Genomic DNA, 47598 nt, shown 5'->3' with positions numbered 1-47598 from the left:
ACGGGCGGTGTTCGCCTAGCGTGTAGTTGCGAAACCGCTCTCGCCGATCGACACCCAGGATCCCGTTGGCGGTGCCCACGGCCGCCCCGATCGCCCCACCGACGATCGCGCCCAGGGGACCGGCCACCTCCTCGCCGCGGGCTGCTCCGTCCTGCGCGCCTCGCTCCAATCCTTGCGCGTGGACAGCCGCGGTGAGGCCGAACGTGGCCAAGAGGGCGAGCGTGGCTGGAATGCGCATACGGTATCTTCCTGCTCGGTTGCGCAGGTCTTCAGGCAAGCGCCTGAGGCTGCGAAGACCTGCCCGGGGACGGGTCGAACGTCGAATAGGCGGGACGGCACCTACGCACCGTCCTCACCCAGGGCTGTAGCTCAGGCGGCCTCGGCCAGGGGCGCGGGCGATGGCGCGTCCATGGCGCGCAGGTACACGTCGAGGAGGGTCTCCTGCTCGTCGCGTTCGTCCTTGTCCTGCTTGCGGATCTTCAGGATCTCTTTGAGCACCTTCACGTCCAGGCCCTCACCCTTGGCCTCGGCGAAGACCTCCTTCTTGGCCTCCATCAGGTCCTTGATCTCCTCCTCCAACCGCTCGATGCGCTCGATGATCGAGCAGATGCGTTCGCCCGTGACGGCGACGGTGTCGGTGATCTCGATCTTCTTGGTCATGCGCTGATCCTTGTGACGAGAGGCACGACCGTGGTGGGCCAGGGTAAGCGGGACGTTAAAGCGATGGGGCAGCGGGATAGCCAGCGCCGCGGGCGCGCCCTAGAAGGGAGTCGCTCACCCTCGTGCAGAAAGTCATCACTTTCCGCACACCGCGGTTAAGCGTGGCCGCCAGAGGGGCTTGCAGTCCAGAAAGTACGTGCGATAAATCGAGATTTCTGGACGGAGTTTTTGCACGGTGGCCAGTCGCAGCTACGGGTACTCTCGCATATCGACCTCCGCCCAGGACTGGTCGCTGCAACTGGAGGCCCTCGAACGTGCGGGCGTCGATGACCGCGACGTATTCCGGGAGACCGCCTCGGGCGCTAAGCGCGACCGCGATCAGCTTCGACGCGTGCTCGATCTTCTCCGAGCCGGGGACCGCCTCTGCGTCTACCGACTCGACCGACTTGCACGCTCTCAACTGCACCTCCTCCAGATTATCGAGGAGATCGAGAGCAGGGGAGCCAAGCTGGTCTCGCTCAAGGACAACATCGACACCACGACCGCGACCGGGCGCATGCTGATCGGCATGCTGGCGGTCTTGGCAGAGTTCGAGCGCAACCTGATCCTGGAGCGCAGTGCGGCTGGGCGCGCCGTGGCGAAGAAGAATGCGGTTCGGTTCGGGCGACCGCCCAAGTTGACGACGGCCCTGGTGCGGCAGGTAGCGCTGGCGCACGAGGATGCGAGCAGCACAGTGGCGGAAACCTGTCGGATGCTCGGGATCAGCCGCTCGTCGTACTATGCAGCGCTGCGGGCCGGACGGCAGACACCTCCTGTTGAACTCGGAGCGGCTTCGGTCGGCTGACGCCTGGAGTCGATGCGGATATTACCGGATCCTGTTGGCGTGGCTTTACGCTCTGATCCCTCGTGGTATTTCTGGGAAGCGAACGATCAAACAAATCCCTGATCTTCACAAAAGCATCTCCTGTATAAGTAGTTCAGAGATATTTATCCCTGTTCCAATCCCAGGAGGTTCTATGTACGGTTTTCAGCTAGTGAGACTTTTCGAGGAGATGAATGCGCTGGGTCTGGTCTCGTCGCGTGAGCAATACTCTCGCCATTGGTGTGGCAGAAATCCCGGATACCTCCGCGACTACATGCGGCGTGACGGGGCGACCTCGCGGGTTTCACCGCGGACTGTCGAGCGGATTCGCATGCGGTTGGCCGAGGCCGGTTCGCTCCTGACCGGAGATCTCCGCGACCGGGTGCGGGCCTACGACGACGCGATCTTGCGTGACCTGCGCATTGCCGACCTGCTCGGGCGCCGCTCCATCGACGCGAGGTGCCCGTGATGGCCCAGATGAATGTTCAGAGCATCCGCCGGATGGTCGCTCAGATACGGGCTGACCACGAAATTCAAGAGATCCTCGCACGCAACGCCTTCATGGTCGCCGACACCGAGACGATGATCCTGGACCTGAACTCCAGGTCTCAGGATTGTCGGCACCGCGTCGCATTCCAGTGGTGCGAGGCGCATGCGATAAGCCCGTGGCGCCGACGCATCCGCGAGCGCAGTGGCAACGCCGTCCTGGACAGGATCATCTTCGAGTTCGAGGATCCAGCCGACGCGGCTGCACTCCGCGACTGGCTTGCGGCGCGTGGCTGGTGACGAGGCAGGTGTGTCATCGCCACTGAGTCCTGTTACGGGTCTGCTGCATCTTCACCCAGGTGTAGACCTCGATCATCACCTCGAACTCCGACAGCGATCCGTGATCGAGGTGAGATCGCTGCGACAGTCAGATCGTCGCTGCAAGGCGCGGACGCCCACGGCCTCGACGAGTAGGTGTAGCCCCCTCACGTTCAGCCTTGATCCGCTTCAGCAGCACGCTCGCCGGTTCATCATCTGGATCCTGCGGTACAAGCTCGCCGCGGAACGCTTTCGAGAGGACCACCTGATCGAGGTGATCGACAAGTCTGCGGGCGCTCGCGACCTCCAGGGCGAGGCGGTTTATCGAGGCAAAAGCCGTCTCCACTAGCCCGACGACTTTCTGCTGCACATCGAGGCCAGGACAGGGGACTTCGATGTCGAGAAATTTCGACTGCGTCAGGTTAAGTCCGCTATCATTGATGCCTGATTTCATCTCCTCAATGACGGATAGCAACTCCGGAGAGTTAAGCATAAGCGCGATGTATTTAGGGCATGCGCGCCCTTTGTTGATCTTCAATCGATATACTTTATCGCAGATCATTAAATTCGGCCGAGTATTTTCAACGTAGGCGCAGATACCAACCCGATTTCTTGGACCGGCCCGCGTTATGATAACATCGCCTTCAGAGACTTGAAGTGATGGACGAGGTTCCAGATTTTCTGGTAGTTTTTTGTTTTCCTTCGCCTCAAACAGAATAGGTTGAACTGCCGTCGTTTTCATTACGGCCCACTGATTATCGAATTTCGCTGGTTCACTCTCGCATTTCGGACTCCAGCCCTGATCGAGAGACAGTATTAGATCAGATATTGGTCGAATATTTTTCGCTGTGACATTTTTTTCTAAACTGCTTTGAAATGCCCTGGACAAAATCGCCTGTTTGTATTTCTGTATGAGTTTCGGTGCATGATCGAGATGGTCCCGCGCGCGCTTCGACTTTGCTGAGAGGCTGTCGATCTTCGCGACTATGCGGCCCTGCTCAGGCTGAGGCGGAAGCGGGATCCTGATGCGTCTCACGTCTTCCAAGTTCAAGCGCGGAACTGCGGTTCCGAGCATAAACTCGCCGAACTGAGCAACTGCGGCAGGGGATCGCAAAAATAAAGCCAATAATTCTGGAGAGATTATTCTGCGGTCCGTCCGTATTCGACATGATGATTGGGTAATATTACCGCCCCGCAACTCTTTAGGAACTATGGCCACTTTGCCAATGGTTCCAACAATCGAAAGCAACACGTCGTCATGTTTCAGTGATGCGCGTCCATATCTTTTCGCAATATCGGAACTTGTGCGTCGCAGTGCGTCAAGTGCAATACGACTTCCTTCTATTTCGGTCGGGCGAACGTATGGAACGCCATCGGGAACGTTCGGCCCTGGTTGAAGGATGCCATATATTATCGGCGCATCTGCGTCCGTAACATCGGCCAGCGGATAAACAGACCACTTTTCTGGAATGCTAGTCACTCGGCGGCCTCCAGCAACGCCGCCGCTCTTTTACTATCTTCGTCACTCTCCAATTCATCCGAGAGTGCTTCAATATCGTCTAATGCCGCCTTCAGATGCCCGATGATCGCCGTCGCGATATCTTCGGGTTCGGTTAGACCCTCCTCAGCGTCCGCCTCGGTATCCCGGAGCCACGTGATGTCGAGGTTGTCGTTGCGCTCCGCTACCTGCTCACGCGTGAAGCACCGGAGCCGCCCGCTTTCGCCCTGATCCTGCCGCTCCGCTACACCGTTCGGATCAGCACCGTAAGCGGTTTCGAAGGCCGCGAAGTCCGCCACGGTCAGCGGGCGCGTTTTGCCGAACGCGGGCATGTCGGCTCGCAGATCGTACACCCAGACCGCCTTCGTGTTCCCCTTGTCCGACTTCCCGCGCTGGAAAAACAGCACGTTCGTCTTCACGCCCTGCGCGTAAAAGATGCCGGTCGGAAGCCGCAGGATCGTGTGCAGATTGCACAGGTCCATGAGCCATGTGCGTAGGCGACGGCCGGTGTTGTCCTCGAAGAGGACGTTGTCAGGCACCACAACGGCTGCCCGCCCGCCGGGCTTCAGCGCCCGGACGATGTGTTCCACGAACGCCAACTGCTTGTTCGAGGTCTCGGCTGTTACCGAGAAGTCGTTTCGCGTGGGCCTTCCGCCACCCTTCTTCGTTCCGAATGGCGGGTTCGTCAGGATCAGGTCTGCCTTACCTAACCCCTCACCGTCCGGCGAGAGCGTGTCCACGTGCTCGACGCCCCCCTCGATGCCGTGCAGCATCAGGTTCATCAGGCAGAGACGGTGCGTGTCGTGGACGAGTTCGGCGCCGTGATAGGCGCCGTTGCGCTGGAAGAACGCCTGAGCCTCCGGGAGCTTGTAGAGGTTGTCGGTCTTGGCCTTGATGTAGTGATCGGCCGCCACGAGAAACCCTGCTGTGCCAGCGGCAGGGTCCTGGATCACCTCGCCCGGCTGCGGCTGCATGAGCCGCACGATGCAGTCGATGAGTGGGCGCGGGGTGAAATACTGCCCGGCCCCGGACTTCTTCTCCGCTGCGTTCTTCTCCAGCAAGCCCTCGTAGAGGTTGCCCAGGCCCTCCTCACGCGCTGAGAACCAGTCGAGCTTGTCGATCGCGCTCGTGAGCGCCTTTAGGTTCGTCGGACGGGTCAGACGCGTCTGCGCGTCCGTGAAGATCGCGAGCACGAGGTGGTCGGTTTCGATCTTCGGGTTGCCGAGATCGAGAAGTAGGCGCTTGTAATGGTCGAGTTGGTCGAGCCCTTCGCGCCCGGCGAGCCCCGCCCAGCGGTACTGCGTGGGCAGCCGCCCCTCACCGCTGGTCTCAGCGAGCATCTTGAGGAATAAAAGATAGGTGATCTCGGTGACGTACTCATTGTAGCCGACGCCGTCGTCGCGCAGCACGTGGCAGAGCGACCAGAGCTTGGCGACGATGTCGCGCGTGGTGGGAGTGACCGCTTCCATCAGCCTGCCTGCTTCCAGAGTTCTTCGTTCACGTCGGCGAGGAGCGTCTCCACGCCGCCGCTGAAAATCTTGTTTAGGCGGTTGAACCCGCCGTCCGACCGGAAGGGCTCGCGGTCGAGCGCCTCACGATCGACGACGACCTCACGCACGATCTGTTCGCCGATCCGCTTCAACCACTCGCGCTGTGGGTCCGTCCAGGGCTGGCGCTTCATGATCCGCTTCATCGCCGCGGCGACGCGCTCCTCGTAGGGCTGGAGCGGATCACCCAGTGCTGCCTGTCGGACATAGCCGATGATCGAGGCGGCGATGTCCTCGTTCTTCGCATCTTTCCAGGCGCGCTTGAGCGTCGCCTCGGGGAACCCTGCGCGGTCGAGTTCAGCACGGAGTTCGCGTAGCTGTGCACGGGTGAGGTCGCGTGGACGCTGCACCACCACCTTTAAGGCCGCGAGGGTGTTCACGTTCTCGTTCACGAAAGTGGCGAACCCGTCGAGGAAATCCTCGGGTTTCTCGGCGGCGCCGTAACCGCGCGTCACACCGATGACCGCATCCGGGTGGTGCGAGATCGGCTTGCGGTCGGGCTCACCGTCGCTCCTGGACGCATCGAGCACGGTTCCGATGCCCTGGTGAGCACGCACCCAGGTGACGAGATCCTCGCCGGGTGCCGCGTGCAACCTCGCCAACGTCGCTTCCGGCGTCTCGCCCGCGACCGCCTCGAACCGCCTGCGCGCCTCCTCGGACATCGTCTTGAGCCGACGCCGCAGCTTGACCACCAACTGCGCCCGCACGGTCTCGCGTTGCCGCTCATCGTCGGCGGAGGCGAGTTCCGCGACCAGTTGCTCGAACCCGATCGCGGGCGCGACCACGATCGGCTTCATGTCGGTGATCTTCTGGAGGTGGGGGTAGAGATCCACCGCGTCGAATATCCGGAACACGTCCTTGCCGATGTCCGGGCACAGCCGGGTCGCCCGCCCGATCATCTGCTCGTAGAGGATCCGGGAGTTCACGCGCCGCAGGAACACGAGGTTGGTGATCGACGGCACGTCGATGCCGGTGGTCAGGAGATCCACCGTGACCGCGATCTTCGGGTTGGCGTCGTTGCGGAAGGCGCGGATGAGGTCGCCGACCTTGTCCACCTTGCCGGTGATCTTCTTCACCGCGGAGTCGTCGATCTCGCCGTAGGCGGCCTGGAAGGCATCTTTGACCTGCTTCACGACGATGTCGGCGTGGTCGTTCGAGGCAGCGAAGATCAGGGTCTTGCCCGGCAGGCTCGGATCGATGTGACGCGCGAGTTCCTCGGCCACGACCTTGTTGAAGTTCTCGGTGACCACCTTCTTGTTGAACTGCTCGACCTCGAAGCGCAGGGCGTCGGGCGCGTGCGCGAGGTCGATCTCACCCGTTTGGGGATTGAAGAACTCCAACTGGTCGGATTGGGCGAACTCGATGCCGTAGCGCGCCAACTCGGTCTCGATCCGGACCGGCGGCTCGTGGTCGTTGAGATGGCCGTCGATCACCGCGTCACGATACGAGTAGGTGAACACCGGCTCGCCGAAGATCTCCGTGGTGTGCAGCGCGGGCGTGGCGGTCAGGCCGACCTTCACCGCGTCGAAGTAGTCGAGCACGCGCCGGTACTTCGACACGTAGTCGGCCTCGTCGCGGAAGCTCAACTCGGCGTCGGAGAGTTCGCGGTCGAGCAGGTAGCCGCGGTGGCACTCGTCTACAACGATCAGATCGTACTGGTCGATGGCGGGCGCCTGCGCCGGGTCGTCGGTGAGCAGGACGCGCTTCACCAACCCCTGGATCGTGCAGATGTGCAGCTTCGTTTCGGCATCGGGCACCACGTCCTTAAGGCCCTTCAAGCCGAAGATGTCGGCGAAAGTCTTGCCGGTGACGACCTTGGTGGTCGAGAATTCGCCCTCGGTCTGGTCGCCGAGCGCCGAGCGGTCCACGACAAAGCAGACGCGGCGGAAGCGCTTGGTCGAGAGTAGGCGGTACAGGAGCGCGATGGCGAGCTTGGTCTTGCCCGAGCCGGTTGCCATCGCCACCAGCATCGTGCGCTGACCCGCCTCTAGGCACTCCTCGACCTTGGCGACGGCGACCTTCTGATAGTCACGCAAGGGGAAGCCAAAGGTCATCGGCTGATCCTTGAGCGCCTTGGTCGCCGCCTCGACATCGACGCTGAGCTTACCCAACAGACCCTCTGGCGTCGGCCAGTCTACGAGCGCGCGGCGAAGGTTGGACGGGCGGCGCACGTCACGGAACCACACGCCGCTCTGCGTCTCGATCTGCCGGAGGTACACGCGGCCGTTGGCGGCGAACACGAAGGGCACGCGATAGGCGTGCGGCCCGTCCTGCCACGGCGCGCCATCGACGAACGTGACCCCGCCGGTCTCGGTGATGTCGCGGGCGTAACGCTCGGCCTGATCGATGGCGCTCGACACGCTGGTGTTCTTGCGCTTGGCCTCGACCACGCCGACGAGGGTCAGGCCGATGAACAGCGCGTAGTCGGCACGCCCTTTGGAGACAGGCCACTCGGCGATGGCCATGTTGCGGCCCTTGACCGGCCGGGTGCCCTCACTCCAACGCAGCCGTCGCGTGTCGGCCTCCCAGCCATTGTCCTTTAGCTGCCGGTCGATCAGTGCCCGGGTATCGGCCTCGTCCAGGTCGATCTTCTCGGCCGCCTTCTCGCCGGACGTGACGAGAGCCTGGAGGGTCGCAACCGGGGTCTTCTCCGCCTGTGCCTGAAGGGCTGCGAGTCTGGAGGCCAACTCGGCCTTCTCGACCTCGCCCTCCTGGGCGAGCGCCTCCCAGACTGCGCGGTCTTCACTCTCGCGACGCAGGCGCTCGGACAGGCTCTCACGCTCGCGCGCCTCCTGCTCGGCGAGCAGCCGGGCTGCCTCGGCTGCGCCCTCGCTGTTGGCGAGGCTCAGCCGCAGCGCGGCAATCTCCTCGCGCAGGGTCGCGGAAGCATCGACCGGCGGCGGCGGCGGCAGAAACGGGCCCGGCTTGAAGTCGGGCTGCTTGCCGTAAGTGCGGTGGAACCAGATCGCGATCTGACGGGCGAATTTTAGGCCCGACAGCGCCTCGGCGTGCGTGCCTTTGACCTCATGGGCTGCGTCATTTCCGAGCTTACGCAGGCCGTGGAACAGGTCCGCGGTCTCGCGGGGGAGGACACGCTCGTAGGACAGGCGCGACAGGATAGTCTCGAAGCTGTCGCGACGCTCAGGCTGATACAGGCCCTGGCGGGCGGCGATCTCCTTGGCCAGGAGTTCGGCGAACTGCCGCAGCTTGATCAGGGCCGTCGAGGGATCCGTTCGGAAATAGCTCTCCGCGAGCGCGGGCAGAGCCTCAAAGTTCTGCCCGTACCCTCCCATGAAGCCGAAGTTGGCGGTGTTTGCCATCGGTCTCAGACGCCCGTCGCGCTCTCGGCGGGACCGTAGATCGCGCTGCCGAGCTTCTCAACCTTGAGTGGAGAAAGGGCGGTCAGATGAGCCTCGAAGCGGTATTTCGGTCACGCCCTCTCGGTCAGCATCCGCTCGACGGCCGTGTTAGAGGTGGCGCTCCTGGACCTCGGCAACCGAGGATCCGCCCAAGTGTGACGGCATTGTCCGCCCCGACCATTCGCCGCCGCTGGTGAACGCTTGCAACGAGACCGTCTCACCCACGGAGGCTTTTGTCCTGTCACCTTCATCCTGCCGATCACGTCGGCCTGGAGCATGTCGGCCTCGTAGATCGAGATGATTGGTACGCGGGGCTGTTGTGAATTGGGTTGTGAAAATCGAACACAAACGAGCCCAAAAGGGCCCGATCCGAACCAAAAACACAACGTGAATTGAAACCCCGGAAAAAGAAAAACCCCTGCCATAGCAGGGGTTTGGATGGAGCGGGCGATCGGGATCGAACCGACGACATTCAGCTTGGGAAGCTGACGTTCTACCACTGAACTACGCCCGCCGACATGGTCGACACGGATACGGTCTATCGCGGAGCGCGAACTCCTAACGGCGCCGTGCGCTCATGTACGGCCATGATCTAGCAGTTCGACGGTGACGGCGTCAAACGGGTCCGGCATCTCCCGGTCGTGATCCCTGGGCGGCCCCGCCGGAGCCCGGCGCGCCGTCCCGGTGGGGTCGGCGGAACGCCACGGCGCGCGGGCCGTTTCGCTCGATGAAGCGCGCGTGGCGCCGGATCGAGACCCTGCTGACACCATGTGCGGAATCTGCGGCGAGATCTGCTTCGATCGGCCGGCGGACCCTGCCGCCGTCGACGCGATGATGGGATCTCTGCGGCCGCGCGGGCCCGACGCAGCGGGGCTCTTCGGTTCCGGCCGGGTCGTTTTCGGCCATCGCAGGCTCAAGATCATCGACCTGTCCGAGGCCGGGCAGCAGCCCATGATCGATCCCGCCCTCGGGCTCGCGATCGTGTTCAACGGCTGCATCTACAATTTCCGCGCGCTGCGCGCCGAACTCGAGGCGAAGGGCTACGCGTTCTTCTCGACGAGCGACACCGAAGTGGTGCTCAAGGCCTACCACGCCTGGGGACATGCCTGCGTCGAGCGCTTCGCCGGCATGTTCGCCTTCGCCATCCTGGAGCGGGATTCCGGGCGGGTCGTGCTGGCGCGCGACAGGCTCGGCGTGAAGCCGCTCTATTACAGCGAGACGAAGGGCCGCTTCCGCTTCGCCTCGTCGCTCCCGGCTCTGCTCGCAGCCGGAGACGTCGATACCGCGATCGATCCGGTCGCGCTCCACCACTACATGAGCTGGCACGCGGGCGTCCAGGCCCCGCTCACCATCCTCAAGGGCGTGCGCAAGCTGCCACCGGCGACGATCCTGACGATCGAGCTGGACGGGACGCGGCACGCGTCGACCTACTGGACCCTGGCGATCGGCCCCCGCGCGGCCGACCGTGGCCGGACGGAGGCAGACTGGCGCGAAGCCGTCCTCGACGCCCTCGGCACCGCCGTCGAGCGCCGTCAGGTCGCCGACGTCCCGACGGGCGTCCTCCTCTCGGGCGGCCTGGACAGCTCGCTGCTGGTGGCCCTGTTGGCGCGCGGCGGGCAGCGGGGCCTGAAGACCTTCTCGGTGGGCTTCGACGCGGTGAACGGCGTCGAGGGCGACGAGTTCAAGTACTCGGACATCATCGCCGAGACCTTCGCCACCGACCACACGAAGCTGGCGGTCGACGGCTCCCGGACGCTGGAGGCGCTGCCCGCGGCGATCGCGGCGATGTCGGAGCCGCAGATGAGCCACGACGCGGTGGCCTTCCTCCTGCTCTCTCAGGAAGTCGCCAAGCACGTGACGGTGATCCAGAGCGGGCAGGGCGCCGACGAAGTGTTCGGCGGCTATCACTGGTATCCGAAGCTGATGGGCTCGACGGACCCGGTCGCCGACTACGCGAAAGCGTATTTCGACCGCGACCATGCCGAGATGCGGGAGGCCCTGACGCCCGACATGGTCGGCGGCGATCACAGCACCGACTACATCGCGACCTTCTTCGCGAACTCGCGGAGCGACAGCGCCATCGACAAGACTCTGCAACTCGACCAGGAGGTCATGATGGTCGACGATCCGGTCAAGCGGGTCGACAACATGACGATGGCCTGCGGCCTCGAGGCGCGGGTGCCGTTCCTCGACCATGACCTCGTCGAGCTGGCGGCCCGCATCCCGGCGGAGCTCAAGGTCCGGGACGGCGGCAAGTACATCCTCAAGGAGGCCGCGCGGGCGGTCGTCCCGGCCGAGGTGATCGACCGCGAGAAGGGGTATTTCCCCGTTCCGGCGCTGAAGCATATCCGCGGCCCGTTCCTCGACTACGTCCGCGACGTGCTGGACCGGCCCGAGGCGCGCGCGCGTGGCATCTTCAACCGCGCCTACGTCGATCACCTGCTCGCCGATCCCGACGGCACGCTGACGCCCAAGGGCAACTCGAAGCTCTGGCAGGTGGCCCTTCTGGAGAGCTGGCTCCAGACGCACGGCGTCTGAGACGGGCCGCGGCACGCCTTTCGCGACGGATCGTGATCGACCGCGCGCTCAAGGTGCCGCGCTTTGTCCACGATCGTCTTGGATCAGCCGGTCGACAGACACCCGGAGAAGCCCGTCGATGTGCCGCTGGATCGCCTATGCGGGACGCACCATCCCGCTGGAGCACTACGTCACCGAGCCGTCCCACAGCCTCGTCTCGCAGAGCATCGCGGCGCTCGAATCGACCGCGGCGACCAACGGCGACGGGTTCGGGCTCGGCTGGTACGGTGATCACCCGGAGCCCGGCCGGTACCGCGAGGTCCAGCCCGCCTGGTCGGACGACAATCTGCGCTACCTGTGCCGGCACCTGCACTCGCACCTGTTCTTCGCGCACGTGCGCGCCGCGACCGGGACGCCGATCACCCGGCCGAACTGCCATCCCTTCGCCTGCGGTCCGTGGCTGTTCATGCACAACGGCTATATCGGCGACTGGAGCCGCCTGCGGCGGCCGGTCGAGGCGCTGATCCCGGACGAGCTGTACCCGTCGCGCGCGGGGACCACCGATTCCGAAGCGATCTTCCTCGGGCTGCTGGGCTGCGGCCTGATGGGACCGGGGCCGCGCCGCGATCCGGTCGAGGCGACGGCGCGCGCGCTCGCGCGCTTCACGGATCTCGCCGGGCCGCATCCGTTCCGGTTCACCGCGGCGCTGGCCGACGGGCGCGATCTCTACGCGTTCCGCTACGCCGCGAACGACAAGGCGAACTCGCTCTACTACCGCGCTTCGGAGGGCGGCGTGGTCGTCGCCTCGGAGCCGCTCGACCGGGATCACGGCACTTGGACGACGGTCGCCGAGAACAGCGTGCTCGTCGCGCGGCGGGACGCGCCGGTGGAGATCCTGCCGCTGGCGCAGTTCGGCCTGGCCGCGCCGCCGGTCGATGACTCGGTCCGCCGGCTGCGCGCCTGAGCGACTCCGCTCAGGCGACGCGGGAGAGGCTGCCGCTCTGCGAACCCTGCGTGCTGCGGGCGGAATCGTAGGCGCGATTGCGCAGGGCGGTCTCGCTCGGGAGCTGGTCGATCACGTTGCCGGACGACGGATCGACCACCTGGAACACGATCGAGCTGGTGTCCGGATCCTGGATGTACCGCGCCTTGCCGCCGTTCGTGCCGATGTCGAGCTTCACCGCGGGCTCGAGCGGCTTGGCGGAGGTTTCGGGCTCGGGCGCCTGCTGGGTCACGGCGGCGGCGGCCGTCGCTCCGAGCGCGTCGAGGCCTTGCGGCCCCGGCGTCGTGGATGTCAGCGTTCGGATCTCCATCGCCGGTCTCCTGCGATCCTGTGATCGAAGGATTGAGGCGCGGTCCTGCCTAATCGTTCCTTAATGGCGACCGCCGGTCCACCGGATGATGCGGCGGGATCGGAGATGCGATGAACATCGCGTTACCGGGGCGACACAAATCCGTGCTGAATTTTCTCCTGGGTCGACTCGGCGCCCAGCCGGTTCGTCTTCCCGCGACGGGACTGCGGCCCGCCCCGCGCAGCGTGGAGCACGCGATGTACAGGATCTCGGCGATGCTCGTCTTGGCGACCAGTCCCGCGCTCGCCGCGCCGGCCGCCGCTGGCGATCCGGGGACGCGCGCGCCGTTCATCCGCGAGCACCGCTGCGCCGTCGTGGAGCGTCTCGACGCCATCCACAGGCGCGGGCCGGTCGACGTCTCGCGCGACCGCTTCATCGTCGTCGCGCCGCACGGACAGGCGCAGCGCTACGTCCAGTGCATCTTCCAGGATCGGGATACGCGGATGTTCTGCGAGGCCGCGTCGGGCGCCTACGGGCCACCCGGCCGAAGGCGCCTGCGGCTGGATGCGACGGCACGGCAGGCGCTGGCGGCGCTCGGATACGTCCAGGCGGACCCGGCGGAGAACTTCTCGCGCCTGGTGGAGCTGGGATCGCCGCCCGACACGGGCATCGCCGCGGATCTGATGCTCGCGGCGCTGCACGATGCCTACGGCGCCCGCCCGGGCGACATTCTCGATATCGAGGACCCGCACGGCGGAACGCCGGGGCGGGGCTGCGGCGCGCCCGAATCCTGAGCGGACCGGGCGCGCCGCCATCTCACTCGGCGGCGTCGACGTAGAGCTTGCCGCCCTCGGCCAGGAACTCCTGCGACTTCGCCCGCATGCCGGCCTCGGCCTCGGCCTTCGACATCGCGGGCGCCGCGCCCACGACTTCGCCGGCCTCCTCCATCGCCAACACCTCGGCGCGCAGGTCCTGCGTGATCTTCATCGAGCAGAATTTCGGCCCGCACATCGAGCAGAAATGCGCGACCTTGTGGGCATCCTTCGGCAGGGTCTCGTCGTGGAAGCGCCGGGCGGTATCCGGATCGAGGCCCAGGTTGAACTGATCCTCCCAGCGGAAGTCGAACCGGGCGCGGCTGAGCGCGTCGTCCCGGAGCTGCGCGGCGGGATGCCCCTTGGCGAGGTCGGCGGCGTGGGCGGCGATCTTGTAGGTGATGACGCCGGTCTTCACGTCGTCTCGGTCCGGCAGGCCGAGATGCTCCTTCGGGGTGACGTAGCAGAGCATCGCGGTGCCGAACCAGCCGATCATGGCGGCGCCGATGCCCGAGGTGATGTGATCGTAGCCCGGGGCGATGTCGGTGGTCAGCGGGCCGAGGGTGTAGAACGGCGCCTCGCCGCACTCCTTCAGCTGCTTCTCCATGTTGACCTTGATCTTGTGCATCGGCACGTGGCCGGGGCCTTCGATCATCACCTGGCAGCCCTTGTCCCAGGCGACCTTGGTCAGCTCGCCGAGCGTCTCCAGCTCGCCGAACTGCGCGGCGTCGTTGGCGTCGGCGATCGAGCCCGGGCGCAGGCCGTCGCCCAGGGAGAACGAGACGTCGTAGGCCCGCATGATGTCGCAGATCTCGTCGAACCGCTCGTAGAGGAACGATTCCCGGTGCCCGGCCAGGCACCAGCGCGCCATGATCGAGCCTCCGCGGGAGACGATGCCGGTGACGCGCCGGGCGGTCAGCGGCACGTGGGCGAGCCGCACGCCGGCATGGATCGTGAAGTAGTCGATGCCCTGCTCGGCCTGCTCGATCAGCGTGTCCTTGAAGACCTCCCAGTCGAGCTTGAGCGGGTCGCCGCCGACCTTCTCCAGCGCCTGGTAGATCGGCACTGTGCCGATCGGGACCGGGCTGTTGCGGATGATCCACGAGCGGATGTTGTGGATGTTGCGGCCGGTGGACAGGTCCATGACCGTGTCGGCGCCCCAGCGGATCGACCAGACGAGCTTCTCGACCTCGTCGGCGGCCGAGGAGGTCACGGCGGAGTTGCCGATGTTGGCGTTGATCTTGACCAGGAAGTTCCGGCCGATCGCCATCGGCTCCAGCTCGGTGTGGTTGATGTTGGCCGGGATGATCGCCCGGCCGCGGGCGATCTCATCGCGCACGAATTCCGGGGTGATGAAGGGCGGGACCGAGGCCCCGAAGCTCTGGCCGTCCGCGAGCGCGGCCTCGGCGCCCGCGAGCATGGCCTCGCGGCAGACGTTCTCGCGATGGGCGACGTAGATCATCTCCTCGGTGATGATCCCCGCGCGGGCGAACTCGTACTGGGTCACCATCTGGCCCGGGGCCGCCTTGCGGATGGTCCGCTCGGCGGGGCAGGGGGCCACGAGCTTATCGCCCGCGAATCCGTTATCCTCGGGCTTCACCGCGCGCGGCGCGACGGCCGCGTAACCGCGGGCCGCGACCCAGGGCTCGCGCACGCCGGGAAGGCCGGCGTTGAGGTCGATGCGGGCATCGGTCTCGGTGTAGGGGCCCGACGGGTCGTAGACCCGCACCGGCTCCTCCTTCGGATCGGAGAGGACGATCTCGCGATAGGGAACGCGGATGTCCGGCCGCCCGGCCGGGTTCGCGTACGCCTTGCGCGATCCAGTGACCGGACCCGTGGTCACGGTCTCGGGGCTGCCTTTCACGTCCTTCGGGAGAACGGGTGCGTTCATCGTGGGCCTCTCCTCGTGCTGGAGCGGTCCGGTCCACGCGATGGCCGAGATGAGATGAGGTCGCGCGAGATGCGACCGCAGGTTCCCGTCCCTCCGCCGGTATGAGCCGGATCAGGTTCAAGGGTCAGGGCAGCGTGCCCAATCTCAGCCCTCTTCAGGGCCCCCCTCGGAACGGTTCCAGACTCGGGCCCGCGGGCCGCTTTGTCAATGCTGACCGGCCGCCCTAGAAAACACATCCCCGAAACCGTTCGTCCGAACGCACGCGTCCTCCGGTACTCAATCGCACCGCAATGCGCCTCATCGCCGGCCTCCTGCTCGCCGCGCTCCTCCTCTGCGGGCTGGCCTGCGCCGCGCTCGCGCTCGGGCAGCGCCGGTTCCTCTATCCGGGCGCCTTCGGGCCGCAGAACCCTTGGACGATCCCGCCGGGCCTCGCGACGATCACGGTCGCGACCGCCGACGGCGAGACCCTGCACGGCCTGTGGCGGCCTCCGCGGCCGGGCTGCGGCGTCGTCGTGAGCTTCCACGGCAACGGGTCCCGCCCCGAGCCGCACGCGGCCCGCTTCGCCGCGGAGCCCTGGCGCGCGCGCGGCTGGGGCGTGCTCACCGTGGCCTATCGCGGCTATCCCGGCTCCACCGGGAGTCCCAGCGAGGACGGGCTGATCCGCGACGGGCTGGCGGCCGTCGAGGCCGCGCGGGCGCGGGCGCCCGGCGCGCCGATCCTCCTCCACGGACACTCCCTCGGGGCCGCCGTGGCCGTGGCCGTCGCCGAACGGGTGCCGACGATCGGCCTGTACCTGGAGGCGCCGTTCGACTCGATGACCCACACCGTGCGGCTGCATGTCCCGCTAGCCCCGATCTGGCTCCTGCGCGACACGTACCGCTCGGACCTGCGCATCCGCGACGGGTCGGCGCCCGTGCTGATCGTGCAGGGCCGCGACGACACGGTGGTGCCGGCCAAGCTGGCGCGGAACCTCGCCGAGGCGGCCGGCCAGCGGGCGCGGATCGACGTGATCCCCGGGGACCACGTCTCCATCCTGGGGAGCCGGGATCGCGAGGCCGAGGCGCTGTTCGGACAGAGCGTCGGTCCGGCCTGCCCGCAACCGGTGGATCAGCAGGGGTAGGAGAGGGAGGCTCGCGTGGTCGGACGGCGCTCGCAGCGCTGGAGCGCCGAGGATCCGGACGCGCCGGGCGTCCCGGGCCCGCCGGACCCGGTCTGCCCCCTCTGCGAGCGCCCGATCCCGCGCCGTGCCCGCTCCAGCCTCCATCACCTCACGCCGAAGCTGAAGGGCGGGACCCATCGCGGCACGGTCCGGCTGCACCAGATCTGCCACTCGGCGATCCACGCCCGCTACAGCGAGGCGGAGATCGCCAAGCGCCTCGCCGACGTCGAGGCCTTGCGCGCCGATCCGGAGATCGCGCGCTTCCTCGTCTGGGTCCGCGGCAAGCCCGACGATTTCCACGCCGCCACGCGCATGACCCGCGAGCGGAAGTCGGCGCGCCGCAAGATCTGACACCTGCCCGGCCGGCGTTTACCGGGCGTTCGTCACATGTGCAGGTGGCCGCCGCCCCGTTCCTTGCCGTCAACCCGAACCGGTCCAGGATCGCCCCGATCGCGAGGGTTGGGACGATGGCCGGGGTCGGTGATACGGGGGATCGACTCGCCTGGGTCGATATCGCCAAGGGGATCTGCATCCTCCTGGTCGTCATGATGCATTCGGTCATCGGCACCGGCGAGGCCATGGGCGGCGAGGGCTTCCTCCACCCGGTCGTCGCCTTCGCGAAGCCGTTCCGCATCCCGGATTTCTTCCTGCTCTCCGGCCTGTTCGTGGGACGGGTAATCGACCGCGACTGGCGCCTGTTCTTTGACCGCCGGGTCGTCCACTTCGCCTATTTCTACCTGCTCTGGCTGGTGATCCAGTCGGTCGCAAAGTACGGCAAGATCGTCGGCGATGCCGGCCCCGCTTCCTTCGCGGCGCACCTCGCCCACGCGCTGATCGAGCCCTATTCCACCCTCTGGTTCATCTACCTGCTGGCGGTGTTCTCGGTGGTCACCAAGGCCCTGCGCCGCGTGCCCGGCGGCGTGCTCCTCGCCGGCGCCGCCCTGCTGCAGATCGCCGACATCCGCAGCGAGTCGACCCTGATCGAGGAGTTCTGCGCCCGCTACGTCTACTTCGTCGCGGGCTACCTCTTCGCCGGGCGGATCTTCGCGCTCGCCGACGCGGCGCGCCGCCGCGTCCCGCTCGCCCTCTGCGGCCTCGCCGCCTGGGCGGTCCTGGAAGGCTGGCTCGCGCTGACCCCGTCGGGCCTGCCGGATCATCCGACCCTCGCCAGCCTGCCGCTGGTGAGCCTCGCCCTCGGCGGGGCCGGTGCCCTCGCGATTGTGGTGGCGGCGGCTCTCATCGGCCGCGCCGGCGGTCCGGTCGCCGAGGCGGTCCGGACCTGCGGCCAGCGCTCGATCGTGATCTACCTCGCCTTCTCGCTGCCGATGGCGGCGACACGGGAGATCCTCGTGCGCACCGGCGCGATCACCGATATCGGCCTCGCGAGCCTGACCGTCATGGCGATGGCGGTGATCCTGCCGCTGGTGCTGGAGCGGCTGGTCCGCGGGACGGCGCTCGACCTGCTGTTCGTCCGGCCGCGCCGGTTCCGGCTGGCCGGGTCCGGGCCTAAGCAGAGCCCGGCCCTGCAGGCGACCTGAGGGACCTCAGCCGTCGAAGGCGATACCGATCCGCCGGCTGCGCCGCCACGCCACGGTGGCCGGGCGCGGTTCGGTGCCCGTGCTGACACGAAGCGCGAAGCGGTCCGGCACGGCCTGATCGTCCTCGACCTCGATCTGCGCGCCGACGTCGGTGGCGTCCCAGACCAGGCAGCTCACCTCGCCGCCGTCGAGCAGCACGGCGCCGAACGTGAAGGCGTTCTTCCGGAAGGTGCCGCGGCGATTCTCCGTCATCAGCTCCTCCGTCCTGTCTCGCGGCTCCGCGGAGCCGGACGATGCCGGATCGCGGTTAACAGGGCAAATACGTTCCCGTGCCTGCCCTGCTCGACCGAGATCAGTACTCGTCGGGATCACCCCGGTAGCGGCGTGGCCCCGGCCCGTAATCGTCGTCGTAGGAGCGGCGCGGCGGCGGGCGGTCGTAGTCGCGGTAGGCGTCGCGTCGGTCGTCGTAGCCGTCATTCCGGTAGCCGCCCCCGCCGCCGTAGGCACCCCCGCCGCCACCGCCGTAGCCTCCGCCGCCGTAGCCCCCACCGCCGCCCGCGTTGATCCGCGGGGCGTACCAGCAGCTCTTCGCCTGGCCCGGCGCCGGATCGCCGAAGGTCTGGGTGTTGCAGGGCACGACGCCGCCCTGCGGGAACGGCCGGCCGTTCGTCCGGCCGGGCACGCCGTAATAGACGTTGGTGGGATAGGGCATCCGGCAGACGCCGCCCTCCTGCGCGCAGCCGACCAGGTTCACCGTGTCGAGCTGGTAGGCCTGGACCGGGGCGGGTGCCAGCGCGCCGCCTCCCAGCGTGATGGCCCCGAAGGCCAGAGCGATCCGAATCTGCACGTCCCCGATTCCCCCGTGGTTCGCGGTGTGGGTGCCGAATAATCCGGTCGGCGGCTTCCGGCCAGCGGCCGCGCTCGCTATGGCGTCGCACCAGGATGCGCGCGGGCCGGTCCGCGGCCGGCGCGACATGATCGGGCGGAACGCCCCGTCGTCGGACGGGAGACGGCGCCCCGGGAGGCCTTGATGAGGGATGCGTCCGCGCAGGAGCTTCTGCTGCTCAGCGCGCTCCAGGAATGCCGGATCCAGCTCGACGCGGCGCGCAAGGACGAGGCGGCCCGCGCCGCCGTCCGGGAGGAGCTCGAGGCCGCGCTCCGGCGCGAGGCCGCTCTCGCGGCGGCGATCGTGGAGGAGCGCGAGCGGACCGAGGCCGTCCGCCTCGTGCTTCAGGCGCTGCTGATGAGCGTCCGCCGCTTCGGTCTGCGCCGGCGCCTGTTCGGGGCGCGCATCGCCCGGCTCGGCCGCGAGACGCCGGATTCCGGTCCGCAGGCGGCCCGCCATCCCGTGCTGCTCGCCGAGGCGCGACGGGTGCTAGGTAAGCCATCGCCCGAACTGCCGGCCGAGCGGTGACGGCGGTCCGCCGCCCGGGCGCCGCGCGGCGCGGCTCCTCACGGCCCGGCGCGGGCGTCTCCGGGCGCCGCGGCCAGGACGATCAGGGCCGTCAGAACGCCGAGCGGCAGGACGATGCTGCCGAAGGCGAGATGGGCGATCCCGAAGGCGCCGAACAGCGCGCCCGCGGCGAAGGCCGCGATCGCCGGGAGCACGCGCAGGAACCTCTCCCGGGTCTGATCGCGCTGTGGGCCGCGTCCCAGGACGAGGTCGGTCGCGTCGATGACGGCCTGGCTGACGCTCACCGTCATGACCGTGGTGGGGGCGAGATGGCCCAGAGACAGGCGGCCGATGGCGTTCTGTAACCCCATGGCCGCGACCGCGAGCATGCCGACGGCGATGGAAGCGGCACTGTCCGCTCCGCCGAGGGGCGACCACACGGTGCCACACAACCCGAATCCCGCGAGCAGGGTCACCTCCACGGCGAGGAGCCAGGGCAGGGGCTCGAAAGCCCGCCGCTCCAGCGCCAGGGCCAGGATTCGAGCCCCCGCCACCGCTCCGACGAAGACGGGCAGCGCCAGGAGCTTGGCAACCACGCCGCTGGAGCTCGCCACCAGCTCGGCGCCGATCAGGACGAAGTTGCCGGTGACGTGAGCGGTGAAGAGGCCGGTCAGGGCGATGAAGGCCGCCGCGTCGACGAATCCGGCGACGAACGCCAGGGCGGCGCCGGCGAAAGGACCGCTCCCCGGTCTCCGAGCTCGCGCGGGTCGGGTCATCGTCTCAGTCGGCGAAGGGCGTCGCCGTCAGGCCGACCGGCATCCGCGGATTGGCGAAGTAGTCGGGCCAGCGATCGCAGAGATACAGGATCGCGACCAGCACGGTGGCGATCGCCAGCAGGGAGGCGAGCACCTCGGTGACCTGCGTCGCCCATTTCCCGAGCGTCGGGATCGCCATGAGGCCGCCGACGAACAGCGTGGTCACTATAACGGGTGCGGACATTAGGCAAGGCTTCGCGGCGCGGCTCTGGGACGGGTCTGTCCCGAACCCTAACGCCGCGCGGCGCCCGCAGGTTACCGATATCGGTTATCGTGACTCATGATAGGCAACCCGAACATCGAGCTGCTGCGCTCGTTCCTGGCCGTCGTCGAGAGCCGCAGCTTCACCGCCGCGGCGCAGGCTCTCGGTCTGCGGCAATCCACGGTGAGCGGGCACATCGCCCGGCTCGAGCAGGCGCTCGGTCGCGCGCTCCTGACGCGGGACACCCACCGGGTCGCGCCCACGCCGGACGGTCAGGCCATGATCGGCTTCGCCCGCGACGCGGTGGACGCGCAGGACCGGCTGCGCGCCTTCTTCTCGCCGGAAGGCCTGCGCGGCCGAATCCGGCTCGGCGTCTCCGAGGACTACACCCTGTCGACCCTGGCACAGGTTCTGGCCCGCTTCGCCGATCGGCACGACGCAGTCGATCTGCAGATCACGGTCGGGCTGAGCCGCGCTCTCTACCAGGGCTACGATGCGGGCGAGCTCGACGTGATCTTCTGCAAGCGGCGGCGCGGCGACCCGCGCGGGACCTTGGCCTGGGCGGAGGATCTGATCTGGACGGGCCGGCCCGGCCTCGTGCCGGATCCGGCCAAGCCCTTGCCCCTCGTGCTCTACCCGCCACCGTCGATGACCCGCACCTTGGCGCTCGACGCCCTCGAGGCGGTGGGCCGGTCCTGGCGGGTGGCCTGCACCAGCGGAAGCCTGATGGGGCTGCGGGCCGCCGTCGAGGCGGGCCTGGGCATCGCGCCGCACTCGGCCAAGATCCTGCCGCCGGGCCTCGCCGCGATCTCCGAGGCGGCCGGCCTGCCGCCGCTCGGCGCGGTCGAGTTCGTCGTGCTCGGCCCGGGTCGCCACCACGCGGCGGCGACCGCGCTGCAGGAGACGATCCTGGCGAGCACGGGCGAGCTTCAGGGCGCCGCGCGCTAGGGCGGCGTCCTCCCGGCACGCGGTGGCCGGGCTCGATCCCGAACGTCCGGCGCGGTCCTTAACGGATTGGCCAGCCTTTTTCCGCACCGTACCGCGAAGCGGTCACAAACGGTTTTGACAAGGATCGCCGGCGGTGCCGGCCCCGGTGTCGTTGCCGGACGGGGCGCGAAACCGCCGCATTTGGCGTGCGGAAACCGTCCTGCAGCGTGCCTGACGGTCGCGCGTCGCGGCGGAACATTCGAGAACGGGATGCATGGCCAAGGGTCGGGGCAGGATTGAGCCGAACTTCGACGTGCCCGAAGGGCGCGCGCGGGATCGCGGCGAACTCGACCTGCGCCTGACCCGTGAGGACCGCCCGGGGGCAGGAGACGGCGTGGCGAAGCGATCGGGCGGCGGAGCGCGGCAGCCGAGCAAGGCGCCGGCGCGGACAACGGGGCGGGCGAAGGCCTCGGGTCGCGGCCGACGCCGGCGTTCCTGGCTCGGCCGCATCGTCTACGGCTGCGTCGTCCTCGGCCTCTGGGGGGTGATCGGGCTCGCGGGGCTCATCGCTTACCACGCCTCGCAGCTGCCGCCGATCGACCAGCTCGCGGTGCCGAAGCGTCCGCCCAACATCGCGATCCTGGCGAGCGACGGCTCCCTGCTCGCCAACCGTGGCGAGACCGGCGGCCGCGTCGTGTCGATCAAGGAGCTGCCGCCCTACCTGCCGCGCGCCTTCGTGGCAATCGAGGATCGGCGCTTCTACCAGCATTTCGGCGTCGACCCGGTCGGCATCATGCGGGCCATCGGCCAGAACCTGACCCGGCGCGGTGTGGCGCAGGGCGGCTCGACCCTCACCCAGCAGCTCGCCAAGAACCTGTTCCTGACCCCGGAGCGCTCGGCCTCGCGCAAGATCCAGGAGGCGATCCTCGCGCTCTGGCTCGAGCACAAGTACACGAAGGACGAGATCCTCGAACTCTACCTGAACCGCGTCTATTTCGGCGCCGGCGCCTACGGTGTCGAGGCGGCGGCGCAGCGCTATTTCGGCAAGCCCGCCAAGGAGGTGAGCCTCGCGCAGGCCGCGATGCTCGGCGGCCTCGTGCAGGCGCCCTCGCGCCTTGCCCCGAACCGCAACCTCCCGGCCGCCCAGGCCCGCGCCGCGCAGGTGCTCGCCGCCATGCAGGAGCTGGGCTTCGCGTCGGGGCAGGACGTCAAGGTGGCACTCGCCCAGCCGGCGAGGCCCGCCAACGCCCGCGGCGGCGGGTCGGCCAACTACGTCGCCGACCTCGTGATGGACGTGCTCGACGATTACGTCGGCAAGTTCGACACCGACATCACAGTCCAGACCACGGTCGATCCGAGCCTCCAGGCGGCGGCCGAGAAGGCGCTCACCGACGAGCTCAACGCCAAGGGCACGCGCTACAACGTCAGCCAGGGGGCGCTGGTCTCGATGCGGCCGGACGGCGCCATCCGCGCCCTGATCGGCGGCCGCGACTATGCGCAGAGCCAGTTCAACCGGGCCACGACCGCCAAGCGTCAGCCCGGCTCCTCGTTCAAGCCCTTCGTTTACCTCGCGGCCGTGGAGCACGGCGCCACGCCCGACACGGTCCGGGAGGACGCGCCGATCCGGATCGGCAACTGGGCGCCGGAGAACTACTCCCACCGCTACGAGGGTCCCGTCACCCTGCGGACGGCGCTCGCCCAGTCGCTCAACACCGTCGCGGTGCGCCTCGGCCAGGAGGTCGGGCCGAAGACCGTGGTCCAGACCGCCCAGCGGCTCGGCATCACCTCGCCGCTCCAGGCCAACGGCTCCATCGCCCTCGGCACGTCCGAGGTCACGCTCCTGGAGATGGTCGGCGCCTACGGGGCCTTCGCCAACGGCGGCATCGGCGTGATCCCCTACGTGGTCACCGCCGTGAAGAGCCAGGACGGGAAGGTCCTCTACAAGCGCTCCGACAACGGTCTCGGCCGGGTCATCGACGCCAACGCCGACGGCATGATGAACGCCATGATGCACGAGACCTTCGTCAGCGGCACCGGCAAGAAGGCCGACATCCCCGGCTGGGACCTCGCGGGCAAGAGCGGCACCACCCAGGATTATCGCGACGCGTGGTTCATGGGCTTCTCGGGCAGCCTCGTGACCGGCGTCTGGCTCGGCAACGACGACGGCGAGCTCACCAAGAAGGTCACCGGCGGCAACCTGCCGGCGGAGATCTGGAAGACCTATATGACCCAGGCCCTGAAGGGGCAGACGCCGGTCCCGCTCCCGGGCCTCAACCGCTGGCGCCGCCAGCCGGAGACGACCGCCTCGGTGGCGAGCGCCGCTCCGGCGGGCCCGGGCGGGCTCCTGGGCCAGATCCTCGGCGAGCCGGAGGCCCCGGCGCCGCGCCAGGCCGCGCCGTCGCGGCGCGCCCCGAAGGACGACCGCAATTTCATCGAGAAGCTGTTCGGCATCGGTGACTGACGCTCCGCGGTCTCCGCGTTCGTCAGGACCAGGCGACGGCGCGCGTCACGGGCGAGAGGCGGCCCGCGGCGCGCGCCGTCGCGCGTCCGCGCGACTACGCCCGGGCTCCGGCCCAAGGCGACCGCGTCGCGGCGGGACTGACAGCCGCGGCGGCCTGTATTTGTATTAGCGGTGACTCAGCGCTTCTTAGTGCCGCCAATAACCGCTTTTTCAATCTTCGTGGACGTAAGATCGGGTGAACAGTAAGCCCGTCAACCGCAATGGCGCGGTTCGTGGCAGCCCGATCGAGCCCATGCTCCTGCGCGCGACCGCTACAGCGATCAGAGCTCACCTGGACGATCGCGCCTCGCGCCTGATCGCGGCGGCCGGCACATGCCTGCTGCTCTGCCTCGCGCTGCTCGGCGTCTATCTCTGCCTGGATCTGCGGGACGTCGCTTGGCACAACGCCCGCCGCAACGCCGGGAATCTCCTGGCGGTGATCGAGGAGGGCGTCGGCCACAGCCTGCGGGTCTACGACCTCTCGCTGCGGAACTCCGCACGGCTCGCGAGTCGCGCCGACATCGCGGCCCTGGACCCGGATATTCGGCGCCTGGCGCTGTTCGACACGGCTGTGGCGGGCTCCGGCCTCGGTCCGATCGCCGTCACGGACGCGGCCGGCGACGTCCGGCTGACGAGCGATCCCGGCGTGCGGACCCGGCCCAACATGCGCACGCTGCCGGAATTCGAGTTCCATCGGTCGAATCCCGAAGGCGGCCTGATCCTGTCCGGGCCGACCGTATCTCTCATGACCGGTGAGCCCATCATCCGCATGACCCGGCGGATCCGGACGCCCGACGGCTCATTCGCCGGGATCGTGTCGGGATCGATCAGGCTCGCGCATTTTCAGGCGCTGTTCGAGCGCCTGCACTTCGACGACGGCATCGCTCTGAACGTCTTCCACCGGGACGGGACGCTGCTGATCCGGGCGCCGGCACGGCCGGAGGCGCTCGGCCAGAACATCAGCGCGAGCCCCGGCTACAAGATGTACCGGGCCAAGCCGCGCGGAGAGTTCCAGGGACGCTCGTTCCTCGACGGCGTCGAGCGGGTCTACAGCTTCGCCGACCTCGACGACCTGCCGCTGATCGTGACCGTGGCGACGGACGTCGACAGCATCCGCAGCGTCTGGATCTACAAGGCGGCGATCGTCGCCGTCCTGATCCTGTGCCTCTGCCTCCTCGCCTTCGGCCTGACGATCCTGCTGCACCGGGAGGTCGGGCGCCACGTGGCCGCGGAGGCCTCCAGCCGCGAGGCCAACGCCGCGCTCGCCGTGCTCGCGCGGACCGACGGCCTGACGGGCCTGCCGAACCGGCGCAGCTACGACGAGCACTTCGCCGTGGAGTGGAAGCGGGCCGCACAGCTGCGGACGCCCCTGGCGCTTTTGATCGTCGATGCCGACCACTTCAAGCAGTTCAACGACCGCTTCGGTCACCAGCGCGGCGACGAGGCGCTGAAGGCGGTGGCGGAGTGCCTGCAACGCACCCTCGATACCACCGGGCTGAGCTTCCGGATCGGCGGCGAGGAGTTCGTCGCCCTGTTGCCGGGCGTCGACGCGACGGCCGCCAGCGTCGCGGCGGAGCGCGTCCGCCGGGCCGTGGTGAACCTCCGCATCCCCCACGCCCCGGAGGTCGGTGGCATCGCGACGGTGAGCATCGGCGTCGCCTGTGCCGATCCGGCCGGCGGCGATCCGCCCGAAGGGCTGTTCACGGCGGCCGACGCGGCCCTCTACGCGGCCAAGAAGGCCGGGCGCAACCGCGTCCGCGCCGCCGCGCCGGCGGATCCCGTGGCCCTGGCGCTGCGGGCCTGAGCGGCCCCGCGGCTCACAGCATCGGCAGCATCCGGGGCCGCGGTCCGCGGGGGAAATGCGCGTCGATCAGGGCGATCTCGGCCGCACCGAGGTGCAGGTCCGCCGCGCCGGCATTCTCGACGGCCCGGTCCGGGCGACCGGTCTTGGGGATCGTGAACGTGCCCGGCAGCCGGGTCAGGTAGGCGAGGGCCACCGCGTAGGGCGTCGTACCGTGGTTCTGCGCGATGCCCGCCAGGACGCGGCCGCCCGCGCTGGCCGGATCGGGGAAGTCGCCGCTGCCGAAGGGCGAGTAGCCCACCATGGCGACGCCGTGCTTCTCGCACCAGGGCAGCACGGCGTGCTCGATGGCCCGCTCGTTCAGGTGGTAGAGGACCTGATTGCAGGCGATCCGGTCCGGCCCCGCGATGGCCCGGACGCGATCGAGATCCTCGACGTCGAAGTTGCTGACGCCCCAGGACAGGATCTTGCCGGCCCGGCGCAGATCCTCGAAGCCCGCGATCGTCTCCTCGAGCGGGTGCTGGCCCGGCCAGTGCAGCAGGTAGCAGTCGAGCCGATCCGTCCGCAGACGCTGGAGCGACGCCTCGCACGCCCGCGCGACGCCCCGGCGCGTCGCGTTGCCCGGCACCACCTTGGAGACGAGGAACACCTCCTCGCGGCAATCCGCGACGGCGGCGGCGACGATCGCCTCGGCGTCCCCGTACATCTCCGCGGTGTCGATATGGGTCATGCCGGCGTCGATCCCGGCCCGCAGCGCCCGGACCGCGTCCGTCCGGTCCGAACTGTCGATGTGCCACGTGCCCTGGCCGATCACCGGCACAGAGACGCGCGTCGCGCCGAAGCTCCTGGCGTACATGGCAGCGCTCCCTCTTCGCTGTCACAGGGGGTTGCTGGCGGCGGTCCGGTCGAGTCCCGGGCCGCCGGCGTATCACGGCGCGGCCGCGCAACAACCCGGCACGCCTTACTCGCGCCATCTTGGGGCGTTGAGCAATGGCATGCGGCCTCCCGCGGCGCTAAACTTTAGGCCCATGCCCGAAGTCCGGCGGCGCGGGCTCGCCGAGTCTGCGCCGCCCCGCGCAGTGCCGCCGCGCAGGGCGACGCGACGCCCGGACCCGCGCACGGTCCGTCGGCTGGCCATGCTGGAGATGCCTCGATGCTGCCGGCCCACCGGATATTCTGGGGTCTGATCCTGCTGGCGGCGGCCGGCGCGGGGTTGCTCTACAACATCATCTTCGCGGCCGGCGCCTCGCCCCTCGCCGGATTCACGTACGGCCTCTGCATGGGCGCCACGGTGCTGGCCTTCGACCGCGGGCTGATCCTGGCCGGCCTGCAGGCGAAGATCCGGCGGCTGCCGGCCTGGCTCTACGTGCTGGCCGCGGAACTCGCCTATGTCCTGATGATCATGGCGGGCAACGCCCTGGGCGGCCTGCTCGTCTGGGCGTTCGCCCTGACACCGGACGACCTCACGACCGCCACCCGCATGACCGCGCGGGTGCTCGCCTACGCCCTCGCCGTGTCGGGCCTGCTGGTCTTCGTCATACGGATGCGCGACCTGATCGGCGGCGAGGTGTTCGTGAACTTCATGATCGGCCGCTACCACAAGCCGGTGGCGGAGGAGCGGGTCTTCCTGTTCCTCGACGTGGTCGGCTCCACGGCCTTCGCGGAGACCCACGGCGACCTGCGCGCGCAGGAATATCTCAGCGCCGTGTTCGCGACGCTCGCCGAGCCGGTGCGGCGCAACGGCGGCTCGGTGGACGACTATATCGGCGATCTCGCCATGGTGACGTGGCCGATGGCCCGCGGCCTGAAGGACGCGCGCTGCGTGACCTGCGTGTTCGAGGTGCTCGACCGGATCGAGGCCGACGCCGCAGCCTGGACCGCCCGGTTCGGGACGGTCCCGCGGCTCCGGGCGGCGCTGCACGGCGGCTCGGTGGTCACGGCCGAAGTCGGGGTCGACCGCCACAAGATCGCGTATTTCGGCGACGCCGTGAACGTGACGTCGCGGATCGAGGCCCTGTGCCGCCCGCTGGGCGTCGGCATCCTGATCTCGCAGGATCTGCTCAACCGCCTCCCGCGCCTTCCGGCCGGCGTCCGGGCACGGTCCCTCGGCGCCCACGCGCTCCGCGGCCGCGGCGCGCCGCTGTCGGTGGCGACGCTCGAGCGCGGACCCGCCGAGACCGCGCCCGTGGCGGATCTGGCGCCGCGCCGCGCCGCGGTCGCCCGCTGATGGCCGGAGCGAGCACCGCGCGGGCGAACACCCTGATCGCCGTGAAGATGGCGCTGCGCTTCGGGCTGCCGCTGATCGGGCTCGCGGTCTTCGGCCGCGCCGTCGTTCTGTCGGTGGGCGGCGATATCGAGCACGGCCAGTTCGCCCTGGGCGTGCTCCTGATCCTGGCGGGTTTCACCTCGAAGCTGGTGCCTCGGCCATGAGCGACGCGCCGGCGCGCCCGCCGATCTACCTCGACGCCGATGCCTGCCCGGTCAAAGACGAGACCTACCGGGTCGCCGAGCGCTACGGCCTGACCGTCCACGTCGTCGCCAACAGCGTGCTGAACCTGCCGCGCGAGCCCTGGATCGAGCGCGTGGTCGTCGGCCCGGAACTCGACGCCGCCGACGACTGGATCGCCGCGCGGGCCGGACCCGGGAGCATCGTCCTCACCGCCGACGTTCCGCTGGCCGCGCGCTGCGTGAAGGCCGGCGCCACGGTCCTGGCGTTCACTGGGAAGCCGTTCAGCGAGGCCGGGATCGGTCTCGCCCTCGCGACGCGCGACTTGATGCAATCGTTGCGCGAGGCCGGAACCATCACGGGCGGGCCGAAACCGTTCTCGCGCGCCGACCGGTCGGCCTTCCTGTCCGCCCTCGACCGGGCGGTGAACCGGATCCTGCGCGAGCGGCCGAAGCCGGTCTGAGCACCGGTCCCAGGCGCGACGGCGTTCCCCGCGCGGGAGGTCTCAGGCCTCGGCCGCCGGGACGAGGGCCTTGAGCGCCTCGTTGATGCGGTCCTGCCAGCCCGGGCCGTCTTTCTGGAAATGCGCGAGCACGGCGCTGTCGAGGCGCAGGCTCACCACTTCCCGAGATCCTGGGACCGTTGCCGGCCGCGGCGCGGCCTGAGGCGGCGGAGCGGCCGTCTTCGGGCTCGTCGCGGCCCGGAAGGCCGCCTCGGCTGCCGCGCGCGGGTCGGTGAAGCGGCGGCGGTTGCGGTCTTCGGCCATCGACCTCTAGCCCTTCGCGGTCGTCTTCTTCGGCGCGGCCTTCTTCGCGCTGCCCTTGGCGGCCGCCTTGGCTTCCTTCTCGGCCGCCTTGGCCTGCGCGTCCGCGGCCTCCTTGGCGAGCCGGAGCGAGCGCAGCCGCACCGTCCGCTCGTCCATCGCCTTGATGGCCGCGTGGTGCTCCGCCATCGCCTGGGCGCCCTCGCGAGCCATGCGCTCCGCCCGTTCCGCGCGCTCGGCGCGGTTCTCCGCCCGGGTCTTGGCTTCCGCCTCCGCGTCGCGGGTGGCATTCACCTCGTCGAGGTCGTACTCAGTGTCGTCGTTCATCCTGTCCCTTTCACCCCGGCTCGACGGGTCCGACCCGGCGCAGCCTGCGCGGGACGGGGTCTGAGCGGGTCCGGCCTGTTCGAGGGGCGGGGGGCAAGGCCGGATCGGCGCCCTCCCGCATCGCCGTCAGGCGCGCGGGGAAGGCAGGTTCACGAAGGCTTTAGCATGCCCGCGCGGCCGATGGCGAATCCGGATCGCCGCGTGGGACTGACGGCGCACACCATTCGTACGCGTCCGCCGGACGATCCGGATCGGGCTCGCGGTCGGCCGAGCGGGATCCGGCCCGGATCGTCCTCCGATCAGCGCACGCGGAAGTTGAGCGGAATGGAGACCGAGAGGCTGGACTGCGTCACGCCGGGGGGCGCCGCCGGCATCGAGCCGCGCACCGCCGCGAGGGCGGCGCTGTCGATCTGGCCGACGCCGCTGGACCGGGCCACGCCGGCGCCCGTCACCTGACCCGAGCGCATCACGGTGAATCGCACCACCGCGGTCCCGCCGCCGGTGCCGACAGCCGCGTTCACGTTCATCCGGCTGTGGATCGCCGCGCTGATGGCACCCTGCCACTGGCGCATGGCGCTCGGATCGTTGCCCGCGGCGGCCCGGCCGGCCGCGTTAGCCCGCGAGGCCGACGCCGAACTCCGCTCGGCGCCAGCCCGCGCCTTGGCCTCGCGCGCCTTCGCCTCGCGCGCCGCCTTGGCCTTCGCCTCGCGGATCTCCTCCAGGCGCTCCTGCCGCGCCTCCTCGCGCTTCTGCTCGCGGAGCTTCTCCTCCCGGATCTTGCGCAGCTTGGCTTCGCGCTCCGCCTTCAGCTTCGCCGGATCGGGCGTCGGCTTGGGCGGCTCCTCGGACTTGGCGACCTCGGTGGGCGGCGGCGCCAGCGGCTCGGCGGCCTCGGACGCGGAGGTGATCACCTGGCTCTGCGCCTCCACGGGCTGAGCCTCTTGCGGCATCTCGACCGCCTGGGTGTCCTCCGGCTTCACCTCGGTCATCTCGGTCGGCGGCGGCGGCTGGACGGCCTCGTCGGGCGGCGTGTCCACCGGCTTCGCCTCCGGCGGGGCTTCCTGGCTCATCTGCTGCTCCGCCGGAGCCTCGGTGGCGGCGTCGGTCATGAGCGGCGCGAGGTCGACGGTGATCTGCTGCTCGCCGGGCGGTGCGGGCGGGGAGAGCCGCAGGAACATCACGGCGGCGAGCACGCAGGCGTGCAGCCCGAGGGCGACCAGGAAAGCGGCGAGCAGCCCGGACGAGCGGCGCTCGCCGAGACCGGCCGGCATATCCGTCGACGTGTAGGTGCTCATCGGCTCAGCGCGCGGTCCCTGCGGGGGCGGCGGGGGCGGCCGGGGCGGCGCCAGGCGAGGCCGGAGCGGCGCCGCCGGGCGACTGCGCGATCAGCGACACCTTGGTGAAGCCGGCCTGCCCGACGAGGCCCATGACCTCCATGACCTTGCCGTAGGGCACGTCGCGGTCGCCGCGCACGAGGATCACCTGATCCTTGTCGGCCGCCGCCATCTCGCGCAGGCGCGGCACGATGCTCTCCATCGTGAACACCTCCTTGGCGATGGACGGGTTGCCGTCCTTGTCGACCGTCACCTCGGCGGGCTTCTTCGACTGCGCGACCTTGGGCGCCGCGGTCTTCGGCAGCTGGACCGGCACGCCGGTGGTCATCAGCGGCGCGGCGACCATGAAGATGATCAGCAGCACGAGCATCACGTCGACCATCGGGGTGACGTTGATGTCGGACATCGGCACGTCGTCGAAATCGTCGTCGTCGTTCGCGCGAATGGATCCCATCGCCATGGGGCGTCTCCGGTACCTTTACGTTCGGCTCTCTGGGGGCTGGCGCCGGCCGCGCTACTCGGCGGCCGCGCGGTGGGCGCCGGCGCGGTCGCGCGCGAGGCGGTTGCCCAGAACCGAGATATAGGACGAGAAGGTGCTCTGGATGCCGCTCACGTCGCTCGAGAGCTTGTTGTAGGCCATCACCGCCGGGATCGCGACGACGAGACCGATCGCCGTGGCGAACAGCGCCTCCGCGATGCCTGGCGCCACGACGGCGAGGGAGGTGTCCTGGCTCCGGGCGATGGACGAGAACGAGTTCATGATGCCCCAGACGGTGCCGAACAGGCCGACGAACGGGGCCGTGGAGCCGGAGGTCGCCAGCAGCGACAGGCCGGTGCGCAGGCGCTTCACCTCGATGGCGAGGGCGCCCTTCATCGCCCGCTCGATGCGGTCGCGGCGCTCGGCCCGGGTCTCGGAGGAATCCTGATCGCGCCACGCGTCGATCGCCGCCTTCACCACGTGGCCGGCGATGCCGCGATGCTCGCCGTCGAGGCTGCCCCCGGAGCGGACCAGATTCGCGAAGGCCTTGGCCTGGCGCCGCGCGGCGGCGAGCCGGATGACCTTCTCGAACACCACCGTCCAGCAGGCGATCGAGGCGATCACCAGCAGGATCATCACGCCCTTCACGATCGGGTCGGCCTGCAGGAACAGGCCGAGGAACGAGAAGTCGTGGGCCGCCTCGATCGGGGCTTGTGTCGGGTCCATCGCGGGCTCCTGGCGTCCTGGTCTCACGCGGCGTCGCGCCGCCATCGTCTCGGGATGCGGCGAAAGCCGCAGGCCGCCCGGCGGCTCTCGCCGCCGGGCGGTTTGGTCTCGTCAGCCGTCACACCATCCGCATCAGCGGTCGAACGGCAGGCCGGCCTTGCTGTCGGTCTCGGTCCGCTCGAGGCAGGCCTCGCGGCCCGGATCGCCGCCGTTGCAGGTCAGGACGTCGTTCAGGAGGACGCGACCGACCTTGTTGCAGGCGATGCCGGGGAAATCGAAGATCTTCACGGTGGTCTTCTTCGGCGGCAGCGGCCCGAGTTCGACCGCCACGCGCTTCTGCGCGACGCCCTCGGGGTCGAAGGCGAAGAGATCCACCTTGTAGGACTTGAGGCCCGAACCCTTGTTGTCGATCACCATCGTGATCCGGCAGGCCTCGCCCGCGGTCTCGACCTTGTTGAGCTGCAACTTGATCGGCGCCTTCTCGGACGCGTCCTGCGCCAGGGCCGACACGACGAGCAGCGCCGAGAGCGCGAAGCAGGCCGCCGTGTCGAGGGCGACACGCCCGATCCGACGGCGGTACAGGGGAGCGCGCAGGGCAAGCACCGTGACAAAGTCCTCTTCGAGTTCGCGCCGGCCGGCGGCTCGGGCCGCGCGGTCCGGGGTGACGGGGAGCCGGATCAGTGCAGCACCGTTCCGGCGGGGCAGGAGGCCGGGGCGAGGCGCTCGGCCGCCGCGTCGAGCGGCCCGACCGCGGCGCGGACCGCCGCCACGAGGCGCGGCGCCGCGTCCTGGCCGGTGATCTCGGCCGCGGCGGCCTCGAGATCCGCCCAGAGGCGCTGCCGGCCCCGGTTGATCAGCTTCACCAGCGCGCATTCGTGGCCGGTCACGCGGCAGCAGCTCGCCGGCATGAACGACCAGTCGCCGTCGCGTTCCGCGCGGAGCGCCCGGATGATCGCGACCACGCAGGCGACGAAGCGGCACCCCTCCGTCGGCCCGAGCAGCTGCTCGGCCCCGTCGAAGGCCGCGTTCCAGCAAGCGACGTCGCTGGTCATGTAGCCGGCCGCCACGAAGCGGGCCACCGACAGGGCCAGGATGTCGGCCTCGTCGCCGCACACGTCTGCGACGCGCCGCATCGCCGCGTGGTCCGACGGGGTCATGGGCGTGCTCACGGCTCCGGCGCCTCGCGGAAAAGGATCGCGGCGATCGAGCTCGGGAGCCGGATCGTCGCCTGCCGCGGCAGTATCCAGGCCCGCCGCCCGGATCAAGGCCCGGCGAGAAAATCAGAGCAGTTCCAAACTGTTAGAAGAAAGCGTGGCCGTTGCAGGCTTTGCCTATCGATCCCGCATAAATTTGCCGAAACTTCCCGGAAACGCGCGACCACGGGTCGCCGTCGATTCCGGTCCCCTCCCTTGATGGCCCGGAAGGCCTTGGCCATATCTCCGAGTTGCCGGCGTCGTCGCGTCCGGCGGAGCGCTGCCCCGGGCGGGCTCCTGTCGACGAGGTGCTCGAGCATCCCGGGATTGCGGCAGATCCCGGGGTCGGAGGCTTCGCTTTCTGGATGATGGCCGCGATGACTCGATCCTCGCCCTTCGGGCACCCGTTCCTGCTCGGCTTCGACGAGATCGAGCAGGCCCTCGACCGGGTCTCCAAGGCCGCCAACGACGGCTACCCACCCTACAACATTGAGCGCCTGCCCCGGACCGAGAGCGAGCCCGAGCGCCTGCGGATCACCCTGGCGGTGGCCGGCTTCACCCGCGATCAGCTGGACGTGATGCTGGAGGAGAGCCAGCTCGTCGTGCGCGGCCGGCAGGTCGACGAGCGCGAGCGCCACTTCCTGCACCGCGGCATCGCGGCGCGGCAGTTCCAGCGGGCCTTCCTGCTCGCGGACGGCATGGAGGTGCTCGGCGCCGACCTCGCCAACGGCCTCCTGTCGATCGATCTGGTCCGGCCGGAGCCGGACCGCATCGTGCGCAAGATCGATATCGGCGCCCGCGGCTGACGCCGACCGATTGATTGGCCGTCGCGGATCCCCACATCAGGGTGGAGCCGCCGATGCCTTCAGGATCGGCGGTGGACGCTCTGCCACCCCAGGAGGGCTTTATGACCGATCTGAATCCGTCTCCTCTGACCCCCGCCGATCTCGATCCGGCCGATTTCCAGCCGGCCGATCTCGCGGCGCTGGGCGAGGGGCACATCGCCTACGTCCGGCCGATCCGGTCCGACGAGGTCCGCCGCTTCTTCCCGCAGGCCCCCGAGCTGACGCCCGGCCTCGACCTGTTCGCCCTGCTCTCGGCGAGCGGCGCGCCGATCATGCTCGCCGATTCGCGGGACGTCGTGCTGGCCAACGCCGCCGCGCACGACCTGCAGCCCGTCAGCCTGCATTGACCCTGCACCCGACCCGCTGAGAGGCCTGGCCGGGAGACCGGTCAGGCGATCTCGGCCACCGCCGCCACGAGCCGCGCGATGTCCTGCGGCCGCGACAGGCGGTGGTCGCCGTCGGCGATCAGCGTCAGCACCGTTCCTTCGGCCGGCAGGCGGTCGAGGATTCGCAGGGCGTGCGTGTAAGGGACGTCGGTGTCCCGCATGCCCTGGAGGATGTGCACCGGGCAGCCCGGATCGACTTGGCCGCCCAGCATGCAGTGTCGGCGGCCGTCGTCGATCAGGGCCCGCGTGATCGGGTCCGGCTCCGGCGCGTAGTCGCTGGGCTTCCGGAGGACGCCGTCGCGGATCAGCATGGCGCGCGCCGCCTCGCTGAGGCGGTTCCAGATCAGCTCCTCGGTGAAGTCGAGGGCCGGCGCGATGAGCACCAGCCCCGCCGTGGCCTCCCCGCGCGCGGCCCGGTCGCGGGCCGCCAGGCAGGCGATCCAGCCGCCCATCGACGAGCCGACGAGCACCGGCGCCTCCGTCACGTAGGCCGCCAGGACCGCCTGCGCGTCCTCGAGCCACGACGAGATGGTGCAGTCCGTGAAGGTGCCGCCCGAGGCGCCGTGCGCGGCGTAGTCGAACCGCACGAGCGCCCGGCCCGTCCGTTCGGCCCAGGCATCGAGCGCCGTCGCCTTGGTCGCGGTCATGTCGGAGCGAAAGCCGCCGAGCCAGACCACCGGCGGCCCGCCGCCCGCGCGCACCCGCACGGCGATGCGGCGGGCCGCGTCGCCGATGCCGACGGTCAGGAACTCGGGGGCCGTATCCGTCATCGTTCTCTCCGGTATCCCTGTCTCGACATGGAAGAAGTCCGGTCCTGAACGGTTCGGCTTCAACTCTCGTTTACCGGACCGTAAAGCCCGGCGGCGATGCTGGATCAATGGCAGCGAGCATTTGGCAGATACCGGCCGGGGGCCTGCGCGTCCTCGCCGAGGGCCCGCGAACGGGCGACGGACCCCACGCCCTGTCGGGTTTCCCGGCGGAGGTCGGGGCGCTCGCCGGCGCCCGCATCCTGCAGATCATCCCCGAACTCGACGCGGGCGGCGCCGAGCGCACAACCGTCGACGTCGCGGGCGGCCTCGCGGCCGTGGGCGCCCGCGCCCTGGTGGCGACCGAGGGCGGACGGCTCGTCGGCGAGTTGCAGGCCAAGGGCGGGCACTGGCTCCGATTCCCGGCCGCGTCGAAGAACCCGGCGTCGATGGCGGTGAACGTCCTGCGGCTGATGGCGCTCTGCCGCCGCGAGAAGGTGCAGATCATCCACGCCCGCTCCCGCGCGCCCGCCTGGGTCGCCCTCGGGGCGGCGCGCCGGCTCGGGCTCCCGTTCGTGACCACCTATCACGGCAGCTATTCCGGCCGAACCGGCGTGAAGGTCCTCTACAACTCGATCATGGCCCGCGGCGACGTGGTGATCGCCAACTCGCATTACACCGCGGACCTGATCCACCGGCTGCACGCCGAGCAGGCCGGCGACCGCGTGCGGGTCATCCACCGCGGCACCGACCTCGCGGTGTTCAACCCGGTGGCGGTCGGGGCCGCCCGGGTCGAGGCGCTGCGCCGGAGCTGGAACGTGGCGCCGCACGAGCGGGTGATCCTCCTGGCCGCCCGCCTCACGGCCTGGAAGGGCCACCGCGTGCTGATCGAGGCCGCCGCGCGGATGCGCGATCGCGGTGTCCCGGACCTGGCCGTGGTCCTCGCGGGGGATCCGCAGGGCCGCGCCGCCTACGAGCGCGAGCTCGACGCGCTGATCGCCGCGCGCGGGCTCGAGGGCATCGTCCGCAGGGTCGGGCACTGCACCGACATGCCGGCGGCCTTCCGCGCCGCATCGGTGGTGGCGGTGCCGTCCGTGGAGCCCGAGGCCTTCGGCCGCTCGGCCGTCGAGGCGCAGGCGCTCGGCGCACCCGTGGTCGTCTCGGATCTCGGAGCGGTGCCGGAGACGGTGCTGGCACCGCCCGAGACCCCCGCCGGCCAGCGCACCGGATGGCGCGTGCCGCCCGGCGACCCGGCCGCGCTCGCCGCCGCTCTGACCGAGGCCCTCTCCCTCGGCGCGAGCGCCCGCGACGCCCTCGGTCGGCGCAGCCGCGCGCATGTCGAGGCGCACTTCTCCCTGGAGCGGATGGTCGGCGACACGCTGGCGGTCTACGCCGAGCTGCTCGGCCGTTCGACCTGAGGGCATCGGACTCGAATCGCGACGCGGCGGCCGATTATTTCCGGCGTCGCGATGGTAGCCGGTTGACTCTGGCCGCGGTTCCACCAACGTTGTATGTCCGGATGAGACCGGAGCGGCTGGCGGTCAGGAGATCTTCCTGAGGATCCGCCGTTTCGCCGTTGCAGCAGGAGACCTAAGCCATTCGTAGACCGATGAGAGCCATGCCGGCCCCGCAGAAGGACGGGCCGCGCGCCAACCGCGACATTCGCGGTGTGCGGGAAGTGCAGCTGATCGACGACACCGGGCAGAACCGCGGCGTCGTTCCCTTCTTCGACGCCCTCAATCTGGCCGAGGAGGCCGGTCTCGATCTCGTGGAGATCGCGCCGAACTCCGTGCCGCCCGTCTGCAAGCTGCTCGATTACGGGCGCTTCCGCTTCAACGAGCAGAAGAAGCAGAACGAGGCCCGCAAGCGGCAGAAGACCGTCGAGGTGAAGGAGATCAAGCTCCGCCCCGGCATCGACAAGCACGACTACGACACCAAGATGAAGTCGGTGCACCGCTTCTTCGAGGAGGGCGACAAGGTCAAGGTGACCCTGCGCTTCCGCGGTCGTGAGATGGCTCACCAGGACATCGGTCTGCGCCTCCTGGAGCGCGTGAAGAGCGAGACCGCCGAGATCGCCAAGGTCGAGAGCGAGCCGATGCTCGAAGGCCGGCAGATGATCATGATCCTCGCGCCGCGCTGAGCGGCCCGGATCCAGAGACGCGAGACCCGCGCCGCCTCCTCACCGGGGCGGCGTTGTCTTTTTCAGCGCTTCCGATCGGCGGCGCCGCGGATTATGGGCAGACGATGGCCCTCGCTCCCGATGAGATCGAACGCTACGCCCGCCACCTCGTCCTCGCCGAGGTCGGCGGTCCCGGTCAGGCCCGGCTCAAGGCCGCCCGGATCCTCGTCGTTGGGGCGGGCGGCCTCGGCGCGCCGCTGATCCAGTACCTCGCCGCCGCGGGGATCGGCACGATCGGCCTCGTCGACGACGACACGGTCTCCCTGTCGAACCTGCAGCGGCAGGTGATCCACGGGACGCCGGATCTCGGTCGGCCGAAGGTCGAGAGCGCGGCCGACGCGGTGGCGCGCCTCAACCCGCACGTGTCGGTGGTCCCGCACCCGTTCCGGATCGACGCGGACAACGCCGTCGACCTGATCGCCGGCTACGACCTCGTGGCGGACGGGTCCGACAATTTCGCCACGCGCTACGCGGTGTCGGACGCCTGCTTCCGGGCGCGTCGGCCGCTGGTGACCGCGGCTCTGGGCCGCTTCGACGGCACGCTGACCACGATCCGGGCGCACGAGACGGGGCCCGACGGGACCGCGAACCCGACCTATCGCTGCCTCTTCCCGAATCCGCCACCGCCGGGCAGCGTGCCCGCCTGCGCGGAGGCCGGCGTCCTCGGCGCGCTCGCCGGCGTCATGGGCTCGCTGATGGCCATGGAGGTGATCCGGGCCGTGGCGGGCTTCGGCGAGCCCCTCGTCGGTCGCCTGCTCATGGTCGACGCCCGCGCCATGCGGTTCGAGACCCTGAGCTACGGCTGGGATCCCGAGAACCCGCTCAGCGGCAGCGGCGCCTCAGCCGCCTAGGGGCACCGGCGGCATCCACGGCCCCTCCGCCTCGGCCTTGCCGAGGCAGCACTTCTTGAACTTCTTGCCCGAGCCGCACGGGCAGGGATCGTTGCGGCCGACATCCTTGAACGGGTTGCGCTGCGGCTCGCCCGCGCCCTCCTCGGCCCAGTCGAGAGCCTCGACCGGATCGTCGAGGTAGCCGTACTGGTAGGGCCCGAGCCGGTCCCGGTCGTCCGGCTTGGTCTCCGCCTTGCGCAGGGCCTCCTTGAACCACCCGGCGTCGCTGATCTCGTCGGTGAGCCGTCCGTCGGCGCGGGCCGCGGCCGCGCGGGGCGCGAGGTCCCGGAAGCCGAGATGCGCGATCGTCTCCTCCCAGCCGACCCAGGCCGGCCCGTCCTCCACCGCGGCCTGCGCGTCGTCGAAACGGACCAGCAGGTCGTGCATCGCGGCCCGGTCGATCCGTCCCTCCAGGGTCAGGAAGGTGCAGGCGCACATCAGCGCCATGCGCGCGTGATCGTCGACCGTGCTGTCCAGGATCAGCCGGAACAGCGGCTGCGGATCGCCGTCGAACAGGCTCGCCAGGACCTTGGCCAGCGTCGCCGTGACGGCGTCACCCAGCACCGCGTCGAGGGTCTCCTCGTCGTGCCGGAGCAGCCTGAGGAGCGGCGCGAGGGCGCGCGTGTCCCGGGCATGGGCCATGACGTGCAGGCCCCAGAACAGGAGGTTCGTCTCCTCCGCCGCCAGCTCGCGCCCGTCGGCGGCCGCCTCCAGCAGCGGCAGCGTCGCCTCCGCGACGGCGGCGGGGTGGTTCAGGGCCTCCCGCAACGCCGCCTTCGGCCGGTACTCGGCCGCCGCGAGGTCGTCGATGAGCAGGGCGATCCGGTCCATGGCGGCGCCTCAGGCCCGGAGCGTCGCGCCCGTCTTGCGGGTGACCTCGGCGACGATCCTGGCGCTCACCGCCTCGATCTCCGCGTCGGTCAGGGTCCGCTCGACGGGCTGGAGACGCACCGCGATCGCCACCGACTTCGCGCCGTCCGGCACGCCCGGCCCCTCGTAGAGGTCGAACACGTCGACACCCGTCACCAGCTTGCGCTCGGCGTTCTGGGCGGCCTTGACGATGTCGCCCGCCGGCACGTCGCGGCGGACCACGAAGGCGAAGTCCCGCGACAGCGGCTGGAATTCCGAAAGCGCCAGGGCGGCCTTGGCCTTGGTCGGCTTGAGCTTGGGCAGGGGCAGGGCGTCGAGGACGATCTCGAACGCCACGAGCGTTCCCTTCAGGTCGAGGGCCTGCAGCGTCCGCGGATGCACCTCCCCGAACCAGCCGATCTCCGTCTTCGGACCGAAGCGCAGCGTGCCGGAGCGGCCGGGATGCAGCCAGGACGGGCCGCCGGGCGTGATCTGGAGGCCGCCGGTCGGCACGCCCAGGCTTCCGAGTAACGCGATCGCGTCCGCCTTGGCGTCGAATGCGTCGACGGCTGCGGCCGTGCCGTCCCAGTGCCGCCCGGCGCCGGCCAGGGTCGCGCCGCCGCGGCGGACTGCCGCCGCGCGGACGGTCTGGCCCTCCGGCACGTCGGAGGCGAAGCACTGGCCGACCTCGAACAGGGCGGCGTCCGGGTAGCCGCGGTCGGCGTTGCGCTGCGCCGCGCGCAGGAGTCCCGGCACGAGGCTCGGCCGCATGTCGGACAGCTCCGAGGCGATCGGGTTGGCCAGCACGAGGTCGGCCCCGCCGCCGCCGAACAGGACGGCGTCGTCGTGCGGCACGAACGACCACGTGACCGCCTCCATGAGGCCGCGGCTCGCCAGGGCGCGCTTGGCGAGGCGGGTCCGCTTCTGCATCACGGTGAGCAGCGGGCGGCCGATCCCGGCGAGCGGCGGCAGGGGCTCGGCCACGATCCGGTCGAGCCCGGCGATGCGGACGACCTCCTCGACGAGGTCGGCCTTGCCCTCGACGTCGGGCCGCCAGGACGGGGGCAGCACCGTCACCCGGTCCTCGCTACCGGAGACGTGGAAGCCCAGCGTCTCGAGGATCCGCTGCATCTCGGTGCGCGGCACGTCCAGGCCGGCGAGGCGGCGGACCTCGGTCCAGGGGAAGTCGATGCTGCGCTCGGATTCGGGCGGCGCGCCGGCGACGTGCGCCTCGGTCGGCGTTCCGCCGCAGAGATCGACCACCAGCCGCGTCGCGAGGTCGAGGCCGGGCAGCGTGAAGGCCGGGTCGACGCCCCGCTCGAAGCGGTAGCGCGCGTCGGTGATGATGCCGAGCCGTCGGCCCGACTGGGCGATGTTGGTCGGGTCCCACAGGGCCGACTCGATCAGCACGTCCGTGGTGCCGGCGTCGCAGCCCGACGCCTCGCCGCCCATGATGCCGGCGATGGATTCGACGCCGTTCGCGTCGGCGATCACCACGGTGTCGTCGGTCAGCGTGTGGGTCCGGCCGTCGAGGGCGCGCAGGCTCTCGCCCGCCCGCGCCCGCCGCACGGTCAGCGTGCCGGCGACCTTGGCGGCGTCGAAGACGTGCAGTGGCCGCCCGCGGTCGAAGGTGACGTAGTTGGTGATGTCGACGAGGCTGTTGATCGGCCGCAGGCCGATGGCGCGCAGCCGGGCCTGCATCCAGGCCGGCGACGGGCCGTTCCGGACGCCGCGCACGAGCCGCAGGGCGAACATCGGGGCGAGGTGCCGGTCGGCCGGATCGAGGGCGAGCTCGACCGCGACCGGGCAGGGACCCTCGCCGCGCAGCGCCGGCAGCGCCTCGCCCTTGAGCGTGCCAAGGCCGGCCGCCGCGAGGTCGCGGGCGATCCCGTGGACGGAGGTGCAGTCCGGCCGGTTCGGTGTCAGGTTGATCTCGATGACCGGATCGTCGAGCCCGGCGTAGAGCGCGTAGGCCTGGCCGACCGGCGCGTCGGTCGGGAGTTCCAAGATGCCGTCATGGTCGTCGCCGAGGCCGAGCTCGGCGCCCGAGCACAGCATGCCGTGGCTCTCGACGCCGCGGATCGTGCCCACCGACAGGGTGATGTTCTTGCCCGGGACGTAGGTGCCGGGCGGCGCGAAGACCGAGACGAGGTCGGCCCGCGCGTTCGGGGCGCCGCACACCACCTGCACGGGCGCGCCCGCGCCGGTGTCGACCGTGCAGACCCGGAGCCGGTCGGCGTTCGGGTGCTGCTCGGCCGTCAGGATCCGGGCGATCACGTAGGGCCTGAGCGCGGCGGCCTTGTCCTCGACGCCCTCCACCTCAAGGCCGATCCGCGTGAGCGTCTCGGCGACGGTGTCGAGGGAGGCCTCGGTGTCGAGGTGGTCCTTGAGCCAGGAGAGGGTGAATTTCATGATGGACCTTCGAGAGCCCGGTATCGGCTCGACCGTCGGAGGAACAGGATCGCGGGGCCGGGGGCCGCGGCGGGGCCGGGGCGGCTCAGCCGGTGAGGCCGCCCACGAGGCTCGGCACGTCGAGCGGGCGGAAGCCGTAATGGTCGAGCCAGCGGACGTCGGCCTCGAAGAACGGGCGCAGGTCCGGCATGCCGTATTTCAACATGGCGATGCGGTCGATGCCGACACCGAAGGCGAAGCCCTGCACCGCGTCCGGGTCAAGCCCGCAGTTGCGCAGCACGTTCGGGTGGACCATCCCGCAGCCCAGGATCTCCAGCCAGTCGTCCCCCTCGCCGAAGCGGATCTCGCCGCCCTTGCGCGAGCACTGGATGTCGACCTCGGCGGAGGGCTCGGTGAAGGGGAAGAAGGACGGGCGGAAGCGCATCTTCACGCCGTCGACCTCGAAGAACGCCTTGCAGAACTCCTCCAGTACCCATTTCAGGTTGGCGATGTTGGCGCTCGTGTCGATCACCAGCCCCTCGACCTGGTGGAACATCGGCGTGTGGGTCTGGTCGGAATCGTGCCGGTAGGTCCGCCCCGGGATGATCACGCGGATCGGCGGCGTCTGCGCCCGCATGGTCCGCACCTGAACGGGCGAGGTGTGGGTGCGCAGCACCTTGCGCTGCCCGTCGCGGTCGGGCGCCAGGAAGAAGGTGTCGTGCATCTCGCGGGCCGGGTGGCCAGGCGGGAAGTTGAGCGCCGTGAAGTTCAGCTCGTCCGTCTCGATGTCCGGACCCTCGGCGACCGCGAAGCCCATGTCGGCGAAGATCGCGGTGATCTCGTCAATTACCTGGGAGATCGGGTGGATCCGGCCGCGCACCTCGGGGGCCTCGCGGACCGGCAGGGTCACGTCGACCCGCTCGGAGGCGAGGCGGGCCTCCAGGGCGGCCTCGGCGAGCTCGGTCTTGCGGGCGGTGACAGCGCCCTGGACCCGGTCGCGCAGCCCGTTGATCAGGGGCCCGCGCTCCTTGCGCTCGTTCGGCGTCATCGACCCGAGCGTCTTCAGCAGATCCGAGACGCTGCCCTTCTTGCCGAGCGCGGCGACGCGGACCGCGTCGAGGGTGGCCTCGTCGGAGGCCGCGCTCACCTGGGCCAGGAGGTCGCGTTCCAGGGTGTCGAGATCGGTCATCGCTGTCTTCGAGCAGGGTTGGCGGAGTCGGCCGTCGGGCCGTGCTCTCGCGCGTTGCGGGCGCCGGCGCAAGCGCGGGGCGCGGGACCTCGTAAACGACGAAGGCGCGGCTCCCTGGGGAACCGCGCCTTCCGTCCGTCTCGCCTCAGGCCTGGATCAGGCGGCCTTGGCGGTGTTCTGCGGCAGCGCGGCCTTCGCCTTCTCGACGACGGCGGCGAAGCTCGCCGGCTCGTGGATCGCCAGCTCGGACAGGGCCTTGCGGTCGACGACGATGCCGGACTTCGCCAAGCCGTCGATGAAGCGCGAGTAGGTCAGGCCGTGCTCGCGGACCGCCGCGTTGAGGCGCTGGATCCAGAGGGCGCGGAACGTGCGCTTCTTGTTCTTGCGGTCGCGGTAGGCATACTGCATGCCCTTCTCGACCGCCTGCTTGGCGATGCGGATCGTATTCTTGCGCCGGCCGTAATAGCCCTTGGCGGCCTTCAGAACCTTCTTGTGCTTCGCGTGACTGGTCACGCCGCGCTTGACGCGGGCCATCGGTTATCTCCTGGATTCGACGAAAGACAGTGGCAACGGGTGTTGAAGGACTTACCGCGCGTTCGGCAGGAAGTACTTCTTCACGTTGGCGGCATCGCCCTCGAACAGGGTCGTGGTGCCGCGCAGGTTGCGGATCTGCTTGGTCGTCCGCTTGATCATCCCGTGGCGCTTGCCGGCCTGGGCGTACATCACCTTGCCGGTGCCGGTGATCTTGAAGCGCTTCTTCGCGCCCGATTTCGTCTTCAACTTGGGCATTTGGCTCTCCGTTGCGCGAAATGATCCCGGACCGACCCGGGAGGATCGGATGAGGTTCGCGCGCTGATGCTTCTGGTGGAGCAGCACGAGCCGCCACGGCAGCCCTATCGGCCGGGCGGTTCGACGCGGGGCGGCTTATGACAGAAAGCTGACGCGGCGGCAACGCCCGCGGATCGGAGCACGAGATCGAGATCCGGGGGAACGCGTCGCCGGGCTGCGGCGTATCGAGCCCTGGGACCGGGCTTCTCTGCACGACACCCGCGCCGGCGAGCCGGCAACGGCGGGGCAGCGGCCGTTTCGTCCGTGCTGATTCGGAGGAATTCGGGGACGGCTTGCGCGCCGCACAAAACGGCGAGGGACAGCGGGTGCGCCAGGAACCATAACCTTAGCCGTCGGTTTCATTCATGTCCCGCTCAGGCCGGCAGGGTTAGACCCCCCGTCAAATTGGCCAACCAGGAGACACTTCGTGCGCATTGCCCAGATCGCTCCGTTGTCGGAGGCCGTCCCTCCGAAGTTCTACGGCGGCACCGAGCGCGTCGTCAGCTGGATTACAGAGGAACTGGTTCGCCAGGGCCACGAAGTCACGCTGTTCGCGAGCGGTGACTCCGAGACGACTGCCAAGCTCGCGGCCTGCACGCCCGAAGGCCTCCGCCTGCTCGGCTACCGGGATCACACGGCCAGCCACTTGGCGATGCTGCATCAGGTGCACCGCCGCGCGCACGAGTTCGACATCCTGCACTTCCACATCGACCTGCTTCAGTACCCGATGTTCGAGGATCTGAACCATAAGTGCATCACCACGATGCACGGTCGCCTGGACGTGCCGGACTTCATGCCGGTCTACCGCACCTTCACGGGCATGCCGCTGGTCTCGATCTCCGACAACCAGCGCCTGCCCATGCCGCCGACCTCCAACTGGCTGGCGACGATCCATCACGGCCTGCCGGCCGAGAACTGCCCGTATTACCCGGACGCCAAGGGCGGCTATCTCGCCTTCCTCGGCCGGATCTCGCCCGAGAAGCGGCCCGACCGCGCGATCGAGATGGCGATCCGCTCCGGCACGCCCCTGAAGATCGCCGCCAAGGTCGACAAGGCCGATCAGGATTACTGGGACGAGGTCATCGAGCCGATGATCCACCACCCGCTGATCGAGTACATCGGCGAGATCAACGAGGAGCAGAAGAAGGATTTTCTCGGCAACGCCCTGGCGCTCGCCTTCCCGATCGACTGGCCGGAGCCCTTCGGGCTCGTGATGATCGAGGCGATGTCGGCCGGCACCCCGGTGATCGCGTTCCGCAACGGTTCCGTGCCGGAGGTCATCAAGGACGGCGTGGGCGGCGTTCTCTGCGAGAGCATGGACGACGCCGTGGCCGCGGTCGCCAAAGTGAAGACCATGAGCCGCGCCGGCGTGCGCCGCCACTTCGAGAGCGCCTTCACCGCCGAGTGCATGGTGAAGAAGTACGTCGCCGCCTACGAGGACCTGCTCGCCCGCGGCGCCGACGTGATCAAGCTGCCGAAGTCCGGCTTCATGCCGCAGTACGGCGAGGTCAACGGCTCCGCGCGTCCGGCGATCCCGGTCGCCGCCATGCCGGCCTGAAAGCCGGCACCGGGCTTGCGAGGCGGGGCCGGCTCGGCCTAGCGTCTTAAAGGCGACTCATCCGTAGGGTGAACAAGGGCTGCTGCATCGAAGGGATGCAGCAGCCCTCTCGATTCGCACCCCTCACTTGCACCCGGAGATGCCCTGCATGGCGGCGGACAACACGGCAGCGGCCCACGATGCGAAGGCCCGGACCGCGGCGAGCGCCGGAAGCGTGGCGCACGGATTCCAGGACGCGGACGACGTCCTCCCGACCTATCACATCGAGGCGCAGACCTCCCTGGTCGAGCGGCCGCTGCGCTCGCTGAAGTTCGGCGAGGCCTTCGGCGTCCTCGATTCCTACGGCGACATCGGCGTCCAGCCCGGGCCGGAAGGCCTCTATTTCCAGGACACGCGCTACCTCTCGCGCCTGGAGGTGACGGTCGAGGGCCAGCGCCCGCTGATGCTCTCCTCGGTGATGCAGGACGATAACGGCGCCCTCAGCGTCGACATGACGACGCCCGACATCCGCATCGACGCCCACGACGAGACCTCGATCCCCCGCGAGACGATCGCGATCGAGCGCACCAAGTTCCTGTTCCGCGGCGCCTGCTACGACCGGATCGGCCTCCGCTCCTACGATTCGAAGCACCGGCGCCTGCGCATCGCCGTCACCTTCGACGCGGATTTCCGCGACCTCTTCGAGGTTCGCGGGACAGATCGACAGGAGCGCGGCAAGCGCGGCGTGCTCGTGGCGAGCGACCGCGAGGTGCAGTTCCGCTACGTCGGCCTGGACGAGATCGTCCGGACGACCTCCCTGCATTTCGGCCCGAAGCCCGATTCGATCGAGCCCGGCAAGGTCGTGTTCGACGTGTCGCTCCCGCCGGAGGGCCGGACCTCCCTGTTCATCCGCGTCACCTTCGAGGCGCACCGGGCCTTCACCAAGCCCCCGACCGACACGATGGTCGGCGAGGACGCGGCCGCCAAGCTGACGCTCGCCGCCAATGCCGGCGGTGCCCGGCGCGAGCCGAAGGATCTCGGCGAGGGGACGATCTTCGCCCGCGCCTACCGCGATTCGCGGCGCGACCTGCGGGCGCTGACGGCGGGCATCACCACGATCATCTCGTCGAACGACCAGTTCAACGAGGGGCTGTGCCGGGCGACCGCCGACCTCTACATGCTCGCGAGCCGAACCCCGGAGGGCATCTACCCCTTCGCCGGCATCCCCTGGTACTCCACGGTGTTCGGGCGCGACGGCATCATCACCGCGATGATGGCGCTCTGGATCGACCCGAAATTCGCCCGGGGCGTGCTGCGCTACCTCGCCTCGACCCAGGCCAAGGCGGTCGATCCGGCCGCCGACGCGCAGCCCGGCAAGGTCCTCCACGAGACCCGGCGCGGCGAGATGGCGATGCTCGGCGAGGTGCCGTTCCGGCACTATTACGGCACCATCGACGGCACGCCGCTCTTCGTGATGCTGGCCTGGGAGTACTACGCCGTCACGGGCGACCTCGAGACCGTGCGGGCGATCTGGCCGGCCCTCGAACTCGCGCTCGAATGGATGGACCGCTACGGCGACCGCGACGGCGACGGCTTCGTCGAGTACGCCCGCGACACCGACAAGGGTCTGGAGAACCAGGGCTGGAAGGACAGCCACGACTCGATCTTCCACACCGACGGTCACCTGGCCAAGGGCCCGATCGCTCTCTGCGAGGTGCAGGGCTACGTCTACGCCGCCAAGAACGGCATGGCGAAGCTCGCGGCGCTCCTCGGCCACGACCCGATGGCGGAGCGCCTCACCCAGGAGGCGGCGAGCCTGCGCGAGCGGTTCGACGCGGCGTTCTGGAACGAGGAGATCGGCACCTACGCGCTGGCGCTCGACGGCGCCAAGAAGCAGTGCGCGGTGCGCTCCTCCAATGCCGGCCACGCCCTGTTCACCGGCATCGCCAAGCCGGAGCGGGCGGCGCGGGTCGCCGAGACGCTGCTGTGCAAGGACGGCTTCAACGGCTGGGGCGTGCGCACGATCGCCAAGGGCGAGGCGCGCTACAACCCGATGTCCTACCACAACGGCTCGATCTGGCCGCACGACAACGCGCTGATCGCGATGGGTCTGGCGCGCTACGACCGCAAGCACGAGGCCGCGCGCATCTTCCAGGGGATGTTCGACACCTCGCTCTACCAGGACCAGAAGCGGCTGCCGGAGCTGTTCTGCGGCTTCATGCGCCGCAAGCAGCGCGGCCCCGTCTCGTACCCGGTCGCCTGCAGCCCGCAGGCCTGGGCGGCGGCGGCGCCGTTCGCGTTCCTGGCGGCCTGCCTCGGCCTCGAACTGGACCACGAGCGCAACCGTGTCCGGCTCAAGAACCCGATCCTGCCGGGCTTCCTCGACGGGGTGACGCTCTACAACGTCAAGCTCGGCGGCTCGCGCCTGGACATCCGGTTCCAGCGCTATGACGACGACGTCACCGTGTCGGTGCAACGCCGCCACGGCGACGTGCAGGTCGTGGTGACCAAGTAGGGCCCGGGACGGGAGTTCCGGGGCGGCCCGCTTCGGGTTAAGCGGGCCGCGCGGCACGTCGCGCCGCCGAGGACGGGTTCATGCCGGCAGATCATCACGCCCCCGACGCGGCCCTTCGCCTCGCGCAGGACCTGATCCGGTGCCCGTCCGTGACGCCGGAGGATCGGGGCGCCCTCGACGTCGTCGCCGACGCGCTCCGGCCGGCCGGCTTCGCGGTCGAGCGGCCGGTCTTCTCGGAGCCCGGCTACCCCGACACGCCGAACCTCTACGCCCGCGTCGGGCGGGACGGTCCGTGCCTCGTCTTCGCCGGCCACACCGACGTCGTGCCGGAGGGCGAGGGCGCGTGGCGCCACGATCCCTTCGCGGGCGCCGTGGCCGACGGGATGCTGTACGGGCGG

General features: G+C 69.5%; 48 protein-coding genes, 1 tRNA gene, 1 pseudogene and 1 riboswitch (1 of these 51 running past the window's edge). Of the genes and pseudogenes, 24 read left to right on the top strand and 26 right to left on the bottom strand.

Translation table 11 applies throughout. From position 1 onward, the window contains the following. Window positions 1–238, bottom strand: a pseudogene (locus tag ACLBYG_RS18895) (DUF1236 domain-containing protein); the annotation flags it as partial. A gap of 131 nt (window positions 239–369) precedes the next feature. Then, window positions 370–660, bottom strand: coding sequence for a DUF2312 domain-containing protein (locus ACLBYG_RS18890; RefSeq protein WP_447682411.1), 291 nt, complete (start codon window positions 658–660; stop codon window positions 370–372). A 235-nt stretch (window positions 661–895) separates the two neighbouring features. On the opposite strand from ACLBYG_RS18890, the gene ACLBYG_RS18885 reads away from it, so the two are divergent. From ACLBYG_RS18885 to ACLBYG_RS18875, 3 genes are all read left to right on the top strand, one after another. Next, a complete protein-coding gene (locus ACLBYG_RS18885; RefSeq protein WP_447682410.1) occupies window positions 896–1504 on the top strand; it encodes a recombinase family protein in 609 nt (202 codons plus the stop codon). 172 nt (window positions 1505–1676) lie between these two features. Further along, complete coding sequence (locus ACLBYG_RS18880; RefSeq protein ID WP_447682409.1) at window positions 1677–1991, top strand: hypothetical protein; 315 nt, start codon at window positions 1677–1679, stop codon at window positions 1989–1991. Further along, on the top strand, window positions 1991–2308 hold the full coding sequence (locus ACLBYG_RS18875) for a hypothetical protein (RefSeq protein ID WP_447682408.1): 318 nt from the start codon (window positions 1991–1993) through the stop codon (window positions 2306–2308). Before ACLBYG_RS18880 ends, ACLBYG_RS18875 begins: the two co-directional genes overlap by 1 nt. A 127-nt stretch (window positions 2309–2435) precedes the next feature. On the opposite strand, the gene ACLBYG_RS18870 is transcribed toward ACLBYG_RS18875, so the two are convergent. The 4 genes from ACLBYG_RS18870 to ACLBYG_RS18855 all read right to left on the bottom strand — a co-directional run bounded on the left by ACLBYG_RS18870 (window position 2436) and on the right by ACLBYG_RS18855 (window position 9244). Then, complete coding sequence (locus tag ACLBYG_RS18870; RefSeq protein WP_447682407.1) at window positions 2436–3806, bottom strand: restriction endonuclease subunit S; 1371 nt, start codon at window positions 3804–3806, stop codon at window positions 2436–2438. Next, window positions 3803–5293, bottom strand: coding sequence for an N-6 DNA methylase (locus tag ACLBYG_RS18865; RefSeq protein ID WP_447682406.1), 1491 nt, complete (start codon window positions 5291–5293; stop codon window positions 3803–3805). The genes ACLBYG_RS18870 and ACLBYG_RS18865 overlap by 4 nt, the downstream gene beginning before the upstream one ends. Beyond that, on the bottom strand, window positions 5293–8691 hold the full coding sequence (gene hsdR / locus ACLBYG_RS18860) for a type I restriction-modification system endonuclease (RefSeq protein ID WP_447682405.1): 3399 nt from the start codon (window positions 8689–8691) through the stop codon (window positions 5293–5295). The genes ACLBYG_RS18865 and hsdR overlap by 1 nt, the downstream gene beginning before the upstream one ends. Window positions 8692–9169: 478 nt before the next feature. After that, window positions 9170–9244 (bottom strand) — tRNA-Gly (locus tag ACLBYG_RS18855). Window positions 9245–9498: 254 nt separating this feature from the next. Here ACLBYG_RS18855 and ACLBYG_RS18850 point away from each other — a divergent pair. Together ACLBYG_RS18850 and ACLBYG_RS18845 are read left to right on the top strand one after the other, a co-directional pair. Further along, entirely contained in the window at window positions 9499–11268 is a 1770-nt protein-coding gene (locus ACLBYG_RS18850) for an N-acetylglutaminylglutamine amidotransferase (protein ID WP_447682404.1), read from the top strand. Window positions 11269–11386: 118 nt separating this feature from the next. Then, window positions 11387–12211, top strand: a complete 825-nt coding sequence (locus ACLBYG_RS18845; protein WP_447682403.1) for a class II glutamine amidotransferase — start codon at window positions 11387–11389, stop codon at window positions 12209–12211. Between the two features lie 10 nt (window positions 12212–12221). On the opposite strand, the gene ACLBYG_RS18840 is transcribed toward ACLBYG_RS18845, so the two are convergent. Then, window positions 12222–12560 carry a flagellar protein FlaG gene (locus tag ACLBYG_RS18840; protein ID WP_020092829.1) on the bottom strand — a complete coding sequence of 113 codons (339 nt, stop codon included), beginning with the start codon at window positions 12558–12560 and terminating at the stop codon, window positions 12222–12224. Between the two features lie 236 nt (window positions 12561–12796). Here ACLBYG_RS18840 and ACLBYG_RS18835 point away from each other — a divergent pair, with 236 nt between their 5' ends. Further along, a complete protein-coding gene (locus ACLBYG_RS18835) occupies window positions 12797–13333 on the top strand; it encodes a TY-Chap domain-containing protein (RefSeq protein WP_447682402.1) in 537 nt (178 codons plus the stop codon). A gap of 22 nt (window positions 13334–13355) precedes the next feature. Here ACLBYG_RS18835 and thiC read toward each other — a convergent pair whose 3' ends face one another. Next, the gene (thiC, locus tag ACLBYG_RS18830; protein ID WP_091680898.1) at window positions 13356–15242 is read right to left on the bottom strand and encodes a phosphomethylpyrimidine synthase ThiC; all 1887 of its coding nucleotides are present in this window, start codon (window positions 15240–15242) and stop codon (window positions 13356–13358) included. Between the two features lie 71 nt (window positions 15243–15313). Then, a riboswitch (TPP riboswitch) is annotated at window positions 15314–15419 on the bottom strand. A 113-nt stretch (window positions 15420–15532) separates the two neighbouring features. Here thiC and ACLBYG_RS18825 point away from each other — a divergent pair. From ACLBYG_RS18825 to ACLBYG_RS18815, 3 genes are all read left to right on the top strand, one after another. Beyond that, window positions 15533–16363: an alpha/beta hydrolase gene (locus tag ACLBYG_RS18825; RefSeq protein ID WP_447682401.1), complete on the top strand. Its 831-nt coding sequence runs from the start codon at window positions 15533–15535 to the stop codon at window positions 16361–16363. A gap of 15 nt (window positions 16364–16378) precedes the next feature. Then, entirely contained in the window at window positions 16379–16753 is a 375-nt protein-coding gene (locus ACLBYG_RS18820; RefSeq protein WP_020092825.1) for a restriction endonuclease, read from the top strand. Window positions 16754–16869: 116 nt separating this feature from the next. Further along, window positions 16870–17940: an acyltransferase family protein gene (locus ACLBYG_RS18815; protein WP_447682400.1), complete on the top strand. Its 1071-nt coding sequence runs from the start codon at window positions 16870–16872 to the stop codon at window positions 17938–17940. A gap of 6 nt (window positions 17941–17946) precedes the next feature. Here ACLBYG_RS18815 and ACLBYG_RS18810 read toward each other — a convergent pair whose 3' ends face one another. Both ACLBYG_RS18810 and ACLBYG_RS18805 read right to left on the bottom strand, forming a co-directional pair. Then, complete coding sequence (locus tag ACLBYG_RS18810; protein ID WP_020092823.1) at window positions 17947–18192, bottom strand: hypothetical protein; 246 nt, start codon at window positions 18190–18192, stop codon at window positions 17947–17949. 100 nt (window positions 18193–18292) lie between these two features. Further along, entirely contained in the window at window positions 18293–18787 is a 495-nt protein-coding gene (locus tag ACLBYG_RS18805) for a hypothetical protein (RefSeq protein WP_447682399.1), read from the bottom strand. 183 nt (window positions 18788–18970) lie between these two features. Here ACLBYG_RS18805 and ACLBYG_RS18800 point away from each other — a divergent pair, with 183 nt between their 5' ends. Beyond that, a complete protein-coding gene (locus ACLBYG_RS18800) occupies window positions 18971–19354 on the top strand; it encodes an ATP-dependent helicase (RefSeq protein ID WP_447682398.1) in 384 nt (127 codons plus the stop codon). Window positions 19355–19392: 38 nt separating this feature from the next. Here the strand turns inward: ACLBYG_RS18800 and ACLBYG_RS18795 are convergent, their stop codons facing one another. Next, window positions 19393–20109 (bottom strand): YoaK family protein, encoded by a 717-nt coding sequence (locus tag ACLBYG_RS18795; RefSeq protein ID WP_447682397.1) that lies wholly within the window; start codon window positions 20107–20109, stop codon window positions 19393–19395. A 4-nt stretch (window positions 20110–20113) separates the two neighbouring features. Next, the gene (locus tag ACLBYG_RS18790; protein WP_020092819.1) at window positions 20114–20332 is read right to left on the bottom strand and encodes a hypothetical protein; all 219 of its coding nucleotides are present in this window, start codon (window positions 20330–20332) and stop codon (window positions 20114–20116) included. A 96-nt stretch (window positions 20333–20428) separates the two neighbouring features. On the opposite strand from ACLBYG_RS18790, the gene ACLBYG_RS18785 reads away from it, so the two are divergent. From ACLBYG_RS18785 to ACLBYG_RS18775, 3 genes are all read left to right on the top strand, one after another. Then, entirely contained in the window at window positions 20429–21298 is an 870-nt protein-coding gene (locus ACLBYG_RS18785; protein ID WP_447682396.1) for a LysR family transcriptional regulator, read from the top strand. A gap of 253 nt (window positions 21299–21551) precedes the next feature. Then, complete coding sequence (locus tag ACLBYG_RS18780) at window positions 21552–23738, top strand: transglycosylase domain-containing protein (protein ID WP_447682395.1); 2187 nt, start codon at window positions 21552–21554, stop codon at window positions 23736–23738. 292 nt (window positions 23739–24030) lie between these two features. Continuing rightward, window positions 24031–25581, top strand: coding sequence for a diguanylate cyclase (locus ACLBYG_RS18775; protein ID WP_447682394.1), 1551 nt, complete (start codon window positions 24031–24033; stop codon window positions 25579–25581). Between the two features lie 13 nt (window positions 25582–25594). Here the strand turns inward: ACLBYG_RS18775 and ACLBYG_RS18770 are convergent, their stop codons facing one another. Then, window positions 25595–26434, bottom strand: coding sequence for an aldo/keto reductase (locus ACLBYG_RS18770; RefSeq protein ID WP_056527978.1), 840 nt, complete (start codon window positions 26432–26434; stop codon window positions 25595–25597). Between the two features lie 297 nt (window positions 26435–26731). On the opposite strand from ACLBYG_RS18770, the gene ACLBYG_RS18765 reads away from it, so the two are divergent. Genes ACLBYG_RS18765 through ACLBYG_RS18755 form a run of 3 tightly spaced genes read left to right on the top strand, consistent with a single transcriptional unit; the run spans window position 26732 to window position 28487 of the window. Continuing rightward, window positions 26732–27805 (top strand): adenylate/guanylate cyclase domain-containing protein, encoded by a 1074-nt coding sequence (locus ACLBYG_RS18765; RefSeq protein ID WP_056527981.1) that lies wholly within the window; start codon window positions 26732–26734, stop codon window positions 27803–27805. Further along, the gene (locus ACLBYG_RS18760) at window positions 27805–28008 is read left to right on the top strand and encodes a hypothetical protein (protein ID WP_056527984.1); all 204 of its coding nucleotides are present in this window, start codon (window positions 27805–27807) and stop codon (window positions 28006–28008) included. Before ACLBYG_RS18765 ends, ACLBYG_RS18760 begins: the two co-directional genes overlap by 1 nt. Further along, window positions 28005–28487, top strand: coding sequence for a YaiI/YqxD family protein (locus ACLBYG_RS18755; RefSeq protein ID WP_091978859.1), 483 nt, complete (start codon window positions 28005–28007; stop codon window positions 28485–28487). The genes ACLBYG_RS18760 and ACLBYG_RS18755 overlap by 4 nt, the downstream gene beginning before the upstream one ends. A gap of 42 nt (window positions 28488–28529) precedes the next feature. Here ACLBYG_RS18755 and ACLBYG_RS18750 read toward each other — a convergent pair whose 3' ends face one another. The 7 genes from ACLBYG_RS18750 to ACLBYG_RS18720 form a co-directional block, all read right to left on the bottom strand. Further along, a complete protein-coding gene (locus tag ACLBYG_RS18750) occupies window positions 28530–28790 on the bottom strand; it encodes a BrnA antitoxin family protein (protein ID WP_056527989.1) in 261 nt (86 codons plus the stop codon). Between the two features lie 6 nt (window positions 28791–28796). After that, entirely contained in the window at window positions 28797–29114 is a 318-nt protein-coding gene (locus ACLBYG_RS18745) for a hypothetical protein (RefSeq protein ID WP_020665400.1), read from the bottom strand. Between the two features lie 299 nt (window positions 29115–29413). Continuing rightward, entirely contained in the window at window positions 29414–30409 is a 996-nt protein-coding gene (gene tolA / locus ACLBYG_RS18740; RefSeq protein WP_447682393.1) for a cell envelope integrity protein TolA, read from the bottom strand. Window positions 30410–30413: 4 nt separating this feature from the next. Next, window positions 30414–30908, bottom strand: coding sequence for an ExbD/TolR family protein (locus ACLBYG_RS18735; RefSeq protein WP_447682392.1), 495 nt, complete (start codon window positions 30906–30908; stop codon window positions 30414–30416). 54 nt (window positions 30909–30962) lie between these two features. Further along, window positions 30963–31652 carry a MotA/TolQ/ExbB proton channel family protein gene (locus tag ACLBYG_RS18730; RefSeq protein WP_020092809.1) on the bottom strand — a complete coding sequence of 230 codons (690 nt, stop codon included), beginning with the start codon at window positions 31650–31652 and terminating at the stop codon, window positions 30963–30965. A gap of 132 nt (window positions 31653–31784) precedes the next feature. Then, window positions 31785–32255 (bottom strand): Tat pathway signal protein, encoded by a 471-nt coding sequence (locus tag ACLBYG_RS18725; protein ID WP_447682391.1) that lies wholly within the window; start codon window positions 32253–32255, stop codon window positions 31785–31787. A gap of 74 nt (window positions 32256–32329) precedes the next feature. Then, window positions 32330–32809: a hypothetical protein gene (locus ACLBYG_RS18720; RefSeq protein ID WP_020092807.1), complete on the bottom strand. Its 480-nt coding sequence runs from the start codon at window positions 32807–32809 to the stop codon at window positions 32330–32332. Between the two features lie 413 nt (window positions 32810–33222). On the opposite strand from ACLBYG_RS18720, the gene ACLBYG_RS18715 reads away from it, so the two are divergent. Beyond that, complete coding sequence (locus tag ACLBYG_RS18715) at window positions 33223–33651, top strand: Hsp20 family protein (RefSeq protein WP_012320108.1); 429 nt, start codon at window positions 33223–33225, stop codon at window positions 33649–33651. Window positions 33652–33752: 101 nt separating this feature from the next. Then, window positions 33753–34037, top strand: coding sequence for a BQ00720 family protein (locus tag ACLBYG_RS18710; protein WP_020092805.1), 285 nt, complete (start codon window positions 33753–33755; stop codon window positions 34035–34037). Between the two features lie 41 nt (window positions 34038–34078). On the opposite strand, the gene ACLBYG_RS18705 is transcribed toward ACLBYG_RS18710, so the two are convergent. Further along, window positions 34079–34846, bottom strand: a complete 768-nt coding sequence (locus ACLBYG_RS18705; protein WP_447682390.1) for an alpha/beta hydrolase — start codon at window positions 34844–34846, stop codon at window positions 34079–34081. A gap of 107 nt (window positions 34847–34953) precedes the next feature. Between ACLBYG_RS18705 and ACLBYG_RS18700 the strand changes: the two genes are divergently transcribed. The 3 genes from ACLBYG_RS18700 (at window position 34954) to ACLBYG_RS18690 (ending at window position 37852) form a co-directional block, all read left to right on the top strand. Continuing rightward, window positions 34954–36240, top strand: coding sequence for a glycosyltransferase family 4 protein (locus ACLBYG_RS18700; protein WP_020092803.1), 1287 nt, complete (start codon window positions 34954–34956; stop codon window positions 36238–36240). 200 nt (window positions 36241–36440) lie between these two features. After that, entirely contained in the window at window positions 36441–36962 is a 522-nt protein-coding gene (gene infC / locus ACLBYG_RS18695) for a translation initiation factor IF-3 (protein ID WP_020092802.1), read from the top strand. A 104-nt stretch (window positions 36963–37066) separates the two neighbouring features. Beyond that, a complete protein-coding gene (locus ACLBYG_RS18690) occupies window positions 37067–37852 on the top strand; it encodes a HesA/MoeB/ThiF family protein (protein WP_447682389.1) in 786 nt (261 codons plus the stop codon). Here the strand turns inward: ACLBYG_RS18690 and ACLBYG_RS18685 are convergent. The 5 genes from ACLBYG_RS18685 to rpmI all read right to left on the bottom strand — a co-directional run bounded on the left by ACLBYG_RS18685 (window position 37841) and on the right by rpmI (window position 43109). Continuing rightward, window positions 37841–38722 (bottom strand): DUF1186 domain-containing protein, encoded by an 882-nt coding sequence (locus ACLBYG_RS18685; protein WP_447682388.1) that lies wholly within the window; start codon window positions 38720–38722, stop codon window positions 37841–37843. The genes ACLBYG_RS18690 and ACLBYG_RS18685 overlap by 12 nt on opposite strands. A 9-nt stretch (window positions 38723–38731) precedes the next feature. After that, the gene (gene pheT / locus ACLBYG_RS18680) at window positions 38732–41152 is read right to left on the bottom strand and encodes a phenylalanine--tRNA ligase subunit beta (RefSeq protein WP_447682387.1); all 2421 of its coding nucleotides are present in this window, start codon (window positions 41150–41152) and stop codon (window positions 38732–38734) included. A gap of 85 nt (window positions 41153–41237) precedes the next feature. After that, the gene (gene pheS, locus ACLBYG_RS18675) at window positions 41238–42320 is read right to left on the bottom strand and encodes a phenylalanine--tRNA ligase subunit alpha (RefSeq protein ID WP_447682386.1); all 1083 of its coding nucleotides are present in this window, start codon (window positions 42318–42320) and stop codon (window positions 41238–41240) included. Window positions 42321–42476: 156 nt separating this feature from the next. Further along, complete coding sequence (gene rplT, locus ACLBYG_RS18670) at window positions 42477–42854, bottom strand: 50S ribosomal protein L20 (RefSeq protein WP_012320099.1); 378 nt, start codon at window positions 42852–42854, stop codon at window positions 42477–42479. A gap of 51 nt (window positions 42855–42905) precedes the next feature. After that, a complete protein-coding gene (rpmI, locus tag ACLBYG_RS18665) occupies window positions 42906–43109 on the bottom strand; it encodes a 50S ribosomal protein L35 (protein ID WP_007561407.1) in 204 nt (67 codons plus the stop codon). A 466-nt stretch (window positions 43110–43575) separates the two neighbouring features. Between rpmI and ACLBYG_RS18660 the strand changes: the two genes are divergently transcribed. The 3 genes from ACLBYG_RS18660 to dapE form a co-directional block, all read left to right on the top strand. After that, the gene (locus tag ACLBYG_RS18660) at window positions 43576–44706 is read left to right on the top strand and encodes a glycosyltransferase family 4 protein (protein WP_091978839.1); all 1131 of its coding nucleotides are present in this window, start codon (window positions 43576–43578) and stop codon (window positions 44704–44706) included. Window positions 44707–44854: 148 nt separating this feature from the next. Next, entirely contained in the window at window positions 44855–47200 is a 2346-nt protein-coding gene (locus ACLBYG_RS18655) for an amylo-alpha-1,6-glucosidase (RefSeq protein ID WP_020092796.1), read from the top strand. An 80-nt stretch (window positions 47201–47280) separates the two neighbouring features. Beyond that, window positions 47281–47598: the beginning of a succinyl-diaminopimelate desuccinylase gene (gene dapE, locus ACLBYG_RS18650; RefSeq protein WP_447682385.1), read on the top strand. It continues 861 nt past the right edge of the window; 318 of the gene's 1179 nt are visible here — the first part of the coding sequence; the start codon lies at window positions 47281–47283; its stop codon lies off the right edge, out of view.

This window comes from Methylobacterium sp. D53M, assembly GCF_053345625.1.
The sequence above is the reverse complement of the archived record's forward strand: the minus strand, read 5'-3'. Positions and strand labels throughout refer to the sequence as shown.

Coding starts and splice junctions, on each gene's coding strand:
- ACLBYG_RS18890 (WP_447682411.1), bottom strand. CDS start 660: ATGACCAAGAAGATCGAGATCACCGACACCGTCGCCGTCACGGGCGAA.
- ACLBYG_RS18880 (WP_447682409.1), top strand. CDS start 1,677: ATGTACGGTTTTCAGCTAGTGAGACTTTTCGAGGAGATGAATGCGCTG.
- ACLBYG_RS18875 (WP_447682408.1), top strand. CDS start 1,991: ATGGCCCAGATGAATGTTCAGAGCATCCGCCGGATGGTCGCTCAGATA.
- ACLBYG_RS18865 (WP_447682406.1), bottom strand. CDS start 5,293: ATGGAAGCGGTCACTCCCACCACGCGCGACATCGTCGCCAAGCTCTGG.
- hsdR (WP_447682405.1), bottom strand. CDS start 8,691: ATGGCAAACACCGCCAACTTCGGCTTCATGGGAGGGTACGGGCAGAAC.
- ACLBYG_RS18850 (WP_447682404.1), top strand. CDS start 9,499: ATGTGCGGAATCTGCGGCGAGATCTGCTTCGATCGGCCGGCGGACCCT.
- ACLBYG_RS18845 (WP_447682403.1), top strand. CDS start 11,387: ATGTGCCGCTGGATCGCCTATGCGGGACGCACCATCCCGCTGGAGCAC.
- ACLBYG_RS18840 (WP_020092829.1), bottom strand. CDS start 12,560: ATGGAGATCCGAACGCTGACATCCACGACGCCGGGGCCGCAAGGCCTC.
- ACLBYG_RS18835 (WP_447682402.1), top strand. CDS start 12,797: ATGTACAGGATCTCGGCGATGCTCGTCTTGGCGACCAGTCCCGCGCTC.
- thiC (WP_091680898.1), bottom strand. CDS start 15,242: ATGAACGCACCCGTTCTCCCGAAGGACGTGAAAGGCAGCCCCGAGACC.
- ACLBYG_RS18825 (WP_447682401.1), top strand. CDS start 15,533: ATGCGCCTCATCGCCGGCCTCCTGCTCGCCGCGCTCCTCCTCTGCGGG.
- ACLBYG_RS18815 (WP_447682400.1), top strand. CDS start 16,870: ATGGCCGGGGTCGGTGATACGGGGGATCGACTCGCCTGGGTCGATATC.
- ACLBYG_RS18810 (WP_020092823.1), bottom strand. CDS start 18,192: ATGACGGAGAATCGCCGCGGCACCTTCCGGAAGAACGCCTTCACGTTC.
- ACLBYG_RS18800 (WP_447682398.1), top strand. CDS start 18,971: ATGAGGGATGCGTCCGCGCAGGAGCTTCTGCTGCTCAGCGCGCTCCAG.
- ACLBYG_RS18795 (WP_447682397.1), bottom strand. CDS start 20,109: ATGACCCGACCCGCGCGAGCTCGGAGACCGGGGAGCGGTCCTTTCGCC.
- ACLBYG_RS18790 (WP_020092819.1), bottom strand. CDS start 20,332: ATGTCCGCACCCGTTATAGTGACCACGCTGTTCGTCGGCGGCCTCATG.
- ACLBYG_RS18785 (WP_447682396.1), top strand. CDS start 20,429: ATGATAGGCAACCCGAACATCGAGCTGCTGCGCTCGTTCCTGGCCGTC.
- ACLBYG_RS18780 (WP_447682395.1), top strand. CDS start 21,552: ATGGCCAAGGGTCGGGGCAGGATTGAGCCGAACTTCGACGTGCCCGAA.
- ACLBYG_RS18775 (WP_447682394.1), top strand. CDS start 24,031: ATGCTCCTGCGCGCGACCGCTACAGCGATCAGAGCTCACCTGGACGAT.
- ACLBYG_RS18770 (WP_056527978.1), bottom strand. CDS start 26,434: ATGTACGCCAGGAGCTTCGGCGCGACGCGCGTCTCTGTGCCGGTGATC.
- ACLBYG_RS18765 (WP_056527981.1), top strand. CDS start 26,732: ATGCTGCCGGCCCACCGGATATTCTGGGGTCTGATCCTGCTGGCGGCG.
- ACLBYG_RS18760 (WP_056527984.1), top strand. CDS start 27,805: ATGGCCGGAGCGAGCACCGCGCGGGCGAACACCCTGATCGCCGTGAAG.
- ACLBYG_RS18755 (WP_091978859.1), top strand. CDS start 28,005: ATGAGCGACGCGCCGGCGCGCCCGCCGATCTACCTCGACGCCGATGCC.
- ACLBYG_RS18750 (WP_056527989.1), bottom strand. CDS start 28,790: ATGGCCGAAGACCGCAACCGCCGCCGCTTCACCGACCCGCGCGCGGCA.
- ACLBYG_RS18745 (WP_020665400.1), bottom strand. CDS start 29,114: ATGAACGACGACACTGAGTACGACCTCGACGAGGTGAATGCCACCCGC.
- tolA (WP_447682393.1), bottom strand. CDS start 30,409: ATGAGCACCTACACGTCGACGGATATGCCGGCCGGTCTCGGCGAGCGC.
- ACLBYG_RS18735 (WP_447682392.1), bottom strand. CDS start 30,908: ATGGCGATGGGATCCATTCGCGCGAACGACGACGACGATTTCGACGAC.
- ACLBYG_RS18730 (WP_020092809.1), bottom strand. CDS start 31,652: ATGGACCCGACACAAGCCCCGATCGAGGCGGCCCACGACTTCTCGTTC.
- ACLBYG_RS18720 (WP_020092807.1), bottom strand. CDS start 32,809: ATGACCCCGTCGGACCACGCGGCGATGCGGCGCGTCGCAGACGTGTGC.
- ACLBYG_RS18715 (WP_012320108.1), top strand. CDS start 33,223: ATGACTCGATCCTCGCCCTTCGGGCACCCGTTCCTGCTCGGCTTCGAC.
- ACLBYG_RS18710 (WP_020092805.1), top strand. CDS start 33,753: ATGACCGATCTGAATCCGTCTCCTCTGACCCCCGCCGATCTCGATCCG.
- ACLBYG_RS18705 (WP_447682390.1), bottom strand. CDS start 34,846: ATGACGGATACGGCCCCCGAGTTCCTGACCGTCGGCATCGGCGACGCG.
- ACLBYG_RS18700 (WP_020092803.1), top strand. CDS start 34,954: ATGGCAGCGAGCATTTGGCAGATACCGGCCGGGGGCCTGCGCGTCCTC.
- infC (WP_020092802.1), top strand. CDS start 36,441: ATGCCGGCCCCGCAGAAGGACGGGCCGCGCGCCAACCGCGACATTCGC.
- ACLBYG_RS18690 (WP_447682389.1), top strand. CDS start 37,067: ATGGCCCTCGCTCCCGATGAGATCGAACGCTACGCCCGCCACCTCGTC.
- ACLBYG_RS18685 (WP_447682388.1), bottom strand. CDS start 38,722: ATGGACCGGATCGCCCTGCTCATCGACGACCTCGCGGCGGCCGAGTAC.
- pheT (WP_447682387.1), bottom strand. CDS start 41,152: ATGAAATTCACCCTCTCCTGGCTCAAGGACCACCTCGACACCGAGGCC.
- pheS (WP_447682386.1), bottom strand. CDS start 42,320: ATGACCGATCTCGACACCCTGGAACGCGACCTCCTGGCCCAGGTGAGC.
- rplT (WP_012320099.1), bottom strand. CDS start 42,854: ATGGCCCGCGTCAAGCGCGGCGTGACCAGTCACGCGAAGCACAAGAAG.
- rpmI (WP_007561407.1), bottom strand. CDS start 43,109: ATGCCCAAGTTGAAGACGAAATCGGGCGCGAAGAAGCGCTTCAAGATC.
- ACLBYG_RS18655 (WP_020092796.1), top strand. CDS start 44,855: ATGGCGGCGGACAACACGGCAGCGGCCCACGATGCGAAGGCCCGGACC.